The organism is Micromonospora sp. NPDC048935 (assembly GCF_043197875.1).
GTDB lineage: Bacteria > Actinomycetota > Actinomycetes > Mycobacteriales > Micromonosporaceae > Micromonospora.
The window spans coordinates 180,965-238,028 of record NZ_JBICTZ010000002.1 but is presented as its reverse complement, the minus strand read 5'-3'; the positions used below and the strand labels follow the sequence as shown (position 1 = coordinate 238,028).

The 57,064-nt window shown below is 71.5% G+C and carries 52 protein-coding genes and 1 tRNA gene (1 of these 53 only partly in view); 33 read left to right on the top strand and 20 right to left on the bottom strand.

Annotated features, from left to right (window positions below):
- The 3 genes from ACGFIW_RS07385 to ACGFIW_RS07375 form a co-directional block, all read left to right on the top strand.
- Positions 1-672, top strand: the end of a protein-coding gene (locus ACGFIW_RS07385; RefSeq protein WP_393311647.1) for an ABC-F family ATP-binding cassette domain-containing protein. Its footprint begins 1,134 nt before the window's first position; only the last 672 of its 1,806 coding nucleotides appear in the window; its start codon lies beyond the left edge, outside the window; it ends in the stop codon at positions 670-672.
- Between the two features lie 101 nt (positions 673-773).
- Entirely contained in the window at positions 774-1,229 is a 456-nt protein-coding gene (locus ACGFIW_RS07380) for a DUF4383 domain-containing protein (protein ID WP_393311645.1), read from the top strand.
- A gap of 211 nt (positions 1,230-1,440) precedes the next feature.
- On the top strand, positions 1,441-1,917 hold the full coding sequence (locus ACGFIW_RS07375) for a DUF4383 domain-containing protein (protein WP_393311643.1): 477 nt from the start codon (positions 1,441-1,443) through the stop codon (positions 1,915-1,917).
- A 7-nt stretch (positions 1,918-1,924) separates the two neighbouring features.
- On the opposite strand, the gene ACGFIW_RS07370 is transcribed toward ACGFIW_RS07375, so the two are convergent.
- On the bottom strand, positions 1,925-2,620 hold the full coding sequence (locus ACGFIW_RS07370; protein WP_393311641.1) for a TetR family transcriptional regulator: 696 nt from the start codon (positions 2,618-2,620) through the stop codon (positions 1,925-1,927).
- A 223-nt stretch (positions 2,621-2,843) separates the two neighbouring features.
- Positions 2,844-3,809 carry an acyl-CoA desaturase gene (locus ACGFIW_RS07365; protein ID WP_393311639.1) on the bottom strand — a complete coding sequence of 322 codons (966 nt, stop codon included), beginning with the start codon at positions 3,807-3,809 and terminating at the stop codon, positions 2,844-2,846.
- Positions 3,810-4,226: 417 nt separating this feature from the next.
- On the opposite strand from ACGFIW_RS07365, the gene ACGFIW_RS07360 reads away from it, so the two are divergent.
- The 8 genes from ACGFIW_RS07360 (at position 4,227) to ACGFIW_RS07325 (ending at position 11,939) form a co-directional block, all read left to right on the top strand.
- Positions 4,227-4,298: transfer RNA gene (locus ACGFIW_RS07360), tRNA-Gln, on the top strand.
- A gap of 110 nt (positions 4,299-4,408) precedes the next feature.
- Positions 4,409-5,944, top strand: coding sequence for a bifunctional UDP-N-acetylglucosamine diphosphorylase/glucosamine-1-phosphate N-acetyltransferase GlmU (gene glmU / locus ACGFIW_RS07355; protein WP_393311637.1), 1,536 nt, complete (start codon positions 4,409-4,411; stop codon positions 5,942-5,944).
- 58 nt (positions 5,945-6,002) lie between these two features.
- Positions 6,003-6,983 (top strand): ribose-phosphate diphosphokinase, encoded by a 981-nt coding sequence (locus tag ACGFIW_RS07350; protein WP_030329105.1) that lies wholly within the window; start codon positions 6,003-6,005, stop codon positions 6,981-6,983.
- Between the two features lie 337 nt (positions 6,984-7,320).
- Positions 7,321-8,010, top strand: coding sequence for a 50S ribosomal protein L25/general stress protein Ctc (locus tag ACGFIW_RS07345; protein WP_393311635.1), 690 nt, complete (start codon positions 7,321-7,323; stop codon positions 8,008-8,010).
- Between the two features lie 88 nt (positions 8,011-8,098).
- Positions 8,099-8,692 (top strand): aminoacyl-tRNA hydrolase, encoded by a 594-nt coding sequence (gene pth, locus ACGFIW_RS07340; RefSeq protein WP_393311633.1) that lies wholly within the window; start codon positions 8,099-8,101, stop codon positions 8,690-8,692.
- 134 nt (positions 8,693-8,826) lie between these two features.
- Complete coding sequence (locus ACGFIW_RS07335; protein WP_393311631.1) at positions 8,827-9,657, top strand: inositol monophosphatase family protein; 831 nt, start codon at positions 8,827-8,829, stop codon at positions 9,655-9,657.
- Between the two features lie 75 nt (positions 9,658-9,732).
- Positions 9,733-10,644 (top strand): sulfate adenylyltransferase subunit CysD, encoded by a 912-nt coding sequence (cysD, locus tag ACGFIW_RS07330; RefSeq protein WP_357075637.1) that lies wholly within the window; start codon positions 9,733-9,735, stop codon positions 10,642-10,644.
- Entirely contained in the window at positions 10,644-11,939 is a 1,296-nt protein-coding gene (locus tag ACGFIW_RS07325) for a sulfate adenylyltransferase subunit 1 (protein ID WP_393311629.1), read from the top strand. The genes cysD and ACGFIW_RS07325 overlap by 1 nt, the downstream gene beginning before the upstream one ends.
- A gap of 110 nt (positions 11,940-12,049) precedes the next feature.
- On the opposite strand, the gene galK is transcribed toward ACGFIW_RS07325, so the two are convergent.
- Positions 12,050-13,219, bottom strand: coding sequence for a galactokinase (galK, locus tag ACGFIW_RS07320; protein ID WP_393311627.1), 1,170 nt, complete (start codon positions 13,217-13,219; stop codon positions 12,050-12,052).
- Positions 13,216-14,202 (bottom strand): UDP-glucose 4-epimerase GalE, encoded by a 987-nt coding sequence (galE, locus tag ACGFIW_RS07315; RefSeq protein WP_393311625.1) that lies wholly within the window; start codon positions 14,200-14,202, stop codon positions 13,216-13,218. The genes galK and galE overlap by 4 nt, the downstream gene beginning before the upstream one ends.
- A 283-nt stretch (positions 14,203-14,485) precedes the next feature.
- Here galE and ACGFIW_RS07310 point away from each other — a divergent pair, with 283 nt between their 5' ends.
- From ACGFIW_RS07310 to ACGFIW_RS07260, 11 genes are all read left to right on the top strand, one after another.
- Positions 14,486-15,517 carry a hemolysin family protein gene (locus ACGFIW_RS07310; protein ID WP_393312742.1) on the top strand — a complete coding sequence of 344 codons (1,032 nt, stop codon included), beginning with the start codon at positions 14,486-14,488 and terminating at the stop codon, positions 15,515-15,517.
- 33 nt (positions 15,518-15,550) lie between these two features.
- Positions 15,551-16,576 carry a tryptophan--tRNA ligase gene (gene trpS / locus ACGFIW_RS07305; RefSeq protein ID WP_393311623.1) on the top strand — a complete coding sequence of 342 codons (1,026 nt, stop codon included), beginning with the start codon at positions 15,551-15,553 and terminating at the stop codon, positions 16,574-16,576.
- A 13-nt stretch (positions 16,577-16,589) separates the two neighbouring features.
- Positions 16,590-17,171 carry a 2'-5' RNA ligase family protein gene (locus tag ACGFIW_RS07300; RefSeq protein WP_393311621.1) on the top strand — a complete coding sequence of 194 codons (582 nt, stop codon included), beginning with the start codon at positions 16,590-16,592 and terminating at the stop codon, positions 17,169-17,171.
- Positions 17,172-17,250: 79 nt separating this feature from the next.
- Positions 17,251-18,177, top strand: a complete 927-nt coding sequence (locus ACGFIW_RS07295) for a YhjD/YihY/BrkB family envelope integrity protein (protein WP_393311619.1) — start codon at positions 17,251-17,253, stop codon at positions 18,175-18,177.
- 17 nt (positions 18,178-18,194) lie between these two features.
- Positions 18,195-18,563: a GntR family transcriptional regulator gene (locus ACGFIW_RS07290; RefSeq protein WP_393311617.1), complete on the top strand. Its 369-nt coding sequence runs from the start codon at positions 18,195-18,197 to the stop codon at positions 18,561-18,563.
- 80 nt (positions 18,564-18,643) lie between these two features.
- The gene (locus ACGFIW_RS07285) at positions 18,644-19,081 is read left to right on the top strand and encodes a hypothetical protein (protein WP_139582803.1); all 438 of its coding nucleotides are present in this window, start codon (positions 18,644-18,646) and stop codon (positions 19,079-19,081) included.
- 647 nt (positions 19,082-19,728) lie between these two features.
- Positions 19,729-20,070: a hypothetical protein gene (locus tag ACGFIW_RS07280; RefSeq protein WP_357412012.1), complete on the top strand. Its 342-nt coding sequence runs from the start codon at positions 19,729-19,731 to the stop codon at positions 20,068-20,070.
- A gap of 277 nt (positions 20,071-20,347) precedes the next feature.
- Entirely contained in the window at positions 20,348-21,415 is a 1,068-nt protein-coding gene (locus ACGFIW_RS07275; protein ID WP_393312740.1) for a BMP family protein, read from the top strand.
- A gap of 187 nt (positions 21,416-21,602) precedes the next feature.
- Entirely contained in the window at positions 21,603-23,210 is a 1,608-nt protein-coding gene (locus tag ACGFIW_RS07270) for an ABC transporter ATP-binding protein (RefSeq protein WP_393312738.1), read from the top strand.
- Complete coding sequence (locus tag ACGFIW_RS07265; protein ID WP_393311614.1) at positions 23,207-24,583, top strand: ABC transporter permease; 1,377 nt, start codon at positions 23,207-23,209, stop codon at positions 24,581-24,583. Before ACGFIW_RS07270 ends, ACGFIW_RS07265 begins: the two co-directional genes overlap by 4 nt.
- A 3-nt stretch (positions 24,584-24,586) precedes the next feature.
- Positions 24,587-25,867 carry an ABC transporter permease gene (locus ACGFIW_RS07260; protein WP_393311612.1) on the top strand — a complete coding sequence of 427 codons (1,281 nt, stop codon included), beginning with the start codon at positions 24,587-24,589 and terminating at the stop codon, positions 25,865-25,867.
- A gap of 66 nt (positions 25,868-25,933) precedes the next feature.
- Here the strand turns inward: ACGFIW_RS07260 and gap are convergent, their stop codons facing one another.
- Entirely contained in the window at positions 25,934-26,944 is a 1,011-nt protein-coding gene (gap, locus tag ACGFIW_RS07255) for a type I glyceraldehyde-3-phosphate dehydrogenase (protein WP_393311610.1), read from the bottom strand.
- Positions 26,945-26,948: 4 nt separating this feature from the next.
- Positions 26,949-27,542: a TetR/AcrR family transcriptional regulator gene (locus tag ACGFIW_RS07250; protein WP_393311608.1), complete on the bottom strand. Its 594-nt coding sequence runs from the start codon at positions 27,540-27,542 to the stop codon at positions 26,949-26,951.
- Between the two features lie 89 nt (positions 27,543-27,631).
- Here ACGFIW_RS07250 and ACGFIW_RS07245 point away from each other — a divergent pair, with 89 nt between their 5' ends.
- The 3 genes from ACGFIW_RS07245 to ACGFIW_RS07235 all read left to right on the top strand — a co-directional run bounded on the left by ACGFIW_RS07245 (position 27,632) and on the right by ACGFIW_RS07235 (position 30,545).
- On the top strand, positions 27,632-28,336 hold the full coding sequence (locus ACGFIW_RS07245) for a cytidine deaminase (protein ID WP_393311606.1): 705 nt from the start codon (positions 27,632-27,634) through the stop codon (positions 28,334-28,336).
- A 134-nt stretch (positions 28,337-28,470) separates the two neighbouring features.
- On the top strand, positions 28,471-29,751 hold the full coding sequence (locus tag ACGFIW_RS07240; protein ID WP_393311604.1) for a thymidine phosphorylase: 1,281 nt from the start codon (positions 28,471-28,473) through the stop codon (positions 29,749-29,751).
- Positions 29,752-29,864: 113 nt separating this feature from the next.
- Positions 29,865-30,545 (top strand): DUF4272 domain-containing protein, encoded by a 681-nt coding sequence (locus tag ACGFIW_RS07235; RefSeq protein ID WP_357076316.1) that lies wholly within the window; start codon positions 29,865-29,867, stop codon positions 30,543-30,545.
- A 2-nt stretch (positions 30,546-30,547) separates the two neighbouring features.
- Here ACGFIW_RS07235 and ACGFIW_RS07230 read toward each other — a convergent pair whose 3' ends face one another.
- Positions 30,548-31,552: a putative RNA methyltransferase gene (locus ACGFIW_RS07230; protein WP_393311602.1), complete on the bottom strand. Its 1,005-nt coding sequence runs from the start codon at positions 31,550-31,552 to the stop codon at positions 30,548-30,550.
- 149 nt (positions 31,553-31,701) lie between these two features.
- On the opposite strand from ACGFIW_RS07230, the gene ACGFIW_RS07225 reads away from it, so the two are divergent.
- The gene (locus ACGFIW_RS07225) at positions 31,702-32,775 is read left to right on the top strand and encodes an adenosine deaminase (protein WP_393311600.1); all 1,074 of its coding nucleotides are present in this window, start codon (positions 31,702-31,704) and stop codon (positions 32,773-32,775) included.
- Positions 32,776-32,780: 5 nt separating this feature from the next.
- Here ACGFIW_RS07225 and ACGFIW_RS07220 read toward each other — a convergent pair whose 3' ends face one another.
- Positions 32,781-33,074 carry a hypothetical protein gene (locus tag ACGFIW_RS07220; protein ID WP_357555618.1) on the bottom strand — a complete coding sequence of 98 codons (294 nt, stop codon included), beginning with the start codon at positions 33,072-33,074 and terminating at the stop codon, positions 32,781-32,783.
- A 503-nt stretch (positions 33,075-33,577) separates the two neighbouring features.
- On the opposite strand from ACGFIW_RS07220, the gene ACGFIW_RS07215 reads away from it, so the two are divergent.
- The 4 genes from ACGFIW_RS07215 (at position 33,578) to ACGFIW_RS07200 (ending at position 38,640) form a co-directional block, all read left to right on the top strand.
- Positions 33,578-37,168: a nitrate- and nitrite sensing domain-containing protein gene (locus ACGFIW_RS07215; RefSeq protein WP_393311597.1), complete on the top strand. Its 3,591-nt coding sequence runs from the start codon at positions 33,578-33,580 to the stop codon at positions 37,166-37,168.
- Entirely contained in the window at positions 37,165-37,569 is a 405-nt protein-coding gene (locus ACGFIW_RS07210; protein WP_030329023.1) for a roadblock/LC7 domain-containing protein, read from the top strand. Before ACGFIW_RS07215 ends, ACGFIW_RS07210 begins: the two co-directional genes overlap by 4 nt.
- Positions 37,570-37,667: 98 nt before the next feature.
- Complete coding sequence (locus ACGFIW_RS07205) at positions 37,668-38,045, top strand: DUF742 domain-containing protein (protein ID WP_030329021.1); 378 nt, start codon at positions 37,668-37,670, stop codon at positions 38,043-38,045.
- Position 38,046: 1 nt separating this feature from the next.
- A complete protein-coding gene (locus ACGFIW_RS07200; protein WP_007455465.1) occupies positions 38,047-38,640 on the top strand; it encodes an ATP/GTP-binding protein in 594 nt (197 codons plus the stop codon).
- Between the two features lie 235 nt (positions 38,641-38,875).
- Here ACGFIW_RS07200 and ACGFIW_RS07195 read toward each other — a convergent pair whose 3' ends face one another.
- Together ACGFIW_RS07195 and ACGFIW_RS07190 are read right to left on the bottom strand one after the other, a co-directional pair.
- Positions 38,876-41,371 (bottom strand): transposase, encoded by a 2,496-nt coding sequence (locus ACGFIW_RS07195; protein ID WP_393312736.1) that lies wholly within the window; start codon positions 41,369-41,371, stop codon positions 38,876-38,878.
- A gap of 39 nt (positions 41,372-41,410) precedes the next feature.
- Positions 41,411-42,361 (bottom strand): DNA primase, encoded by a 951-nt coding sequence (locus ACGFIW_RS07190; RefSeq protein WP_393311595.1) that lies wholly within the window; start codon positions 42,359-42,361, stop codon positions 41,411-41,413.
- Between the two features lie 160 nt (positions 42,362-42,521).
- Here ACGFIW_RS07190 and ACGFIW_RS07185 point away from each other — a divergent pair, with 160 nt between their 5' ends.
- Positions 42,522-42,863 (top strand): helix-turn-helix transcriptional regulator, encoded by a 342-nt coding sequence (locus ACGFIW_RS07185; RefSeq protein ID WP_357555621.1) that lies wholly within the window; start codon positions 42,522-42,524, stop codon positions 42,861-42,863.
- A gap of 15 nt (positions 42,864-42,878) precedes the next feature.
- On the opposite strand, the gene ACGFIW_RS07180 is transcribed toward ACGFIW_RS07185, so the two are convergent.
- The 10 genes from ACGFIW_RS07180 to deoC all read right to left on the bottom strand — a co-directional run bounded on the left by ACGFIW_RS07180 (position 42,879) and on the right by deoC (position 55,289).
- Positions 42,879-43,553, bottom strand: coding sequence for a permease prefix domain 1-containing protein (locus ACGFIW_RS07180; RefSeq protein ID WP_393311593.1), 675 nt, complete (start codon positions 43,551-43,553; stop codon positions 42,879-42,881).
- Positions 43,554-43,620: 67 nt separating this feature from the next.
- Positions 43,621-45,498, bottom strand: coding sequence for a thiol reductant ABC exporter subunit CydC (cydC, locus tag ACGFIW_RS07175; protein ID WP_393311592.1), 1,878 nt, complete (start codon positions 45,496-45,498; stop codon positions 43,621-43,623).
- The gene (cydD, locus tag ACGFIW_RS07170; protein ID WP_393311590.1) at positions 45,495-47,171 is read right to left on the bottom strand and encodes a thiol reductant ABC exporter subunit CydD; all 1,677 of its coding nucleotides are present in this window, start codon (positions 47,169-47,171) and stop codon (positions 45,495-45,497) included. The genes cydC and cydD overlap by 4 nt, the downstream gene beginning before the upstream one ends.
- Positions 47,168-48,175 carry a cytochrome d ubiquinol oxidase subunit II gene (locus ACGFIW_RS07165; protein WP_393311588.1) on the bottom strand — a complete coding sequence of 336 codons (1,008 nt, stop codon included), beginning with the start codon at positions 48,173-48,175 and terminating at the stop codon, positions 47,168-47,170. Before ACGFIW_RS07165 ends, cydD begins: the two co-directional genes overlap by 4 nt.
- Positions 48,176-48,193: 18 nt before the next feature.
- Positions 48,194-49,447, bottom strand: a complete 1,254-nt coding sequence (locus tag ACGFIW_RS07160) for a cytochrome ubiquinol oxidase subunit I (RefSeq protein ID WP_393311586.1) — start codon at positions 49,445-49,447, stop codon at positions 48,194-48,196.
- Between the two features lie 526 nt (positions 49,448-49,973).
- Positions 49,974-50,879 carry a M56 family metallopeptidase gene (locus ACGFIW_RS07155; protein ID WP_393311584.1) on the bottom strand — a complete coding sequence of 302 codons (906 nt, stop codon included), beginning with the start codon at positions 50,877-50,879 and terminating at the stop codon, positions 49,974-49,976.
- Between the two features lie 10 nt (positions 50,880-50,889).
- Positions 50,890-51,387, bottom strand: coding sequence for a BlaI/MecI/CopY family transcriptional regulator (locus tag ACGFIW_RS07150; RefSeq protein WP_393311582.1), 498 nt, complete (start codon positions 51,385-51,387; stop codon positions 50,890-50,892).
- Positions 51,388-52,012: 625 nt separating this feature from the next.
- On the bottom strand, positions 52,013-52,837 hold the full coding sequence (locus ACGFIW_RS07145) for an aldehyde dehydrogenase family protein (protein WP_393311580.1): 825 nt from the start codon (positions 52,835-52,837) through the stop codon (positions 52,013-52,015).
- Positions 52,830-54,254 (bottom strand): aldehyde dehydrogenase family protein, encoded by a 1,425-nt coding sequence (locus tag ACGFIW_RS07140; RefSeq protein WP_393311578.1) that lies wholly within the window; start codon positions 54,252-54,254, stop codon positions 52,830-52,832. The genes ACGFIW_RS07145 and ACGFIW_RS07140 overlap by 8 nt, the downstream gene beginning before the upstream one ends.
- A gap of 6 nt (positions 54,255-54,260) precedes the next feature.
- Positions 54,261-55,289, bottom strand: a complete 1,029-nt coding sequence (deoC, locus tag ACGFIW_RS07135; RefSeq protein ID WP_393311576.1) for a deoxyribose-phosphate aldolase — start codon at positions 55,287-55,289, stop codon at positions 54,261-54,263.
- 126 nt (positions 55,290-55,415) lie between these two features.
- Between deoC and upp the strand changes: the two genes are divergently transcribed.
- The gene (upp, locus tag ACGFIW_RS07130; protein ID WP_124862038.1) at positions 55,416-56,048 is read left to right on the top strand and encodes a uracil phosphoribosyltransferase; all 633 of its coding nucleotides are present in this window, start codon (positions 55,416-55,418) and stop codon (positions 56,046-56,048) included.
- A 74-nt stretch (positions 56,049-56,122) separates the two neighbouring features.
- On the top strand, positions 56,123-56,800 hold the full coding sequence (locus ACGFIW_RS07125; RefSeq protein WP_393311574.1) for a GPP34 family phosphoprotein: 678 nt from the start codon (positions 56,123-56,125) through the stop codon (positions 56,798-56,800).
- Positions 56,801-57,064 lie beyond the last annotated feature (264 nt).

The following is a 57,064-nucleotide window of genomic DNA, read 5'->3' as shown; positions in this document are numbered from 1 at the left end:
GTCGCCCGCCGGGTGCAGCTCGGCGACCGGGAGGTCTCCGCCGCGCAGCTCGCCGAGGTGTTCGGCTTCGACGACCGCCGGCTCTGGACCCCGGTCAGCGACCTCTCCGGTGGGGAACGCCGCCGGTTGCAGATGCTGCGGCTGCTCGCCGGGGAGCCCAACGTGCTGCTCTTCGACGAGCCCACGAACGACCTGGACACCGACACCCTCGCCGCGCTGGAGGACCTGCTCGACTCGTGGCCCGGCACGATCATCGTGGCGAGCCACGACCGTTACCTCATCGAGCGGGTCACCGACACGGCGTACGGAATGTTCGGCGACGGCCGGCTGGTGCACCTGCCCGGCGGTGTGGACGAATACCTCGCCCGGACCGCGGAGCGGGCCGGCCTTCCCCGGGCGGGCGGCACGTCGTCCTCCGCGCCCGCCGCCCCCTCGGGAGGTGGCATGTCCGCCGCCGAGGTCCGTCAGGCCCGCAAGGAGCTGACCCGGCTGGAACGGCAGCTCGGCAAGCTCGACCAGCGCGAGACCACGCTGCTCGACCAGCTCGCCGCGGACGCCACCGACTACGCCCGGGTAGCCGAGCTGGACACCCAGCTCAAGGATCTGCGCGCCGAGCGGGAGCGGATCGAGGAGACCTGGATGACGCTCGCCGAGGAGCTTCCGGAGAGCTGACCGGGCCGGACGCACCGGCCCGGGGGCCGTGTGCGGCGTCACACCGCCACATGCGGGACAATCGTCGGCGACACCTACCCCACGGCGTTGGAGACTCAGACATGGCCCACACCCCCGTCAACCACCCCGCGCGGCCGATCTACCGGGCGATCGGCGGGCTGACCGGTCTGTACCTGGTGGTCTTCGGAGTGCTCAGCATCATCGCGAGCACCGGCAACGAGATCCTCGCCCAGGACGACACCCGGGTCCTCGGTCAGGGCACGAACCTCGGCCTCGGGCTGCTCAGCGTGCTGCTCGGGCTCGTCGTGCTGGTCGGCACCGCGCTCGGCCGCAACATCGACGTGGCGATCAACCAGTGGCTGTCGTACGCCCTGATGGTGATCAGCCTGGCCAGCCTCGCGTTCATCCGGACCGACGCCAATGTCCTCAACTTCAGCATCGTCACCGTCATCGTCGTGATGACCGTCGCCCTGGTGCTGCTCATGGTCGGCATGTACGGCAAGGTCGGTTCGGAGGAGGAGGCGGAGGCATTCCAGAAGGCTCGGCTGGTTCTCTGATTTTTGCTTCTTTGGTTGCGGTCGTGGGTTTTCGCCGGAGCCCGAGCTGCTCCGGGCGGTCAGGCTTGATCCCTGCGCAGCTCGGGCTCCGGCGAAAACCTGACCTGGTCCAGCCATTCGGCGGACCGCGCGACCATCGGTGTTTTGCCTGACATGCCGGTGTCCTTGGGCGACAATTCCCCTGAAACAGTCACATCAGGGGGTCAGGGGTATGCCGCACTTTCCGGTCAACCATCCGGCACGGCCGCTCTACCGGGTCCTCTCCGGTCTGATCGGCGTCTACATCCTGGTGTTCGGCGTCTGGGGCGTCGCCGAGACGATCGGTGACCCGCTCTTCGCCCGCAACAGCACCTGGGCCCTCGGCCTGCGGACCAATCTGGCCTTCTCACTCGCCTCGGTGGTCTTCGGAGTCGTCCTGATCATCGGGGCATCCCGGCGCACCAACCTCGGCCACTACATGAACCTCACGGCCGGCGTGGTGTTCCTGGTGACGAGCATCCTGATGATGTCGGTGCTGCAGACCGGCGCGAACTTCCTCAACTTCTCGATGTCGACGGTGGTCGTGTCGATGCTGTTCGGCCTGATCCTGCTCGGCACCGGCCTCTACGACAAGGTCGGCCCGCCGGAGCACGCCGAGGCGGAGCTGGAGAACCGCAAGCACCCGGTCGCTGACGTGCACCGCCGCTGACGGATGGTCAGTGGCGTCGGGCCGTGATCAACGTTGGCTTCGCCTCCAGGTGCGACAACCCGTTCCAGGCCAGGTTGACGAGATGCGCGGCCACCGTCTCCTTGCGTGGCTTGCGCACCTCCAGCCACCAGCGGCCGGTCAACGCCACCATGCCCACCAGCGCCTGCGAGTACAGCTCGGCGAGCTTCGGATCGTACCCCCGGCTCTTGAACTCGGCGCCCAGGATGTGCTCGACCTGGTGCGCGACGTCGTTCATCACGCTGCTGAAGTTGGCCGTGCCGGACATGAGCGGCGACTCGCGGACCAGCACCCGGAAGCCGCTGGTCTCCTCCTCGATGTAGGTCAGCAGGGCCAGCGCCGCCTGTTCCAGCAGCTCCCGTGGATGCCCGGCGGTCAACGCCGTGGTGATCCGGTCGAGCAGGGCCCGGACCTCCCGGTCCACCACCACCGCGTAAAGCCCTTCCTTGCCACCGAAATGCTCATATACCACAGGCTTGGAGACCTTGGCGCGGGCCGCCACCTCCTCGATGGAGGTGGCGTCGAAGCCACGCTCGGCGAAGAGTTGCCGACCGGTCGCGATCAACTGCTCGCGGCGCTGGGCCGCCGACATGCGGACCCGGGAGGTGGGCTTGGGTTTGGGAGCCGGGGTCGACGGTGCCACCCGTCGGCCACCGACGCTGTCACCATCGGTGACCTCAGGCATGTCGCCGCCTAGCTGGCGCTCGGTGACGCCCTGCCGTGGAATGGTGCCTCCGCTGTGCCCGTTCACGTCGTCGCCTCACTGGCCGGCGGTCCGACCGCCCTGCCGCGCCGTCCGACCGGCCCCGGATCGGGACCGGCCCCCGTCTGCCGAGCCGCCCGGTCCCCCCGCGTCGCTCGGTCATCCGGCCATCCTGCCAGGCGTCATCCTGGCGCACCGCCCGGTTTTACCGAGGTGCGACCGGCTTCACCAGCTTCGCGGCGAGGCGCTCGGGTTTTGGCCAGCGCACCTGGGTCGCCGCACCGGTCTTCTCGAACAACCAGATCACCCGCGCGGAGATGTCCACCTGGCCACGCAGCACGCCGTGCCGCGCGCTGGTGGGGTCGGCATGGTGCAGGTTGTGCCAGCTCTCGCCGAACGACAGGATCGCCAGCGGCCAGAAGTTGGACGCGCGGTCGCCCTGGCGCATCGCGAAGGGACGCTCGCCGTAGACGTGGCAGACCGAATTGATCGCCCAGGTGACGTGGTGCAGCAGGCCGATCCGGACCAGCCCGGCCCAGAAGAACGCGGTGAGCGCGCCCTGCCAGGACCAGGTCACCAGACCGCCGATAAGCGCCGGGCCGAGCAGCGAGATCGCCACCAGCGCGGGAAAGAGCCTGTCGACCCGGCTGATGTCCCGGTCGGCGACGAGGTCCGGTGCGAAGCGCTCGCGGTTGGACAGCTCCCGGCGGAACAGCCAGCCCACGTGCGCGTGGAACAGGCCCCGGGTCAACGCCCAGAAGCTGGTGCCGAAGCGCCAGGGGGAGTGCGGGTCGCCCTCCAGGTCGGAGAACGCGTGGTGGCGTCGGTGGTCGGCGACCCACTGGATGATCTCGCCCTGCACCGCCAGCGACCCCGCCACCGCCAGCGTGACCCGCAGCCAGCGCTTGGCCTTGAACGAGCCGTGCGTGAAGTAGCGGTGGAAGCCGACGGTGATGCCGAGCCCGGAGACGACGTACCAGACCAGGCCGATGATCACGTCGCTCCAGCCCAGCCAGCCGCCCCAGGCGACCGGCACGGCGACCAGCAGGGCGACGAAGGGGATCACCACGAAGGCCCAGAGGGCGGCCAGGATGCCGTTGGCCTGACTGCCGTCGGTGAGTGGTTTGGGGCCGCTGGCGGGCGGTTGGGGATCGAGCAGTGTGGTGGACATGAGACCTCGCAGGGGGACGGGGGACGGTCACGAAGCTACGCCTACGTCACCGTAACTTACGGCTCCGTAGATCGCACGGGGAAGTTTCGAAAAGCTCTCGCGTAGCCGGCCAAAGTCCCAGGTGAGGTGCCTTGTAGACGGCGGTTCGGGTGGCCCGGGCGGCGGCGTCGGAACGGGCGACCCAGCCCCGCGCGTTAATCGAGAAGTCGTCCGCGCGTGTCGTAGGCGTCTGGGGCGACACCTCCGTGATCCCGCGGGTGGTGCGCGTGGTGAGCCGGCGCTCGGATTCTCCGACCGCGGCGAAGCGAGGCGATCAGTGCCCGCGCTGGCGGGGATGAGCGATGGCGGCCGGCGGCCGGGGCGCTAAGGTGTAGCGGCGGGATGTCCATCCCACACGCGACGTCCTCGCGTCGCTGATCGGCCGTGGTGTAATTGGCAACACCCGGGTCTTTGGTACCCGTATTTCAGGTTCGAACCCTGGCGGCCGAGCTGCCCACCTACGTCCGTTTTAGGCTCGGGTGGGGGTAAGAGGGGAAGGTGCCGGGCCTCGCGGTTAGCATGGCCGCGAGAGTGTCCGCCGTCCCGACGGGAGCCACGTCGTGCCCCAGCCCCACCTTCGTACCGTCGTCGTGCTCGCCGCCGGTGAGGGCAAGCGGATGAAGTCGGCACTGCCCAAGGTGCTGCACCCCCTGCTCGGTCGGACGCTGCTCGGTCACGTGCTGAGCGCCGCCGCGCCACTGGCCGCCGAGCGGACCGTGGTGGTGGTGGGGCACGGCGCCGACCAGGTCCGGGCGCATCTGTCCGAGGTCGCCCCGGACGCCATGCCGGTGCTCCAGGCGGCGCAACTCGGCACCGGGCACGCCGTGCGGATCGCGCTGGACGCCGTCCCCGAGGGCGCCGGCACGGTCGTGGTGATCAACGGGGACGTGCCGCTGCTGCGCCCCGAAACGGTCGGCGCGCTGGTGACCGCGCACGAGGAGGCGGCCGCGGCGGCCACCGTGCTGACCGCCGAGGTGCCCGACCCGACCGGGCTCGGGCGGATCGTCCGGGACGCCGACGGCCGGCTGGAGCAGATCGTCGAGGAACGCGACGCCGATGCGACGCAGCGCGCGATCCGGGAGATCAACGCCGGCATCTACGCGTTCGACGCGGTGCGGCTGCGTGCGGCGCTGGGCAAGCTCTCCACCGACAACGACCAGGGCGAGGAATACCTCACCGACGTCTTCGGTCTGCTCCGCTCGGCCGGCGAGCCGGTGGCGGTGCATGTCGCCGTCGACCACTCCGAGACGTTGGGCTGCAACGACCGGGTGGAGTTGGCGACACTGCGCCGGCTGTTGCGCGACCGGGTCAACGAGGCGTGGATGCGCACCGGGGTCAGCCTTCTGGACCCGGTGACCACCTGGATCGACGTGACGGTGGCAGTGGACCGCGACGCGGTGATCGACCAGAACACCCAGTTGCGCGGCGGCACGGTCGTCGGCGCGGGGGCGCTGGTCGGGCCGGACGTCACGCTCATCGACACGATCGTCGGCCCCGGTGCGTCGGTGATCCGTAGCCACGCCGTCGGCGCGGAGGTCGGTGCGAGTGCCAGCGTCGGGCCGTACGCGTACCTGCGGCCCGCCGCCCAGTTGGCCGAGAAGGTCAAGGTCGGCACGTTCGTCGAGGTGAAGAACTCCGAGATCGGCCCGGGTGCGAAGGTTCCGCACCTCAGCTACGTGGGTGACGCGACGATCGGCGCGAAGGCCAACATCGGCGCGGCGACGATCTTCGTCAACTACGACGGCGTGCACAAGCACCGCACGGTCGTCGGCGAGGGCGCGTTCGTCGGGTGCGACACGAGCCTGATCGCGCCGGTCGAGGTGGGTGCCGGGGCGTACGTGGCGGCGGGCAGCGCGATCGCCCAGGACGTGCCGCCGGGCGCCCTCGGGGTGACCCGCGCGCCGCAGCGCAACATCGAGGGCTGGGTGGCGCGCAAGCGGGCCGGAACGATCTCCGCGGCGGCTGCGGAGCGTGCGGTGCGCGGCGCCGAGGGTGCGTCGGGGATGGCCGGCACCGCAAGCGACAGTGAGGCAATCCACGGGGTGACCGAGACGGTGGGCGGCGCGTCCGGCACGGGAGATACTGCAACCGAATAGTCCCTGACCCACCACCACCGGGTCGGGTACCGCCGACAAAACGGGAGCAGACGGGCCCATGGGCAGCATCGTCGCCGAAAACCGCAAAAGCCTGATGCTCTTTTCCGGACGTGGCTTTCCGGAGTTGGCCAAGGAGATCGGCGAGGTGCTCGGCGTCGCGCCGACCCCGGCCGACGCGTACGAGTTCGCCAACGGTGAGATCTTCGTACGTTTCAAGGACTCGGTACGTGGTTCGGACGCCTTCGTGGTGCAGTCCGTCACGCACGGGGTGAACACCTGGGTCATGGAGACCCTGATCATGGTGGACGCGCTGAAGCGGGGGTCGGCCAAGCGGATCACCGTGGTGCTGCCGTTCTACCCGTACGCGCGGCAGGACAAGAAGCACCGTGGTCGGGAGCCGATCTCGGCCCGCCTGGTGGCGGACCTGCTGAAGACCGCCGGCGCCAACCGCATCCTCACCGTCGACCTGCACACCGCGCAGATCCAGGGCTTCTTCGACGGCCCGGTGGACCACCTCTTCGCGATGGACATCCTGGCCGAGTACGTGGAACACAAGTACGCCGGCCGGCCGATGACCGTGGTGGCACCGGACTCGGGCCGGGTGCGGGTGGCCGAGCGGTGGACCGACCGGCTCGGCGGCTGCCCGCTGGCCTTCATCCACAAGACCCGTGACCCCATGAAGCCGAACCAGGTCGTGGCGAACCGGGTCGTCGGCGAGGTCGAGGGCCGGGTCTGCCTCATCGTCGACGACATGATCGACACCGGTGGCACGATCGCCAAGGCCGCGGACATCCTCAAGGAGTCGGGGGCGGCGGAGATCGTGGTCGCGTCCACCCACGCGCTGCTGTCGGACCCGGCGACCGAGCGCCTGAAGAACAGCTCGATCAGCGAGATCGTGGTGACCAACACGTTGCCGCTTCCGCCGGAGAAGCAGCTGGACAAGCTGACCGTGTTGTCGATCGCGCCGCTGCTGGCGCGGGCGATCCGGGAGGTCTTCGACGACGGCTCGGTGACCACCCTCTTCGGCGGTCTGAGCTGAGCCCGAGCCCCGTTTCCGCCACTCGGCACGCTGGGGGAACGGGAACGGGGCTGGCAGACTGACGGAACCGAGGCCGGCGCGCTTGTGGGAAACCACCGACGCGCCGGTCTGGAGCCGTGAACGGGGACTGCCGGAAACCCTGGAAACAGCTCGGGTAGACTGGTGCGGTTGCCACGGCGAGGGTGCCCGGCGGGCCGCTGATAAAGCGCCGCACGGAGGCACCGTCATCGACGCGGTGCTCCGGGCAGTCGTTCATGACGCATGAGCCCCAGCGAGCCCCTCGCCCCAGCACCGCCAGACGACAAGCCGCCGCAGCGAAAGTATCAGGAGTTTCCCCGTGTCCGAGGTAAAGATCAGCGCCGAGCCCCGCACCGAGTTCGGCAAGGGTGGTGCCCGCCGTACCCGCCGGGCCGGCAAGGTTCCCGCCGTGCTTTACGGTCACGGCGAGAAGCCCAAGCACATCGCGCTGCCGTCGCGGGAGTTCGCCGCGGCGATCCGCAAGGGCGGTGCCAACCAGCTCTTCGCGATCGACATCACCGACGGCACCCAGGTGCTGGCGCTGCCGAAGGCGATCCAGCGCGACCCGATCCGGGACACCTTCGAGCACGTCGACCTGCTCCTGGTCCGCCGGGGCGAGAAGGTCACCGTCGAGGTCCCGGTGCAGCTGACCGGCGAGGCCGCCCGCGACACCCTGATCGTGCACGACCACGACACCCTCTCGGTGACCGCCGACGCCACCAAGGTTCCGGACCACCTCGAGGCGTCGATCGAGGGCCTGGAGGCGGGCAGCCAGGTGACCGCCGGCGACGTCGAGCTGCCGTCCGGCGTCGAGCTGGCCGCCGACTCGGACCTGACCGTCGCGTCCGTGACCGCCGCCCCCACCGCCGAGCAGCTCGAGGCGACGCTGCCCGAGGTCGAGGTGGCCACCGACGAGGCCGAGGCCGAGGTCGGCGAGACCACCGAGGGCTCCGAGGGCGCGGACACCGCCGAGGGCGAAGAAGCCACCGAGGCGCGCACCGAGGCCTGATCGGTTCCAGCTTTGCGACAGGCGCTCCCGGACGTTCGGGGGCGCCTGTCGGCGTATCCGGTGGGATGGACGGCGAGAGGGACGGGTCGTGACGGACGAGGTGGCGGGGCCGTGGCTGGTGGTCGGCCTGGGCAACCCGGGTCGGGAGTACGCCGGTAACCGGCACAACGTCGGGTTCATGGTGGCCGACCTTCTGGCCGGGCGGTTGGGTGCGCGGTTCGGCCGGCACAAGCGGGCGGTGGCCGAGGCGGGCGAGGCGCGGCTGGGGTTCGGCGGGCCGAAGCTGGTGCTGGCGAAGCCACTGACGTACATGAACCTGTCCGGCGGGCCGGTGGCGGCGCTGGCGCAGTTCTACAAGGTGCCGGCGATGCAGGTGATCGCGGTGCACGACGAGTTGGACATCGGGTTCGGCCAGGTGCGGGTCAAGTTCGGCGGCGGCGAGGGCGGGCACAACGGCCTGCGGTCGATGTCGAAGTCGTTGGGTACGAAGGACTATGCCCGGGTCCGGTTCGGCGTCGGGCGACCGCCGGGGCGGCAGGATCCCGCGGATTACGTGCTGTCGGATTTCGGCACGGCAGAGCGCAAGGAGCTGGATTTCCTGGTCGACCGGGCTGCCGACGTGGTGGAGTCGGTGATCACCAAGGGTGTGGAGCCGACGCAGAACCTCTACCACGGGGGCTGAGTCGGGCGGGGCGTACCGGATCGGAAACGGTTGGCCGGTAGTCTGCGCCTTTCGGCGTGCCGCGACCACGACGCGGGTCGCGGCGAATCGGTCCGTGCGGGCACGGGTCGCGGCGAGGCGACAGGAGCGGGCAGATGACCAGTCCTCCGATGATCGACGGCGCGTTCGCCAGATGGTTGGCGTCCCGGGCCGGGCAGGCGTTGCTCGACCTGCGCACCGAGATGGGTTTCGCGGACACCGGCGCGCTGAAGTCCGCCGGGGACAAGGTGTCGCACGACCTGATCCGCACGGAGTTGGCGAAGTGGCGGCCGGGCGACGCGGTGCTCTCCGAGGAGGACGAGGGGTCCCGGTTGGCCTGGGCGGCCGAGGTGAACACCGGGGCGGTGTCGCGGTTGACCTCGGACCGAGTGTGGATCATCGACCCGTTGGACGGCACCCGCGAGTTCTCCGAGGAGGGCCGCTCGGACTGGGCGGTGCACGTGGCGCTCTGGGCACGTAACGCGCCGAGCCCGCACGGGCTGGTCGCCGGAGCGGTGGGGCTGCCGGCGCAGCACCGGGTGCTGGGCACGGACTACCCGCCGGCGTACCCGCCGATGACCGTGGAGGCCGCGACCGCCGGTGAGCGGAAGATCCGTCTGGCGGCCAGCCGGAGCCGGCCGCCGGTCTTCCTGACCGACCTGGCCGAGGACGTCGGGGCGCACCTGGTGCCGATGGGCTCGGCCGGCGCGAAGATCGCCGCCGTGGTCACCGGCGAGGTGGACGCGTACATTCACGCCGGTGGTCAGTACGAGTGGGACTCGGCGGCACCGGTGGCTGTGGCGACGGCCACCGGACTACACGCTTCCCGGATCGATGGTTCTGCGCTGAAATACAACGAGGCAGATCCGCGCCTGCCGGACCTGCTGGTCTGTCGCAAGGATCTCGCCACCCGGTTGCTTGCAGCGCTGCAGAGACATTCCGGGTAGCCTGAGCGCACTTTCTTGACATGTCCGACCGGAAAGGTCTGGAAATCGGATGATCGAGCCAATCGAGCCGGTGTCATGACCACCCCCGCCGCCTACCGGGTCTCCCACCTGGACGCCCTGGAAGCGGAGAGCATCTTCGTGATGCGCGAGGTGGTCGCCGAAATGGAACGCCCGGTGCTGCTCTTCTCCGGCGGCAAGGATTCGATCGTCATGCTGCGGCTGGCGCAGAAGGCGTTCGCCCCGGCCAGCATCCCCTTCCCGGTCATGCACGTCGACACCGGGCACAACTTCCCCGAGGTGCTGGAATACCGCGACCAGCGGGTCGCCGAGCTGGGGTTGCAGCTCGTGGTGGCGAGCGTGCCGGAGGCCCTGGCCAGCGGCATGGTACGGGAGTCCGGTGACGGGATGCGCAACCGGATCCAGACGCCGGTGCTGCTGGACGCGGTGGAGAAACACCGCTTCGACGCGCTGTTCGGGGGTGCCCGCCGCGACGAGGAGAAGGCTCGCGCCAAGGAGCGGGTGTTCAGCTTCCGCGACGAGTTCGGCCAGTGGGACCCGAAGAACCAGCGGCCGGAGCTGTGGTCGTTGTATAACGGCCGGCACCACCCGGGTGAGTCGATCCGCGTCTTCCCGCTGTCCAACTGGACCGAGCTGGACGTCTGGCACTACATCGCCCGGGAACGCATCCCGCTGCCCTCGATCTACTACGCGCACGAGCGCGAGGTGATCGAGCGCGACGGCATGGTCTACGCGGTCAACGAGTTCTTCCGCCCCCGTGCGGGCGAGGAGCGGTTCAAGGCACAGGTGCGCTACCGCACCGTGGGCGACGCCTCCTGCACCGCCGCGGTCCGTTCCGACGCGGACACCGTGGAGAAGGTCATCGAGGAGGTGGCCGCCACCCGGATCACCGAGCGTGGCGCGACCCGTGGTGACGACCGGGTCAGCGAGGCCGCCATGGAGGACCGCAAGCGGGAGGGCTACTTCTGATGAGCACCGAGATGATGGCCCCGGCCGCCGAGGCGCGGGCGATGGACCTGCTGCGCTTCGCCACCGCCGGCAGCGTGGACGACGGCAAGTCGACACTGATCGGCCGACTGCTCTACGACACCAAGTCGCTCTTCACCGACCAGTTGGCCGCCGTCGAGGCGGTCAGCGCGGCCCGCGGTGACGAATACACCAACCTGGCGTTGCTCACCGACGGTCTGCGGGCCGAGCGGGAGCAGGGCATCACCATCGACGTGGCGTACCGGTACTTCGCCACCCCCCGGCGCAAGTTCATCATCGCCGACACCCCCGGGCACACCCAGTACACCCGCAACATGGTCACCGGTGCCTCCACCGCCGACCTGGCGCTGATCCTGGTGGACGCCCGCAAGGGCCTGGTCGAGCAGTCCCGCCGGCACGCCTTCCTGTGCTCCCTGCTGCGGGTGCCGCACCTGGTCCTCTGTGTCAACAAGATGGACCTGGTCGACTGGTCGCAGGAGGTCTTCGAACGGATCGCCGACGAGTTCACCGCGTTCGCCGCGAAGCTCGACGCACCGGACCTGACCGTGGTGCCGATCTCGGCGCTGCGCGGTGACAACATCGTCGCCCGCTCGGAGAACATGCCCTGGTACGAGGGCCCGTCACTGCTGCACCACCTGGAGCGGGTGCACATCGCGAGTGACCGCAACCTGGTCGACGTCCGGTTCCCGGTGCAGTACGTGATCCGTCCGCAGTCGACGACTGTCACCGACTACCGCGGCTACGCCGGTCAGGTCGCCTCCGGGGTGCTCAAGCCGGGTGACGAGGTGATGGTGCTGCCGTCCGGCTTCACCAGCCGGATCTCCGCCGTGGAGACCGCCGACGGGCCGGTGCCGGAGGCGTTCCCCCCGATGTCGGTGACGGTACGACTGGCCGACGAGATCGACATCTCCCGGGGTGACCTGATCTGCCGGCCGAACAACGCACCGGCCGTGGCCCAGGACATCGAGGCGATGGTCTGCTGGATGGACGAGACAGCTCCGCTGCGGGTCGGCGGCCGGTACGCGATCAAGCACACCACCCGCTCGGCGCGCGCGATCGTGCGCGGGCTGCACTACCGGTTGGACATCAACTCGCTGCACCGCGACGAGTCGGCCGACGAGCTGCGGCTCAACGAGATCGGCCGGGTGCGGCTGCGGACGACGGTGCCGCTGTTGGCCGACGAATACCGCCGCAACCGCACCACCGGCGGCTTCGTCATCATCGACGAGGCGACCAACCGCACGGTAGGCGCCGCCATGATCGTCGAAGCCAGCTAACCCCCACCCCCTCCCCATCCCGTGCGGTGATCAAGAGGTTTGCGTCAAAATCCGAGCCTGGACTGACGCGAACCTCTTGATCACCTGGCTGGGTCGGGGTGGGGTGGGTTCTAGGGGAGGCGGGTGGCGCCGGGGGAGGGGAGGACCGTCAGGGTGCCGGGGGCGGTGAAGCCTCGTTCGGCGTACGCGGCGGTCACGGCGGCGGCCACCTCGTCGGCGCGGTCGGCGTCGATCAGGGCCAGGACGCAGCCGCCGAAGCCGCCGCCGGTCATCCGGGCACCGAGCGCGCCGGCCGCCAACGCCGCCTCGACCGCCGTGTCGATCTCCGGCACGGTGATCTCGAAGTCGTCGCGCATGGAGACGTGCGACGCGGTGAGCAGGGGGCCGATGTCGCGGACCCGGGCCGCGCGCAGCAGCGCCACCGTGTCCAGCACGCGTTGGTCCTCGGTGACGACGTGCCGCACCCGCCGCCGGGTCTCCTCGTCGTCGAGCCGCGCCAGCGCGGTGTCGAGCTGGTCGACGCCCACGTCCCGCAGCGCGGCGACGCCGAGCGCGCGGGCCCCGGCCTCGCAGGAACGGCGGCGGGCAGCGTACTCACCGTCGGCGTGCCGGTGCGGCGCCCGGCTGTCGATGACGAGCACCGCCAGGCCGGCGGCGTCCAGGTCGAAGGGGATCTGCTCGACCGACTCGTCGCGGCAGTCCAGGAAGAGGGCGTGCCCGGCACGGCAGCGGATCGAGGCCGACTGGTCCATGATCCCGGTCGGCGCGCCGACGTAGACGTTCTCCGCCCGCTGCGCCAGCCGGGGCTGCGACTCCGCGGGCAGCTCCAGCCCACCGAGGTCGAGCAGGGCGGCCAGCACGGCCGACTCCAGCGCGGCCGAGGAGGAGAGCCCGGCGCCCAGCGGCACGTCGGAGGCGATGGCCAGCCGCGCGCCCGGAACCGGATGACCGGCCTCGCGCAGGGCCCAGACCACCCCGGCGACGTACGCGCCCCAGCCGGTCACCCGACCCGCCTCGGCGACGTCGTCCGCCCCGAAGGTGATCGTCTCGTCGGACAGCTCGGACCAGACCGTCCACTGCTCCGCGTCCTGCCGGTCGGCGGCGACGACGGTCTGCAACGGCAGCGCGAAGGGGAGCACGAACCCCTCGTTGTAGTCGGTGTGCTCGCCGATCAGATTGACCCGGCCGGGAGCCGCCCAGCGGCCGGCGGCCTGGCCGCCGTACTGGGTGGTGAAGCCGGCGGCGGCCCGGTCGGCCACGGCACGCGTGGGGTCGGTCACGGCTGCTGCTCCAGGATGTGTTCGCGGTAGAAGGCCCAGGCGTCGCGGACCATGTCGTGCAGGGTCGGCTTCTGTGGCACCCAGCCCAGCTCGTCGCGGGCCAGCGCGGAGGAGGCGACCAGCTCGGCCGGGTCGCCCTCGCGGCGCGGGGCCACCTCGACGGGCAGGTGGTGCCCGGTGACCTCGCGGACCACGTCGGCGACCTGGCGGTTGGTGAAACCGTTGCCGTTGCCCAGGTTGTAGATCCGGTGTTGGCCGCTGGTGGCCGCGTCCAGCGCCAGCAGGTGCGCGCGGGCCAGGTCGGCGACGTGGATGTAGTCCCGGACGCAGGTGCCGTCCACGGTGGGGTAGTCGTCGCCGAAGAGCTGGAGCTTCTCCCGTCGGCCGGCGGCGACCTCCAGTGCGATCGGGATCAGGTGCGTCTCCGGGTCGTGCCGTTCACCGAGCGCGATGTCGCCGTCGAGGTGGGCACCGGCGACGTTGAAGTAGCGCAGCGACACGGCGGCCAGCCGGTGCGCGATCGCCTCCGAGGTGAGCGCCATGTCGACGGCGAGCTTGGTGGCGCCGTACGTGTTGGTAGGTGCCTTGACGGCGGTTTCCGGGATCGGCAGCTCCGTGGGGTTGCCGTAGACGGCGGCGGTGGAGGAGAAGACCATCCGCGGCACGCCGGCGGCCCGGACCGCGTCGATCAGGGCGAGGCTGCCGATTGTGTTGTTCTGCCAGTACAGCTCGGGTTTGACCATCGACTCGCCGGCGGCGATCAGGGCGGCGAAGTGCAGCACCCCGTCGAACCCGGCGTCGCGGGTGAGGACGCGGGCGGCGTCGTGGATGGACGCCTCGACGTGGGTCGCGTCCGGCGCGAGCGCCTGGCGGTGCCCGGTGCGCAGGTCGTCCAGGACGACCACCTGGTGACCCGCGTCGAGCAGCATCCGGGTCACCACGCTGCCGATGAAGCCGGCGCCCCCGGTGACGAGCAGTTTCACGTCGTTGCCTCCTGCCTGGCCCGCCCGGGACGTGGCCTTCGCTGATCACCCTAGGGTGGCGGCCGGTGCCCTGACCGATGGCACCACCATCCTCATTCCACCATAATCCTTCATGCTTAAACAGAGCCGAACATGTACGGCTCCTCCGCGTGATCCCCGGTGCGGTGAGCCAACGGTGTCTACCATCTCTGTCATGCGGGAAGTGGCCCGTACCGGGCTCCGGCGACGCGTGCGGGTGCGACCCCGTCGCGACCCCGGGCCGCTCGCCCGGGCCGTCGCCCGGATGCTGGTCCGCACCGCCGACGGCGCCTCCCGACTCGTCACCGACCTGCTCGGGGCCGGGCCGGCGGCAGGCCGGGAGCGCATCAGCGAGGCCGAGCTGCGGGACCTGGTCGCGGCGAACACGGTGCTCGACCCGGACGAACGGCGGATCATCGACGAGGTCCTGGTGGCCGGTGCCAGCCTGATCCGCGAGGTGATGATGCCGCGAACCGAGGTCGTCTTCCTCCCGGCACGGCTCACCATCACCGAGGCTGCCCGGCTGGTGCGCGCCGAGACGCACACCCGCTACCCGGTCACCGACGGCACCCACGACGACGTGGTCGGCTTCGTGCACCTGCGGGACGTGCTGCTGCGCCCGGACGCCGATCCGTGCGTCACGGTCGGCGAACTGGCCCGGGAGGTGAAGCGACTGCCCGGGAGCAAACGGGTGCTACCCGCGCTCACCGAGATGCGCCGGGAGGGCCAGCACCTGGCGGTGGTGGTCGACGAGTACGGCGGCACCGCCGGCATCGTCACGCTGGAAGACCTCATCGAGGAGCTGATCGGCGAGATCCGCGACGAGTACGACGCGACTCCGGACCCGGTGCACGCCGGCCTGCCGGCCGTCGTGGACGGTCGCCTCAACCTCGCCGACTTCGCCGAGCGGACCGGGGTGGTACTGCCTGCCGGGCCGTACGAGACGGTCGGGGGATTCGTGATGGCCGCGCTGGGTCGGCTTCCGGTGGCCGGCGACGAGGTGTCGGTGCCCGGCGAAGCGGCCGACGGCGTCGGACCGGATCCGGCCGACCCGGCGGGCGGCTGGCTGCTGCGGGTCCTCGCCCTGGACGGCCGTCGGGTGGCCCGGCTCGCGGTCTCCGCCGTCCGGGTGCCGGAGCAGCGCCGCGAGCGGGAACACGAGCAGCGCCGCCAGCACCACGGCGCGTCGGCGCGGCAGACGGTGGCCGGGCCGACGCGCCGGGTCGGCCCGGGCGCACCACCCGAGGTCAGCACCCCGACGGCGGCGGGCCGCAGCCGACCCGCCGGCCCGTCATGACGGACCCGCTTGGTTGCTGACAGAATTATCGCCATGTCCGACGTTCCCGCCCGTCCCCGCGTCTTCTCCGGCATCCAGCCGACGGCCGACTCGTTCCATCTCGGCAACTATCTGGGCGCGGTGCGGCACTGGGTGGCGCTACAGGAGACCCACGACGCGTTCTACTGCGTGGTCGACCTGCACGCCATCACCGCGGGGCACGACCCGGCGCTGTTGCGGCAGCGGACGCGGGTGGCCGCCGCCCAGCTCTTCGCGGTCGGGCTCGACCCGGAGCGCAGCACCCTGTTCGTGCAGTCGCAGGTGCCCGAGCACCCGCAGCTGGCCTGGGTGCTCGGCTGCATCACCGGCTTCGGCGAGGCCAGCCGGATGACCCAGTTCAAGGACAAGTCGCAGAAGCAGGGCAACGAGCGGGCCAGCGTCGGGCTGTTCACCTACCCGGTTCTGCAGGCCGCCGACATCCTGCTCTACCAGGCCAACACGGTGCCCGTCGGTGAGGACCAGCGCCAGCACCTGGAGCTCTCCCGGGATCTGGCCCAGCGGTTCAACTCGCTGTTCGGCCCGACGTTCACGGTGCCGGCGCCGCACATCGTCAAGGACACGGCGAAGATCACTGACCTTCAGGACCCGACGGCGAAGATGTCCAAGTCGTCGTCCTCGCCGGCCGGCATCATCGACCTGCTGGAAGATCCGGCCCGATCCGCGAAGAAGATCCGGTCGGCGGTGACGGACACCGGCCGGGAGATCGTCTTCGATGCCGAGACGAAGCCCGGTGTGTCCAATCTGCTGACCATCCACTCGGCGCTCAGCGGTCGCGGCATCGACGAGTTGGTGGCCGCGTTCGCCGGCCGTGGCTACGGCGACCTGAAGAAGGAGTTGGCCGAGGTGGTGGCGGACTTCGTCCGTCCGGTCCAGGAGCGCACCCGCGCGTACCTCGACGACCCGGCGCAGTTGGACAAGCTGCTCGCGTCCGGCGCGGAGAAGGCCCGCGCGGTGGCCGCGGCGACCCTGCGCTCCACGTACGAGCGGGTCGGGTTCTTCCCGCCCGTGCGCGGCGAGTAGCGCCGCGGGACAGGTGGACGGGTCGGTGGCCGGAGGGGCGGCGCGAAGCGTGGATCGCAGTGGCGGGGTGCCGCCGACCGGCGACACCATCCAGATCGGCATCGCGGTGGACATTCCCGAGCCCTGGGGTGCCCAGCTCACCCGACGGCGGATCGAGGCCGGCGACCAGCTCGCCGTGCCCGCGCACGTGACGTTGCTCGGGCCCACCGAGATCCCGACGGCCAGTCTGCCCGACATCGAGCGGCACCTGGCCGCCGTCGCCGCCGCGCACCTGCCGTTCGCGCTGCACCTGCGGGGCACCGGCACGTTCCGGCCGGTCACCCAGGTGGTGTTCGTCGCGGTGGCCGCCGGCATCAGCGAGTGTGAGTTGCTGGCCGCCGCCATCACCGCGACGCCGGACCTCCACCGCAAGGCCCGCTTCCCGTACCATCCGCACGTCACCGTGGCGCAGGACGTGGCCCCGGAGGCCCTGGACAACGTGTACGAGGATCTGGCCGACTTCTCCGCGATGTTCGAGGTCGACGCGTTCACCCTCTTCTCGCACAGCGGAGAGGCACGCTGGCAGCCGCGTCGGGACTTCCGCCTCGGCGACTGACCCGTCGGCGACGCGCCGGTAGGTGAGCATCGGGAGCCGGTTGCCACTACGGCCGTGGGAGATCGGCGAGGATGATCGCGTGAACGTGATCGGCGGGATCGAGGCGGCCATCGACCGCTGGGTGAGCGCCGCGCGCCACCGGTCGGGGCTCTTCGATCACATCTGGCGCGCCGGCGCCCTGTACGCCGAGGTGCTGGCCGGCCGGCTGGCCGCCGCGATCGCCTACTACGGCTTCTTCGCGGTGTTCGCCCTCGCCCTTGTCGCGTTCTCCATCTTCGGTGCGATCCTGGAGGACAACGACGACGTCAGCGAGGCGGCGGCCGGCTTTCTCAAGGAGAATCTGCCCTTCCTGGACGCCGAGCAGATCGCCAACTCCAGCGGCACGGTCGGGGTGGTCGGCCTGGTCATCCTGGTCTTCACCGGGATCGGTTGGGTGGAGGCCATCCGGTCCTCGCAGCGGCTGATGTACGCGCTCAACCAGCAGCCCGGCAACCTGGTGATCCGGCGGTTGGTCGACCTGGGCGTGATGATCGGCATCTTCGTGCTGCTCGGCGTCTCGGTAGCGGCGGTGGACGCGTTGGAGTCGCTGCTGCGTTTCCTGCTGCGCAGCACCGGGTCGGTCGGTCTCACCACGATCAGCGCGGTGCTCAGCGTGCTCGTCAACGCGGTGCTCGCCACCGCGTTGCTCCTCGCGGTGCCCCGGCTGCGGATGAGCCGGTCCCGGCTGCGCCCGGTGGTGCTGCTGGTCGCGGTCGGCATCACCCTGTTGAACACGGTGGGGCGCTACTACGTGGTGCGCACCGAGCGCAACCCGGCGTACACGGTGGTGGCCGGCGCTGTCGGTCTGCTGCTCTACCTCTACCTGCTCAACCAACTGGTGCTGTTCGGCGCGGCCCTGCTCGCGACGAGCACCAACGGTCGCGTGGTGGACCTGGCGGAGACCCCCGCCGCACCGAAGGCGGTCGACGAGGACACCGATCCCGGTACGCCGGGCGGTGCGGGCTGAGGACGGAAGGTGTGCAGGTGCTGATCTCGGTCGACCCGGACTCGTCGGTGCCCCCGTACGAGCAGGTTCGTGGGCAACTCGCCGAGCTGATCGGCGACGGCCGGCTGCCGGTGGGCAGCCGACTGCCCACCGTCCGGCAGCTCGCCGCCGACCTGACGTTGGCCGCGAACACGGTGGCCCGGGCCTACCGGGAGTTGGAGGCTGCCGGGCTGTTGGAGACCCGGGGGCGCAACGGCACGTTCGTCGCCCCCGGGCGGGACGACGCCGTCGACCGGCTACAGCGGGCGGCGGCCAGCTACGCGGCCGAGGCGGCGCGACTCGGCGTACCGCCGGCCACCGCACTCGCCCTGGTCCGCGCCGCCCTTGATGCGTTCCGCCCCGGCTGAGGGTCGTCGGTCACCCGCCGGACGGGCGAAAACCGAGCCGAAAGTCATCGGCGCTCGCGTTCGCGGACCATGATGAGCCGGTGGGCGCACTCATGACACTGGACCTGCCGGCCGACTCGCCGCTGCTCGGTCTGCCGTGGATCATCACCTTCGGTCCGCTCGGCGATCTGGACGAGTGGGAGCCGGTGGTCTGCGGGCCGTACGAGCGGCCACACGCGTTGGCGCTCGCCGAGGCCGTGGTGGCCGAGGAGCAACTGATGGCGGTGGTGGAGCCGTTGCTGCCGGCGTTGTCGGCCGACGAGATCCGCAGTGAGATCGCCGCCGCGCAGGTCGCCGCCGAGGACGAGGCCCGCCAGGTCGAGGGCGCCGACCTGTACGGCGACTTCGAGGACGTCATCGACGAGGAGTTGGACGCCGCCGCCGACGAGGCGGGCCACGGTGAGCCCGCCGAGCCGCCGGACGAGGCCGAGGTACGCGAAGGCTTCACCCGGATCGCGGCGCTGCTCACCGCGAAGTGACGCCGGCAGCCGTCAGCGGGTCGGCGGACCGTCCAGCACGCAGAGTTCGTTGCCCCGCTCGACCTCGTGGCCGAGCGCCGCGGACCAGCACGCGACCCATCACGTCCAGGGCCTCGACGTCGAGCGTGCACTGCGCGATCCGTACCCCCAGCGGGTCACCTCCGTAGCGACGGTGCTCGATGCGGTACCCGCGACGGTCGCCGGTCACCCGACAGGCGTCCCACGGACACCGGCGCCGCGCGGAGCGGACTCCGCGCGGCGCCGGTGGCACCTCACCCCCCACCACAAGGGGCCGGTAGCCCAGTCGCCCGCCGGCGCGGGGCACGACGAACGACCAGGTCGAGAAGGTCTTACCCACTCAGCGCCGTGGTAACCAGATGCCGGCCCGGGGCGGGGTGGCGGTGCGATCATCGGAGCGATATGCGGGGTGAATCCGCTCTGCGCCGGGGTCGACTCGATGACCTGGGCGATGTTTGCCCGCCGTTCCGCCGCCTGCGAACTCTTGCGGGTAACCGGCTGCGCCCGACTCTCCGGTGCGCTGGTACCCGGCTGGCGGCCGGGCCTGACGGCCGCGCCGTGCGGCACCGACGCGCCGAGTGACCCGACCCCCTACTACAAAGCGTCGTTGATGGGGGAGGATGGGCGACGTGGAAGCACTGCGACTCATTCTCCTCTATGTCCATCTGATCGGCTTCGCCCTGCTGCTCGGCGGCTCGATCGCCCAATACCTCAGTGGCCGGCTGCGGATCAACCCGGCGATGCTGTGGGGGGCGGTGATCCAGTTGCTGACCGGGCTCGGGCTCTCCGCGCCGCTGCGCGACGGCGACGAGCCGGCACCCGCGAAACTTGTGACGAAGTTGGTCATCGCGCTCTTGATCTTCGTAATGGTCTTCTTCTCGCGGAAGCGGGACGTGGTGAACCGCGGTCATTTCCTCGCGATAGTCGGTCTGACCCTGGTCAACGCGGCGGTCGCGGTCTTTTGGCGGTAACGTCCGAGGGGGCCGCTGCCTCGGGGAAAACGGACGTTACGGACGCCTGCACGCGCCATTAGCAGCCTCAGGAGTGACGTGCCCCACCCAAGGGTTACACCCGGGTAACAGGCGCTCAACAGTCGTGCACGATTGTCGGCCGGTGGGTGGGCGCGGGCGTACGCTCCCGTCCGTAACGTGGGACAGCCGGCGGCACACCGCAGGTCGGCTGATGGGCTGCCACCGCACTAGGCGCGGTGTGCAATGGGAAGGAGACGTCTTGCGTTCGGTGCGTGGGATGCGGATCGCCTCGATCTTCGCGGTGGGTGGGCTCGCGCTCACCGCCGCCGCTTGTGGCGAGGCCCCCAAGGATGGCAACAACGCCGGCAGCGGCGCCAAGAAGTTCAGCGCCTGCATGGTGACCGACGTTGGCGGCATCGACGACAAGTCGTTCAACGCTTCGGCCTGGAAGGGCCTGCAGGACGCCAAGGCCGCCAACGACAACATCGACATCAAGTTCGTCGCGTCGAAGGCGCAGGCGGACTACGAGCCGAACCTGACGCAGTACGTCAACCAGAAGTGCGACTTCATCCTGGCTGTCGGTGGCCTGATGGCCGACGCCACCAAGAAGATCGCGACGGCGAACCCGAAGCAGGAGTTCGGCATCGTGGACTCCGGCTCCGCGCTGGAGAACGTCTACCCGATGCAGTTCGACACGGCCCAGGCCGCGTTCCAGGCCGGCTACCTGGCCGCCGGGATGACCAAGAGCGGCAAGGTGGCCACCTACGGCGCGCTGCCGATCCCGCCGGTGACCATCTTCATGGACGGCTTCGTCGACGGTGTGAAGTACTACAACACCACGAAGGGCAAGAACGTCCAGGCGCTGGGATGGAACAAGGAGACCCAGAAGGGCTCCTTCACCAACGACTTCGCCAAGCAGGACGAGGGCAAGAAGGTCTCCGACGCGCTGGTCGCCCAGGGCGCGGACATCATCATGCCGGTCGCCGGTGGCTCCGGCCTCGGCACCACCGCCGCGGCCAAGGCCTCGGGCGGCAAGTACAGCACCATCTGGGTGGACGTCGACGGCTGCGAGAGCACCCCGGACTGCTCCGCGATCATCACCACCGTTGTCAAGAACATCCCGGACGCCGTCAAGGAGGCAGTGGTGAAGGCCGCCGCCGGTGACAAGCTGCCGGCCAATCCGGGCTTCGTCGGCACCCTCGCCAACAACGGTGTCTCGCTCGCCCCGTACCACGACTTCGACAGCAAGGTTCCGGCCGAGCTGAAGGCCGAGGTCGACAAGATCAAGGCGGACATCGCCGCCGGCACCATCACCGTCACCTCGAAGGCCCAGCCGACCAAGTGACAACCGGCCGGTCCCTCCGGTGAGATCATCGGAGGGTCGGCGGGGACAGGTACGACCGACCGGCCGCTCCGGCCCCGCGGGTGACAGTGGGGTCGGAGCGGCCGGTCGCGCACCACGTCAGCCGGGCCGCTCCGGTCGGGTTGACGGCAGCTAGGCTGCACCATCGCTCGCACTCCAGGAGGTTGCGCTGAGACTCGAACTGCGCGGCATCACCAAGCGGTTCGGTGATCTGGTCGCCAACGACCACATCGACCTGACGGTGGAGCCTGGAGAGATTCACGCCCTGCTCGGCGAGAACGGCGCGGGCAAGTCGACACTGATGAACGTGCTCTACGGGCTCTACCAGCCCGACGAGGGCGAGATCCTGGTCGACGGCAAGCCGCTGAAGCTGAGGGGCCCGTCCGACGCGATCGGGGCCGGGATCGGCATGGTGCACCAGCACTTCATGCTGGTGCCGGTCTTCACCGTCGCCGAAAACATCATGCTCGGCGCCGAGCAGACCCGGGGCGGCATCGCTGGCTTCCTCGACCGACGCCGCGCCCGGCGGCAGGTCACCGAGGTGTCCGAGCGCTACAACCTGCGGGTCGACCCGGACGCGGTGATCGAGGACCTGCCGGTCGGCATCCAGCAGCGCGTCGAGATCGTCAAGGCGCTCACCCGCGACGTCGACCTGCTCATCCTGGACGAGCCGACCGCCGTGCTCACCCCGCAGGAGACCGAGGAGCTGCTGACGGTCATGCGGTCGCTCAAGGCGGCGGGCAAGTCGATCGTCTTCATCACCCACAAACTTGGCGAGGTCAAGGCCATCGCCGACCGGATCACCGTGATCCGACGCGGAAAGACCGTCGGCACCGCCTCACCCGAGGCCAGCCGGGACGAGTTGGCCGCCCTGATGGTCGGGCGTAACGTCCGGCTGACCGTGGAGAAGTCCCCGGCCACGCCGGGCGACCCGGTGCTGGAGGTGGCCGGGCTCGTCGTCGACGACGACCGGCAGGTCCGCGCGGTCGACGGGGTGGACCTGACCGTGCGCGCCGGCGAGGTGCTCGGCGTGGCGGGCGTACAGGGCAACGGCCAGACCGAGCTGATCGAGGCGATCATGGGCCTGCGCCCCGTGCTCGCCGGCACGGTCAGCCTGGCCGGTGACCGGATCGACGGCTGGACGCCGAAGAAGGTGCTCCGCGCGGGCGTCGGCTACGTGCCCGAGGACCGCAGCGTGGACGGCCTGGTCAAGGAGTTCAGCGTCGCGGAGAACCTGGTGCTGGACATCTACGACCGGCCACCGTTCGGTGCGGGGCTCGCGCTCAGGCCGGATGCCATCGCGGCCTCGGCGAAGGAACGGATCGAGCAGTTCGACGTCCGTACCTCGTCCGCGGAAGCGGCGGTGGGCACCCTCTCCGGTGGCAACCAGCAGAAGGTGATCGTGGCCCGGGAGCTGTCCCGGCCGCTGAAGCTCCTCATCGCCGCCCAGCCGACCCGTGGCGTCGACGTCGGGTCGATCGAGTTCATCCACAGCCAGATCATCCACGAGCGGGACATCGGCACCGCCGTCATGGTGGTCTCCAGCGAGCTCGACGAGGTGATCGGGCTGGCCGACCGGATCGCGGTGATGTACCGCGGTCGGATCATCGGCGTCGTCGGCCCGGACACCCCGCGTGAGGAGATCGGCCTGCTGATGGCCGGCATCAGCCCGGACGAGGCCCACGAGGCCGTCGCGGCACCCGCCGCCGACGAGCCCGGCGTGGCAGACGGGAGCCCGGCGCGCGACGCGGGTTCCGCGAGCGAGGACGAGGCATGACCAACCCCCCCAACCCGCAGTCGGGTTCCCCGGACAAGGGTCCGGCGAGCGAGGCGCAGGCCGCGCAGAACGCGCTGGGCAACACCGAACGGGCCGAGTCGGCGACCGAACCGGACGGCTCGGCGGCGACGCCAGCGCCGGACCAGCGGCCCGAGCCCAGCCTGGGCCGGTTGTTCGTGGACAACCTCTGGGCGGCCAACACCTTCACGGTGACCCTGCTGTCATTGGTGCTGGCGATCGTGGTCGGTGCGGTGCTGATGATCGTTTCTGATCCGGCGGTGCTGTCCACCTACTCGTACATCACCTCGCGGCCGTCCGACGCGATCAACTCCAGTTGGACGCTCGTCAGCGAGGCGTACGCGAACCTGTTCAAGGGTTCGGTCTTCGACCCCGAGGCGTTCTCCGGCTGGTTGAACGGCAGCAACGGGTGGGAGGCCGCGCTCGCGCCCATCTCCGAGACGCTCACCTACGCCGCGCCGCTGGTCTTCACCGGCCTGTCGGTGGCACTGGCCTTCCGGGGCGGCCTGTTCAACATCGGTGCCCAGGGCCAGGCGACCGTCGGCGTGATCCTGGCGGCGCTGGCCGGCTTCCTACTGCCCCTGCCACCGGGCCTGCACCTGCTGGTGGCGGTGCTGGCCGGCGCACTGGGCGGGGCGATCTGGGGATTCATCCCCGGCATCCTCAAGGCCCGTGCCGGGGCGCACGAGGTGATCACCACGATCATGCTCAACTACGTCGCCACGTACCTGCTCACCTGGTTGATCGTGCAGGACGGCGTGCAGGACCCGACCCGTACCGACGCGATCAGCAAGGCGGTGGACACCTCCGCCCAACTGCCCCGGCTGCTCGGCGACAACCTGCGGGTGCACGCCGGCATCCTGCTCGCCGTGCTGGCGACCTGGGCGGTCGCCTGGCTGCTGAACCGCTCGACGCTCGGCTTCGAGCTGCGGGCGGTCGGCGCCAACCCGGACGCCGCCCGCACCGCCGGCATCAGCGTCACGCGGACGTACATCCTGATCATGGTCTTCGCCGGCATCCTGGCGGGCCTCGGCGGCTCGAACATGGTCCTCGGCTCCACCGCCAGCGCGCTGACCCCGTTGGTGGTCGCGCAGATCGGCTTCGACGGCATCCTGGTCGCGCTGTTGGGGCGGGTGAAGCCCTGGGGGGTGCTGCTCGCCGCACTGCTGTTCGGGGCGTTGCAGGCCGGTGGCAACCGGATGCAGTCGTACTCCGGGATCTCGCTGGAGCTGGTGACCGTGCTCCAGGCGTTGATCGTCATCTTCATCGCCGCGCCGGCCCTGGTGAAGGCGATCTTCCAGCTCCGGGCCGCGCGCGCCGCCCGGTTGCAGACGAGCCTGGCGAAGGGCTGGTAGCTCATGTCCACCATGGCTGTCCCCGACATCGCGGTCGCCCCGGTCCACCAGGGTTTCTGGACCCGGAGCCGCAAGGTCGGCCTCACCCTGCTGGCGCTCGGCCTGCTGGCCGCTGTGCTCTTCGGCGCGCTCGCCACCGACCAGCAGGCCCGGTTCACGCTCAGCGACGACGCGGCAGGTGCCGCCTTGGAGATCAACGGCACGATCGGGGCGATCCTGTTCGGGATCATCGCGATCGCCGCCGGCGCGGCACTGCTGGCCGGGGTGCCCAAGCGGTGGTTCCTCCCCGTGCTCGGCGTCGGGCTCGCCGGCTTCGTGCTCTCGTTCCTCTGCTGGCAGGTCTCCGCCGCGCCGGCCGGACAGAACTTCCTGCCGCTCGTCAACATCATCCGGGGCACGTTCATCCTGGCCCTGCCGCTGATCTTCGGCGCGCTCGCCGGGGTCCTCTGCGAACGATCCGGCGTGGTCAACGTGGCCATCGAGGGCCAGTTGCTGATGGGCGCGTTCAGCGGCGCGTTGTTCGGCAGCATCTCCGGCAGCGTCTGGATGGGTCTGGTCGCCGCCGCCATCGGCGGTGCGTTCATCTCGCTGCTGCTGGCCGTCTTCGCCATCCGCTACCTGGTCGACCAGGTCGTCATGGGCATCGTGCTGAACCTGCTCGCGGTCGGCGTCACCGGCTTCCTCTACGAGCGGCTGATGCAGACCGACGCGGCGAAATACAACAGCGCGCCGCGCTTCAGCAACTGGGAGATCCCACTGTTGAAGGACATCCCGGTGCTCGGGCCGGCGTTGTTCCGCGGCAACATCTTCCTCTACCTCGGGCTGCTGCTGGTGCTGGTGATCCACATCGGGTTGTTCCGCACCCGGTGGGGTCTGCGCACCCGCTCGGTCGGCGAGCACCCGATCGCCGCCGACACGCTCGGCGTCAAGGTGCTGCGGGTCCGCTACCGCAACGTGCTGCTGGCCGGGGTGGTCGCCGGCATCGGCGGCGCGTCCTACACCCTCGCGCTCTACTCGTTCACCAAGAACATGATCGGTGGCAAGGGCTTCATCGCGCTGGCCGCACTGATCTTCGGCCGGTGGAACCCGACCGGCGCGCTGCTCGCCGCGCTCTTCTTCGGCTTCGCCGACCAGCTCGCCACCTACCTGGGCGCGATCAGCAGCTCGATCCCCAGCCAGTTCCTGGCCATGCTGCCCTACCTGGCGACCATCCTCGCGGTCGCCGGCCTGGTCGGCCGGGTGCGGGCACCGGCCGCCGACGGCAAGCCGTACATCAAGGGCTGACGCCCGTAGCCGTGCCCGGCGGGACGCCCCCGCCGGGCACGACGACAGCACCCGCGCACCACGGCGTCAGGCCGCCGCGGTCGCTCCGATCCGCTCGGAGAACTCCACGAGGCGGTTGGAGAACCCCCACTCGTTGTCGTACCAGCCGAACACCTTGACCTGGTTGCCGACGACCTCGGTCAGCGGCGCGTCGAAGACCGTCGAGTAGGGGTTGCCGACGATGTCCGCCGAGACCAGCGGCGCCTCGGAGTACTGCAGGTAGCGCCGCAGCCGCTGGGACGCGGCGGCCTCGCGGAACGCCGCGTTGACGTCCTCGACGTCGGCGCGCTGGCGGAGGACAACGGTGAGGTCGGTGAGTGAGCCCGTCGCCACCGGTACGCGCAGTGCGGCGCCGGTGAGACGCCCGTCGAGCTCCGGGATGACCTTGCCGATCGCCTTCGCCGCGCCCGACGACGTCGGGATGGTCGACACGGCTGCCGCGCGGGCCCGGCGCAGGTCGGAGTGTGGCGCGTCGTGGAGCCGCTGGTCGCCCGTGTAGGCGTGGATCGTCGTCATCAGTCCCGACTCGATGCCGAACGAGTCGTTGAGGACCTTCGCCAGCGGCGCGAGCGAGTTGGTGGTGCAGGAGCCGTTGGAGAAGACGTCGTGGCTGTCCGGGTCGAGGCTGTCGTCGTTCACGCCGAGGACGAACGTGGGGACGTCCCCCTTGGCCGGCGCCGAGATGACGACCTTCCTCGCGCCGCCCTTGAGGTGGGCCGCCGCCGTGCCGCCGTCGGTGAAGTGGCCGGTGGACTCGATCACGACGTCGGCGCCGACGTCACCCCAGGGGATGGTGGCCGGGTCGGACTGCGCGAAGACCCTCATGCGGGTGCCCTGAACGGCGATCGCGTCACCGTCGTGGGCGACGCCGTCCAGGTGACCGGAGACCGAGTCCCACTCGAGCAGGGTGGCCAGCGTGCGGGCGTCGGTGAGGTCGTTCACCGCGACCACCTCGACGTCGGCGTTGTTGGCCAGGGCCGCGCGCAGGTAGGTGCGCCCGATCCGTCCGAACCCGTTGATGCCGATGCGTACCGTCATGGCTTCAGTTCCTCCTGTTGTTCTGGTGGGCGAGCCCGGCTGGGGCCGCCGCCCGGAGCAGGTCGAGAGCGCCGGCGCGGGCATCGTCGAACGGGCCGGAGTCCTGCTGGGCGATCGCGAGCACATAGCCGCCCTGTAGGACGGCCATCAGGGTGTTGGCGAGTTGCTCGGGGTCGAGGTCGTCCCGCAGTTCGCCCGCGGCGACGGCCTCGCGTAGCACCGTGACCCAGCTGACGCGGACCTGGGCGAACGCGCGCGCTACCGGGGCGAGCAGCACCGGGTCCTCGCGGACCTGCGGGTCCTGGGTCATCCGGCCGACCTTGCAGCCCTTCAGGGCGTCGCGGGGACGCATCAGGTAGGCCTCGATCCGAGCCATCGGGTCACCCGGGGCGTCGAGTTCGGAAGCGGCCGGCAGCAGATCGGCGACGTTGCGCTCAAGGGCGGCGAGCGCGAGATCTCGTTTGGTCGGGAAGTGGTGGTACATGCTGCCCTGGCCCACGCCGGACCGTTCGCGAACGTCACGCGGGCTGGTGTCGGCGTAGCCGCGCTCCCACATGAGCTCGCTCATCGTGTCGACAAGGAGTTGTCGCGAGTCCATGGCGTCACTGTACATACCAGTAGGTACAGACTCGGCGTGGACCCCGCCCTGCCTGCTTCTGACCTGGGCCGCTTGGGCAGAATGGTGGCATGACCGACATTGACTGGGCGCGGCTGCGCGCCGCCGCCACCGACGCGATGCGGCACGCGTACGCGCCGTACTCGACGTTTCCGGTCGGCGCGGCCGCGCTTGTCGACGACGGCCGCGTGGTGGTCGGCTGCAACGTGGAGAACGCCGCGTACGGGGTGACGCTGTGCGCCGAGTGCGGTGTCATCTCCAGCCTGCACGCCACCGGGGGCGGTCGGATCGTCGCGATGTCCTGCGTCGACGCGACAGGTGAACCACTGATGCCGTGTGGTCGCTGCCGGCAACTGCTCTGGGAGCACGGCGGGCCGGAGTGCCTGATCGAGAGCAGGACCCGCCCGCTGCGGATGGCCGAGCTGCTGCCGCACGCCTTCGGCGTGGAGGACCTGGAGGCTGTCACCGGGGAGACACCGGTGCCGGTGGTCCCGGAGCGGCTGGCCGCCTGGCGTGGGCGCGGCACCGTCTTCGTGCACCCGGACATGTCCGCCGGGCAGCAGGTCTGGACCGCGTACTGGGAGCGGTCGGCCGGAGACGACGTCGGTGCCGAGACCGGCGTGCTGGAGGAGGCGCCGAGCTGGGAAGAACCGGCCGAGGCGATCACCTGGGGCCTGGCCCGGACACCGCGTGTGGTGGTGGTCGACGCGACCGGCACGATCTTCTGGGCCGGGGAGGGTGAGCCGCCTTTGGAGATCCCGGTTCGGTGGGGTTGAGCTTGGGGATTGGGCCGACCGTGCCCGGCTCCGGGCGGTCAGGCTTGATCCCTCCGCCGGGCACGGTCGGCCCAATCCCTCGGTGCTCGCTGTCCTTGGGTCGGGATCTGCACAAGACTAAGAAAGATCATTTGATGAGTGGTTTTGCTGCTGTTGACGTTATTCGGGTCAAGCGGGATGGCGGGGTGCTGTCGGACGCGCAGATCGACTGGGTGGTCGACGCGTACACCCGGGGGGTTGTCGCCGACGAGCAGATGTCGGCGCTGGCGATGGCGATCCTGCTCAACGGCATGACCGGGCCGGAGATCGCCAGGTGGACCGCCGCGATGATCGCCAGCGGTGAGCGGCTGGACCTCTCGGCGGTACGCCGGCCGACAGTCGACAAGCACTCCACCGGCGGCGTCGGTGACAAGATCACGCTGCCGCTCACTCCGCTGGTGGCGGCGTGCGGCGCGGCCGTGCCGCAGTTGAGCGGTCGAGGGCTCGGGCACACCGGCGGCACACTGGACAAGTTGGAGTCCATCCCCGGCTGGCGGGCCACGGTGAGCAACTCGGAGTTCATCGCCCAGCTCGACGAGGTCGGCGCGGTGATCTGCGCGGCCGGTGCCGGGCTCGCCCCGGCCGACCGCAAGCTGTACGCGCTGCGCGACGTCACCGGCACCGTGGAGGCGATCCCGCTGATCGCCAGCTCGATCATGAGCAAGAAGATCGCCGAGGGCACCGGCGCGTTGGTCCTCGACGTGAAGGTCGGCTCGGGTGCCTTCATGAAGTCCGTCGACCAGGCCCGCGAGCTGGCGCGCACGATGGTCGAGTTGGGTGGCGCGCACGGCGTTCGGACGGTCGCCCTGCTCACCGACATGTCCACCCCGCTCGGCCTGGCGATCGGCAACGCGGTGGAGGTGACCGAGTCGGTCGAGGTGCTGGCCGGAGGTGGACCCGCCGACGTGGTGGAGCTGACCCTCGCGTTGGCCCGGGAGATGCTCGACGCGGCCGGCCTGCCGGACGCCGACCCGGCGGCGGCACTGCGGGACGGCCGGGCGATGGACTCCTGGCGGGCGATGATCCGGGCGCAGGGTGGCGACCCGGACGCGCCGATGCCGGCCGCGAACGAGGTCGAGGTGGTCCGCGCCGAGCGGGACGGGCACGTCGCGGCCGTCGACGCGTACGCCATGGGGGTTGCGGCGTGGCGGCTCGGCGCGGGTCGGGCCCGCAAGGAGGACCCGGTCAGCGTGCCGGCCGGGGTGGTGTTGCACAGGCGGCCGGGTGACCCGGTCCGGGCCGGTGACCCCCTCTACGAGCTGCGTGCCGAGGACGCGACGCGGATTCCGGCGGCGCTGGCCGAGGCCGCCGACGCGGTGCGGATCGCGCCGACCGCCCCGGCGGCGACACCGCTGGTCATCGAACGCGTCGGCTGAGGCGAAAACAGGGGTCGGGGTGGCGTGGTGCCGGTCACCTTGGAGCGCTATTGTCGCAGGCCAAGGGGGGACAACCGGCGTTGAGCCGGCGCGAGCAGACAGGAAGACCCGCCGTGACCGTTGCTGCTCCCAACCCACGTGAGGTGCGCGAAGCGAGCCTGGACGAGCTGTCCCGGCTTGGTCTGCCGCTGCCGCCGGCCCAGTTTCCGCTGGTCTGGGAGCCGGGGGACGAGATCGACCTGCGCCCCACGGCGGAGATCGAGGCGCGGATCGCCGTGCTGCACCTGATCCTGGCCCGCTGCTTCGGGATGCCCCCGGAGGCGGCGATGAGCTGGCTGCTCGGCTCGCACCTGGTCGAGATGGTCACGCCGCCGGAGTGGCAGTTCGTGATGGGCGGCAAGGGCGACCACCGCTCGTTCGTGCTGCACCACGACGCGCTCTTCGCGCTGGCCTGGGTGCTCGGGTTGAGCAAGCAACTCGACCCGACCCTGGCCGTCGACGAGCGGCTGGTCGAGCGGCTGCCGCACATCGCCGAGGGGGAGACGTTCCCGCGCTGGCGTTCCCGGATCCTCACCGCGCCGCAGCACCCCGCCGACGCGGCCGCCCTGCTCGACCTGCACTACTGCCTGGACTGGGCGTACCTGGAGACCGAGCGCGACGGTCGGCGGGCGCCGGGCCTGGTCGACGCGAACGCGATCGGCCAGCGCCGCTGGGCGCTGGAGTGGGCGGTGATCCTGCGCGGGCCGTACCACGACGAGCCGCCCGGCTGGGAAGAGGTCGACCTCTCCACCTGAGCTCAGCGCGGTCGGTACGCGTCGACCCGGACCGCCACGGTCACCCGCACCGGCTCGGGCAGCGCGGCCAGCCGGGCGCGCAGTGCCTCCGGGTCGGTGTGCCAGGCGTTCGGGCCCATCCCCACCAGGGTGGCGACCTCCGGGCGGGCCAGGGTCAGCTCCGCCCGGTGCGCCGCCGAGCTGACCAGGGTGAAGTGCCCGCCCAGGCTGCCGGTCACCCGGTCGGCCTTGTCCGGGTCCACCCGCAGCAGGTCCAGCGCATCCACCAACTCGGTGAGGTGGTCGGTGTCGGGTGTGACCACCAGCAGGGTGCCCGCCGGGTCGAGCACCCGGTGGAACTCCGGGCCGTTACGCGGGGCGAAGACGTTCAGCAGCACGGCGGTCGAGGCGTCCGCGAGCGGCAGCCGCTGCCAGGTGTCGGCGAGCGCCGCGGCGGCCCGGGGATGCGCGCGGGCCGCGCGACGCAGCGCCGGCTTGGACACGTCCAGGGCCAGACCCACGGCGTCCGGCAGCGCCGCCAGCACCGCGCCGAGATATCGGCCCGTGCCGGCGCCGGCATCCACCACCAGGGGGTACGCCCCGATGTCGGTCGCCGCCGGTTCGACCCGTACCCCTGCGGTCGTGTCCTTTGCTCTGCACCCGCCGAGGCGACGGTCGCCGGACCGGAGTGTCGCCTCCGCGGGTGCAGAGCAAAGGACGGACGGGGCAGGTGCGGTGGTCGTCGCGTCCGGCGCGCGGAGCCGGGCGACGGCCTCCGTCGCGGCGGCGGCGAGGGCGACCGAGATGAGGTCGTAGTGCCCGGCCGCCTGGAAGTCCGCGCGGGCCGCGACCATCTCGGCGGTGTCGCCCACGTGCGGGGCCCGACCGGTGAGCAGGTTGACGTAGCCCTGGCGGGCGATGTCGAAGCTGTGCCGCCGTGGGCAGCGCAGTGCTCTCGCGTCGGTGGTCAGCCCCAGAGGTTCGCCGCAGACCGGGCAGCGCAGCCGGTCGAGGATGCGGAGGTCCACGTCAGGCCCCCGCCCAGCGGTGTGGCGGGCTGCCCCTCACCGTGGTGCTTCCATGCCGTTCAGCCTAGTTCGGGCCGATCCGGGCCGGAGCCGGGACCTCTGGCGACCTCCCACACCCGGTCATATCCGTCGCTGGCTAGGGTCTGAGCATGGTCGCAACTATCCGGTACGAGGACATTGTCAAGGCTCCGAAGGCGCTGCTGCACGACCACCTCGACGGCGGGCTGCGGCCGGCGACGATCGTCGACCTGGCCGCGGAGGCGGGGCACGAGCTGCCCACCACCGACCCCGAGGCGCTCGGACGCTGGTTCGTGGAAGCGGCCAACTCCGGCTCCCTGGAGCGTTACCTCGAGACGTTCGCGCACACCGTGGCGGTCATGCAGACCCCGACCGCGTTGCGTCGGGTGGCCCGCGAGTGCGCACTGGACCTGGCCGCCGACGGGGTGGTCTACGCCGAGGTGCGCTTCGCCCCGGAGCAGCACCTGGAGCAGGACCTGACCCTGGACGAGGTCGTCGAGGCGGTGCTGGCCGGGTTCGCCGAGGGCACCGCCCAGGCTGTCGAGGCGGGCCTGACCATCCGGGTGGGCACCCTGCTCACCGCCATGCGCCACGCCGCCCGCTCGCAGGAGATCGCGGAGCTGGCCGTGCGGCACCGGGACGCCGGGGTGGTCGGCTTCGACATCGCCGGCGCCGAGGCGGGCTTCCCACCCACCCGGCACCTGGACGCCTTCGAATACCTGCAGCGGGAGAACTTCCACTTCACCATCCACGCCGGTGAGGCGTTCGGTCTGCCGTCGATCTGGCAGGCGATCCAGTGGTGCGGGGCGGACCGGCTCGGTCACGGGGTGCGGATCGTCGACGACATCGGCCCCGACGGCGCGCTCGGCCGACTGGCCGCGTACGTGCGGGACAAGCGGATTCCGCTGGAGCTGTGCCCCTCGTCGAACGTGCAGACCGGCGCGGTGGCCTCGATCGCCGAGCACCCGATCGGCCTCCTGCGGGACCTGCGGTTCCGGGCCACCGTCAACACCGACAACCGGCTGATGAGCGGCACCTCGATGTCGCGGGAGATGTCGCTGCTGGTGGAGAACTTCGGCTACGGCTGGAAGGAGATGCAGTGGTTCACCATCAACGCGATGAAGAGCGCCTTCATCCCCTTCGACGAGCGGCTGCGGATCATCGACGAGGTGATCAAGCCGGCGTACGCCGACCTGCTGGCCTGATCGGCTCAGGCGTGCGGGTGGCCGGCGAGCAGGCCGGCCACCCGACGTAGCACCTCCCGGGCGCGGGCCGCCTCCGCGCCCAACCCGGTCTGCCGACGCAGCACCGCCGGCTCGGCCCGCAACAGCGCCACGCCCCGGCGGACCAGCACCCGGGGTGCTTTGCGCTGCTCGGACAGGTCGCGGGCCAGCCGGCGCAGGAAGGTCGCACCGCGCGGCCGGCGCAGCGCGTACGCCCCGGCCAGCAGCCCTCGGCGACGGCACTCCTCGACGATCTCGGCGGCGAAAATCCCTTCAGCCACGAAAAGTGGCGATCCGGCGAGATCAAATGGCCGGGTGGCCACACGTCGATCTGCGCCGATCGCATAAACCGGCACATCGGCTCGGCCCTCACGAGCGAGCTGGGCAATGATTTCCACCGCACTCGGCGCATCCCAGGAGTCTGGCGATTCCCAATCCACCTGGTCGTTTCGTCGTGGCAACGTAGGGTCATCGCCGTCTTTGTAGAAGTCGTCCAAGCAGAGCACCGGGAGGCCGGTTTGCTGGGCTATGTACGACTTCCCGGACCCGGAAGGGCCGGCGAGGAGGACAACGCGGTGCGGATGTTCCATTACCTTCAGTTACTCCGGCCAGACGGACTGCTATCAAATCGCATCAACATCTCATCACACCTTCGGTAGGTGACAACCTGGGCTTTCTTCTTGTCGACCGGCGTGATGGAATCTCGGGGGTCCGACCCGCCGGGTCGGTCGCTGGGCGTTGCCCGGAGGCAACGCGTTGAAGCTGTAATCGCGAGGGCGGTGACGTGAGCAAACGGCCAAAGACGGCGGGCTCCTTCCTGTCGCGGCTGCGCCGGCCGGCCAGCCGGCTCCGGGACATGCCGATCTGGTCCAAGCTCGGTCTCATCATGATCGTGCCGACCATCGCCACGGTCGTGGTGGGCACCAGTGGTCTTGTCGACCACGTGGAGACGCTCAACAATGCCAACCGAGCCGGCGACCTGGCCAACCTGTCGAGCTATTCGGGTGACCTGGTCGACGCCCTACAGGACGAGCGGACCGCCGCCGTGCTGCTGCTGGGCGCGGACGGGACGCAGCCGACGGCTCAGTACCAGGAGGCCTACAACCGGGTGAACTCCCGGGTGGACCAGGAAGCGGGCCCCTACCGCCAGCAGCGGACCGAGATCGAGGATCTGCCGAGCAGCCTCGAGACGCTGCTCGACGGCATCGACCAGAACCTGCAGGACCTGTCCGGCATCCGCAGCCAGGTGTTCAACGGCAAGCTCGCGCTCACCGAGACCGTCCAGGCGTACGAGGGCCTGATCAGCGACCTGCTCGCCATCCGTGACTCGGCCACACAGCTCGCCGGTGACAACGACCTGAGCGACCGGATGCGCGCCGCCGCGGCGGTCGCCCGGGAGAAGGAGTTCCTAGCCGCCCGGCGGGTCGTGGTCCACCGCGCGCTCGGCGTGAAGGGTGGCCAGCGGCTGACCCCCGCCCTGCGCACCGACTACATCGCCAGCGGCACCGGCCAGCAGCAGGCGCTGCAGAGCTTCAAGGCCGTCGCCACCCCGGACGACGCGAAGTTCCACGACCAGACGGTCGCGGGCGGCGATCGTCGGGAGGCGCAGAACTACACCGGCTGGATCGACGGCAACACCACCGGCGACATGCGCGGTGCGCCGTTCAAACCGGACCAGTGGGAAGCCGCGATGACGGCCAACGCCCGGCTGATCCGCACCGTCGAGCGCAAGCTCGACAGTGAAGTGGTCGCCGGGGCCGACAACCTCCGCTCCGACGTCCAGCGTCAGGTTTTCCTGGAGACCGGCCTGCTGCTCAGCATGCTGCTGCTGGCCATCCTCTTCGCGTACCTCGTCGCCCGCTCGATGGCCCGCTCGCTCCGTGAGCTGCGACAGGGTGCACTCTCCGTCGCCCAGTACGGCCTACCCCAGGCAGTGGCCCGCCTGCGCGACCCACAGGTCGTCGGGCAACTCTCCCCGGTGCAGCTGGCCAACCAGATCGCCGAGCCGCTGCCGGTGCGCAGCAAGGACGAGTTCGGTCAGGTGACCGAGGCGTTCAACGCCGTCCACCTGGAAGCCGTCCGGACCGCCGCGGAGCAGGCCGCACTGCGTGCCTCCGTCGCGACCATGTTCGTCAACCTGGCCCGCCGTTCACAGATCCTGGTCGACCGCCTGATCGGGCACCTCGACCGGCTGGAGCGCGGCGAGGAGGACCCGGACCGGCTGGCCGAGCTGTTCCAGCTCGACCACCTGGCCACCCGGATGCGCCGCAACGACGAGAACCTGCTGGTGCTCGCCGGCGCCGACTCCACCCGTGTGCAGCGTGAGCCGGCCGCTCTGATCGACGTGCTGCGTGCCGCGCAGTCCGAGGTCGAGCACTACACCCGCATCGAGTTCGGTGTCATCGACCGCGACATCGAGGTCGCCGCGCACGCGGTCAACGACCTGGTGCACCTCGTCGCCGAGCTGTTCGACAACGCCACCGCGTTCTCGCCGCCCGACTCGCAGGTGATGGTCGAGGCCCGCCGGGTCGGCGACCGCTCCTCGCTCTACGTCGAGGATCGCGGCATCGGCATCAGCGCCGAGCAGTTGCACGACCTCAACGAGCGGCTCGCGACGCCGCCGCAGGTGGACGTGGCGGTGTCCCGGATGATGGGCCTCGTCGTGGTCGCCCGGCTGGCGTCCCGGCACGGTGTCCGTGTCGAGCTTCGCCCCGGCTCCGACCGCGGCACGGTCGCCGACGTGACCCTGCCCACCTCGGTCTTGGTGCCCCGGGCGCTCTCCGGTCGGGTGCAGCAGCCCCCGGCCCTGCCCGCGGCCGGCGGCCCCCAGCAGGGTGGGCCCACGCCGGTCTTCGGCGCGCTGCCCGCACTGGGCAACCACCCGCGCTCCAGCGAGTCCGGCAACCAGGTCACCCTCGGCGGTCGCCCGTTCGAGCCGGCCTCGCGAAACGGTGCCGGCACCCCGGCCAACGCCGGTGCGTACGGTTCGATGCCGGCCTGGTCGGATCTGACCGGTGCGGCCGGGACGAACGGCGTCAACGGCGGCGACGGGTTCACCCCGCGGCCGGCCAACGGCCAGCCGATCGACCCGCTGCCGCAGCGCCGCTCCGGGGACGACGCTCCGACCACCGGTCAGCAGCCGTCCATTCCCCGGCAGTTGCCGAGCAGCCCCGAGACGCACCCGTACTCGGTGCCGCCGGTCTCCGCGCAGCCCTACTCCGGTGCGCCGGTCTCCGCCTCGCCGGCCTCAGGTCAGCCATACTCCGGGCAGCCCTACTCGGGTGCTCCGTACGGCGGCGCGCCGGTGTCCGCCGCCCCGGCCTCCGGGCAGCCGTACGCTGGTCCGCCGGTGTCCGCCGCGCCGGTGTCCGCGTCACCGACGTCCGGTCAGCCGTACCCGGGTCAGCCGTTCTCGGTGCCACCGGTGTCCAGCCAGTCGTTCAGCGGGTTCGCCACCCGGTCCGCCCCACCCGCGCAGGCGCCCAGCGCCCCCGCACCCCCGGCCTGGCCGCCGGTGCCGGGTGGCGACCGGGACGCGGCGACCCCGCCGGTGCCGGAGCGGCTCGCCGCCGCCCTGGACATGACGACGGAGCTGCCGCGCGTGCCGCGACCCGGTGAGCAGCCGCCCGCCGCGGCGCAGCCGCCGGCACCGGTGCCAGCTCCGGCTCCGCAGACTCGGCCGACGCCACAGCAACCGCAGGCACCGAACCGACAGCGGTACGCGGACGAGACGATGGAGCTGCCGATCTTCCGGGAGCTGGAGTCGGCCTGGTTCCGTACCCGCCGTCCGGGCTCGGAGGAGTCCGCCGCCGGCGCCCAGCCGAGCACGAACGGCGACACCGCGACCCAGCAGTTCGCCACGGTCGAGGCCACCGGTCGGACAGTCCACAAGACACCACCCGGGACGACAGGTAACACACCGATGGCAGACACTCCGGCGGCCGGAGGAGCGCCGCGGGACAACGGCTCCACAGCGAACGAGGGCACCCGCCCCAGCCTCGCCGAGAGCCTGCCGAACCGCCGGCCCCAACCGCAGAGCAACGGCTGGCAGACCGCGGCTGACGACGGCTGGCGTGCCGCTTCGGCGGCGGCCGGCGCGGCACCGGTGAGCGAGACCACCACTACCGGCCTGCCGAAGCGCAAGCCGATGGCGCAACTCGTGCCGGGTGCGGTGGAGAAGCCCGCCACCTCGGTCCAGCGCCGTTCCCCGGAGGCAGTCCGTGGCCTGCTCTCCGCCTACCACCGGGGTGTGCAGCGAGGGCGTAGCACCTCGGACAACCCGACCAGCCCGGAGGCGACTCCGGGAGGGCAGCAATCCTCGCAGTCTGGCTCAGGCCCGGTGGCCGGGAGCGGGCAGAAGGAGCAAGAAGGATGACAACTACGCAGGATCTTGGTTGGCTGCTGGCCAACTTCGCCGACCGGGTGCCCGGCGTCGCGCATGCGGTTGCCGTCTCGGCGGACGGCCTACTCCTGGCGTCGTCACGGGATCTGCCGCGCGACCGGGCCGATCAGCTTGCCGCGATCTCCTCGGGTCTGGTCAGCCTGACCCAGGGGGCAGCCCGCTGCTTCGAGGGAGGCGCGGTGTTGCAGACCGTCGTGGAGATGGACAATGGTTTCCTGTTCCTGATGTCCATCTCGGACGGTTCCTCCTTCGCCGTGCTGGCCGCCCGCAGCTCCGACGTGGGCCAGGTGGGCTACGAGATGGCGCTGCTTGTCGACCGGGTGGGCGACGCGCTGACCCCGCAGCCGCGTGCGGCCGCGGGCATGCTGGGCTGACGCCTCGCCGATCGTGAGGTCGGCACGACTGCAACGACGACAACGACGGGTTTCACCGGTGGGAGCCGGTAGCGGGCACGAAGGGGGTGAGCGGCGAGATGGCCGATCGTGACGAACCAACCGGAGCGTTGGTCCGTCCATACGCCGTGACCCGCGGTCGTACCCGTCCTCGGCTCGACATCGCGCTGGAGGCGCTCGTCGAGACGACGGTGCGCGGCCGGGCCGCTGCCAATGGCAACGGCGGCCAGGGTCGCGAACACCAGTACATCGCCGCGCTGTGTGACGGACGCGTGCAATCGCTCGCGGAGATCGCGGCGCGGATGCAGCTCCCGCTCGGTGTGGCCCGGGTGCTCATCGCCGACATGGCGACGGACGGCCTGGTCGCGGTTCACGAGCCGACCATTTTGGACGACTCCGACGACGCGGTGGGCACTGAACTGCTGGAGAGGGTGCTGAGTGGACTTCGCAGGCTCTGACATGTCGCACCGCCCACCGAACCCGAGTGGGCGCGTGACGTCGGCGAAGATCGTTATCGCCGGTGGATTCGGCGTCGGTAAGACGACGCTGGTCGGCTCGGTCTCGGAGATCACGCCGCTGACCACCGAGGCCATCATGACCTCTGCCGGCGTGGGCGTCGACGACACCCGGCAGGTGCCGGGTAAGACGACGACCACGGTGGCTATGGACTTCGGCCGGATCTCGATCGACCGTGACCTGATCCTGTACCTGTTCGGTACGCCGGGTCAGACCCGATTCTGGTTCATGTGGGACGAACTGGTTCGGGGCGCCATCGGTGCGGTCGTGCTTGTCGACACGCGCCGGCTGGCCGACTGCTTCGCGGCGATCGACTTCTTCGAGCACCGACGCCTCCCGTACCTGGTGGCGATCAACTGCTTCGACGGGATGCAGTACCACGACCCGCAGGACGTTCGGGACGCCTTGGCGATCTCGAGCGACGTGCCGGTGGTGGCCTGCGACGCCCGTAACCGGGAGTCGACGAAGCACGTGCTGATCTCGCTTGTCGAGTACGTGCTCACCATGCGTCGTACGCGCGCGGTCGCCCCGGCCTGATCGGGCATCGCACGCCCGGTGGTGGCTCCGGCCGCCACCGGGCGTCGCGCCCTGTCCGCCGTACCCTGCACGCCGCTTCTCGAGATCTGGAAGGTGTCGCCCCCTACCGGGGCGCGGCTCTTCCACGATCTTCGAGGAGCGGCGTTGTCGTGTCCGCGGGACGGCGCGCTGACGCGAGCGCGCCCCCAGCCGGTCGACTGGGGGCGCGCTCGTGGACGCCAGAGGGGTGTGTCGGTCAGGACTGGTAACCGGCGGAGCGGTACTCGTACTCCCGGTCGTCGTCGCGGTCCCCGTGGTCGCGGCTGAAGTCCCAGCCGCCGGCCGCCTCGCGACCGGGCCGACCACCCACCGCGAAGCCGCCGATCTCCTGTCCGCGACGCCAGCCACGGAAGTAGCCGGTGGTGTTCTCCGCGAGGCTCGCCGCATCACGCACTATCCGCAACGGGCGTTCCTCGCGCAGCGGAGAACCAGGGACCAGGTTGGCCTGTGGCACGCGCTTGGGCAGCCCGGCGTTGGTCTCGGCACCCACCGCGGGGCGGGCTGCCTGCTCGGCGGCCTGCCAGCCGGTGTCGGCAGTGGTCGACCAGTCCAGGTCGGACTCCTCGGCCTGACCGACGAACCAGGCCGACTTGGCCTGCGCGAAGATCAGCAGGTCGCCGTCGCCCTCGTCGGCGACCGGTGGCGGGCGGTGCTCGACCGGAGGGGATCGGCGCTCCAGCGGAGGCGGCCGGTGCTCCACCGGGGGTGCCGGCCGGTGCTCGGGGGCGCGGTCGGTGCGCGCGGCTGCTCGACCGCCGCGAGCGGCCTGCTCCCGGTCGACCAACCGCAACGGCGGCGTCTCCAGGTGCGCGTCGGCCGGCTGGTTGAGCCCCTCACGCAGCGCCCGGTCAGCGAGCGGCGGTGGCTCCACCAGCCGCAGCATGGGGGGCTCCTGGGGCAGGTCGTCCGCCAACCAGGGTGGGGTGACCCGACCGTCGGCGCGACCCGGGTCGGTCGGCGCGTCGATACCGCGGCCGCCACCGTACGAGTAGGGGGCCGGGTTGTTCGGCGAACTGTCGGCCGGGTCCTCCGGGTTGTTGACAAGCGGCCAGTTGGCCCGGGAGCCGGGCGGTGCCGACTCCTGACCAGGCCGGGGGGTCGGCACCGGAATGCTGAGATCGGTGGCGCTGAACCCGCCGGTCGGCGGCTCCTCGACCGGGCGTTGCAGGTGGCTCGGCCGGGGCTCGCCGTTGGTCTTGGGGCGAGGCGGGATGACCGTGCGCTGCCGCTCCGCCCGCGCGTGGTTGATCGCGGCAGTGGTCAGCGTCGGCCGGAACGGCTCACCGGCCTCCGCTGGCGGCACCATGCCCCGCTGGGCGGGTGCGATCGGGGTGATCCCGGGCGGCGGAGGAGGCGGAGACGACACCGGTCGGTTGGTCGGGCCGTCGATTCGGTTGGGGTTCGGATCGGTGCGCCCGGGAAGCGTGGACGACGGCGGACCGGCCGTCGCCGCCGGGGCCATCGGCGCGGGTGCCACCGGCGGCGGCGTGACCGGCGGAGGGGCGACCGGTGGCGGCCCGAGTGGGCGGGGCGACGTCAGCGGTGCGTTACCGGGGACCGGCTCAGGGCGGCTGCGCCGCCCGACGGCCGGTGCGGGGTCGACCGCGGGCGGGGTGGGTCGGACCGGACGCAGACCGGCACCGGTGCCGGCCAGGCCAGTCAATCCCACGTTGGTGCCGGCCAGGCCGGTCAGCCCCGCGTTGGTGCCGGCCAGGCCGGTCAGCTCGCCGACCGTCTCGCCGCGGCGGGCAGCGGCACGGCGGCCGGGCGCCTGGGCGGGCGTGCTGACCCGGGAACTGAGCGCGCTGACCAGCGCCTCACACCCCGCGTCGCAGGCCCGCACGGAGGCGACGGCCTGCCGGACCGTCTCGGCCACCGCGGACGTGAGCGCCCGGTTGACCGCGGCGCGGCGCGGCGTCTCGGAGATGGCGACCCGCAGTGCGGTGACCGCCTCGTTGATCTCCTCGGCGTCGGCGACCCCGTCGGCGGCGAGGTGCGCGGCGATGGCATCCGCCGCGACGGACACCTCGCGGCCCCGGGCGACGGTGCCGCCGAGCATGCCCGGCTCGGGCAGCGCGTCCAGCACCGCCAGCGAGACCGGCTCGGCCGGATCCGGGTACGCGCGCAGCGCCGCCGGGTAGAGCTCACGCAGCACCTCGCGCAACGCCACGGCGGCGGAGTGCCGACCGCTGGCCAGAGCGGCGTGCGCGGAGAGCACCTGCTTGTAGCCGGCGAGGTCCCGGGGTGCCGGCAGGGTGACCGCGGAGAGCGCGCCCGCCTGTAACGCGCGGGCCAGGCCGACGGCCCGTCGTTCGGCCGGAGGCGACTGCATCTCCTCCAACGAGTCGTCATCGGCGAACCGCTCGGCGAAGTCGTCCACCGAGTCGTCGTCCGCGATGGCCAACGGCCGTCCCGCCGCGCTCAGCAGCGAGGTGACCGTGTGGTCGTCGCTGTCGGCGGCGATGGCCGCACCGCTCGGCCCGCCCGACCGCTCCACGAGCAGCGCGACGAGCTGGGCGTAGCCAGCGGCGTCGTCGCTGATCTCGCAGACATGCAGCAGACGGCCTGCGTCGTCGACCACAGCGGACGTCAGCGTCGAACCGGCGGAGGCCGGTCGGTCAGCCGGATCCGCCGAGGCCAGACCGCAGTAAACGCGCACGAGCGCCACGGCGTCGTCCTCCTCCCGGGACAGGTCTTTCCTCTGCCAGCAACTGATGCTCCCCGGTACGGGTCAGTCGCGCCAGTCCACCACCGCAGAGATCTTGCCGACAATGGTGCGCCAACCCAAACTCGCGGTCTGTGCTCCGATCTTCTTCAGCCGCCGCCGACCCATGAAAGCGCCGATCCCGCCGTTGGTGGTGGCACGCAGCGCCTCGTCCAGGTCGTCCAGGCTGGAGCCGGCGGAGAGCATGTCGAGTACCGCAGGCAGCCGCAACGCGTACGAGATGTCCCGTGCGATCTCGCCAGCCTCGATCAGCAGGGTCGAATCCCAGGTGTCGTGCCCGCCGCGCAGGTTCTCCACGACCAGGTCGAGTTCGTAGGTGTCCTCGTCGAGCGGAGCGATGTCGGCCGGCTCCACCCGTTCGGACAATTCATTCCAGCTGTCCAGTTGGGACAGATCGTTGGGCGCACCGGACCGGATGAAACTGACCAACGACTCGGGGGTCTTGAACAGCAGCAGCTTGCCCTGGTTGCTGAGGAAGACCGGCACCTCCTCGTCGTCCGCCTCGTCCGTGACGTCCTCGTCGGCCTCGGTCTCGTCCTCGGCCTTGCCGGCGCCCCGGCGGTCCGTCGACTCGTCCTCGTCGCTGTCGGCGAACTCGTCGGCCAGCTCCTCGTCGAGGATGACGACCGTCTCGTCGTCCTCCTCTTCGACGACCTGGCGGCGGGCGAGGAACGGGTCGTCCTGGTCGCGTTCGGTGACGTCGGTCGGGGTCAGCGAGCTGGCCGGCCGGTACGCCCGCAGCGTGTAGCCGGTGCCGGCGGGCAGGGCGATCTCCACCGGATCGATGCGCAGCTCGTCCCAGAGTGAACGGTCGACCGAGGCCGACGCGCGGTCGGTCTCCTCGGCCTGATCTGGCTCGGCCGCGCCGGTGGTGTCGTCGAGCTCGGGCTCGTCGGCGTCGGGCCGTTGGGGCGACTGGCGGGCCACGCTGACCTCCGTGTGCTTCGGGTTGCCCACCCGCCGGGGTCTCTGACCGACGAGTGACTCTGGGCACATACCCTAGTCGGCGGCCCGGGGTGACCGATGCCCGCACCCCGGTGGCCGGTTGGCGCATGGGTTCGACCTGCTGGTGACTGCCGCTGGCGAAGCGACCGTTCGACAAGTAGCGTAGCTACGCATGAAGGCCCAGTCGTTGCACGGCCATCTCGACGCTCTGCTGCTCGCCGTGCTGGAGCAGGGCGAGCAGCACGGCTACGCCATCATCGAGGCGCTGCGTGAGCGCAGCGACGGCAGCCTGGACCTGCCCACCGGCACGATCTATCCGGCGCTACGTCGTCTCGAACGTGCGGGGCACGTGGCGAGCACCTGGAGCACGGTCAACGGTCGGGAGCGGCGGACGTACCAGCTCACCGACTCCGGCCGCCGGGCGCTGGCCGGGGAGCGTGCCGGTTGGCACGAGTTCCAACTGACCGTCGGCCGGTTCCTCGATCCCGGCAGCCCACCGGTCACCCCGGCCTGACCCCCCGGGCCCGGGTCAGCGGGCGACGGCCAGGAGCCAGCCGCGCGTCGCGCGGGTCAGCGAGAAGTACGCCCCGCCCACCAGCACCGCACCGATGATCATCGGTGGCCAGCGCAGCGCCTCGTCCCAGAGGTTGAGTGACCAGGTGAAGAGGGCACAGCCGGCAACCATGCCAAGGGCCAGCAGACCGGTCAGGCCGGCGCCCACCGCGCGTTGCGCCACGGCCAGGCCCGGCCGGGGCGACCTGGCGCTCGCCGTGACCACCAGCAGACCGGCCACCGCGACCAGCAGCGTGCCGATCCAGATCCAGTCGACCGACTGGGAGAGCAGCACGTAACCGGCCGGCGGGCGGGGGCCGTCGCTCCAACTCGCCCCGCGCCAGGTCAGGTCGCCGGCGGCCATCCCCACACCGGCGACGGCCAGCATCCGCAGGGAGAGACCGCGCAGCGCGCCCACCGCCAGCTCGGCCTGCCAGGAGGGGAGCAACTGCGCCGGTGAGCCGAACTCGACCACCGCCCGGCGCTGCGCCTCCGTGGGGGGCACACCCCTCTCCTGGTACGCCTCGACGGCGTCCAGCAGCCCGTGCCGGGCCTCGGTCAGCAGGTCGGTCTTGAGTCGCGCCGGCCCCTGCAGGCGGGCAGCCAACTCCTGCAGGTGTTCGTCGACCAACACATCCTCACCGCGCGGCATGGCACCACCCTGCCACGACTTCACCACACCGACCTCGGGGGGAACCCTGGTCCGCCCCGGAGGACGGTCAGGGGGCGAGCGCCAGGTAACCCCGTTCGGCCGCCGCCTGAAGCAGCCACTGGTCCCGGTACCAGCCGTCGGTGGCGACCAACTCGGTGTGCCGCCCCCGCTGGATCACCCGCCCGCCGTCGAGGACGACGATCTCGTCCAGCCCGGCCAGCCCGCTGAGCCGGTGGCTGATCAGCAGCACCGAGTGCCCGACGGGGGTGGCGGCGAGAGCGGACGCGAGCACCGCGTCCGCGGCGCTCGGGTCCAGCCCCTCGGTGGGCTCGTCGAGCACCAGCACCGGCGGCGCGGCGAGCAGGGCCCGGGCGAGGGCCAGCCGTTGCCGCTGCCCACCGGAGAGCTGCCCGCCCTCCTCGCCGACCAGCGTGTCCCAGCCGGCCGGCTGGGCGCGTACCCACTCCAGCAGGCCGGCGGCCGCGGTGGCTGCGCTCAGCTCCTCCTCGTCTGCCCCGGCGCGCCCGAGCAGCAGGTTCTCCCGCACGGTGGCGTGGAAGACGTACGCCTCGGCGAGCAACCCGCCGACCGCGCGGGGCAGCGCCTCCTCGGCGTACGCCGAGAGATCTTGACCATCCAGGGTGACCCGGCCGGCCGCCGGCCGGACGGTGCCGGTCAGCACGGCGGCCAGGGTGCTCTTGCCGGCGCCGCTCGGGCCGACCACCGCGATCCGGCGCCCCGCCGGCAGGTCCAGGCTGACACCGTCCAGGGCGGGTGCTGCCCCGGCCCGGTACCGCACCGTCACCTCGTCGAAGCGCAACTCGTGTGGGCCGGCCAGGTCGGTGCTGCCGTCCGTGGTCGGGCGACCCGGCGTGCCCGGGTCGAGCAGCGCGGCCACCCGGGCCAGGCCGGGCCGCAGTTGCGTCCACTGTCGGGCCGCCCCGACAAGCGCCAGTGTCACCTCGACGGCGGCCAGTGCGCCGACGGCCAGGACGCCCACCAGCACCCCCGGTACGTCGGCGGCCAGCGCGGCCAGCACCACCGCCGCGGCGGTCGACCCGGCGGTCAGCACCCCGGCCGCGTCCACCGCGAACCCGGTGGCGGCCAGCCGGCGTTCCAGCCGGGCCAGCCGTCGGGCGCGCTGCCCGGCGGCGCGCAGGGCACCGTCGGTCGCCCCGAACGCGGCCAGGTCGGCAGCGCCGTGGGTCAGGTCGATCGCGTCGGTGGCCAGTGCGCCGCGCAGCGGGGCCACCTCGGCCGCGCTGCGGCGGGTGACCACGGTGGCCAGCGCGGGTAGCGCCACGCCGGCAACCAGTAGCCCGACGGCCAGCGCCCCGGCGGCCGGCGGCGAGATCAACCCGGCCCCGGCGACCGCCAGCACCCCGACCAGGGCCGCCGCCGATCCCGGGACCAGCACCCGCAGCAGCAGATCCTGAACCGCCTCGACGTCGGAGACCAGCCGGCTCAGCACGTCTCCCGACCGGTGTACGGCGTTGCGGCGGGCCGCGAGGGTGGCGAACACCCGGGCCCGGACATCGGTGATCATGCGGAGCACCGCGTCGTGCCCGGCGAGCCGTTCGGTGTAGCGCAACACGCCCCGACCGATCGCCAGCGCCCGGACCGCGACGATCGCCACGGTGAGCCGGTCCAGTGGGGGCTGCCCGGCGGCGCTCATCAACAGCCAGGTGGCCGTGGCCATCAGGGCCAACCCGGCGAACTCGGTGGCGGCCGCGAGCAGCCCGGCGCCAACGAGGCGACCCAGGTACGGCCGGGCCAACCGCAACACGGCCCGCTCGGCGGCGACCCGCCCGCCCGCTGCGGCGGCGCTGCTCTTCCCGCCCGCGGCGGCGCTGGTCTGCCCGTCTGCTGCGGTGGCGCTGGTCTGCCCGTCCGCTGCGGCGGCCGGTTGCCCGTCTGTCGGGTCCGGTCCGTGTGCCGCGGTCATCGGGGTGCCCCTCCGGTCGGCTCGGGCGTCAGCTCGGTGACCCGACCGTCCTCGACACGCAGGATCCGGTCGGCGTCGACGAGCAGCGCCGGTCGGTGTGCGACAAGCAGCGCGGTGCGCCCGGCGACCAGCCGGCGGGTGGCGTCGAGCACCACCGCCTCGGCCGCGGTGTCCAGTCGGGCGGTGGGTTCGTCGAGCAACACCACAGGTGCGGCACGCAGGAACGCCCGGGCCAGCGCGACCCGCTGCCGCTGCCCGCTGGACAGCCCGTGGCCGCGTTCGCCGAGCAGGGTGCCCAGGCCGTCCGGCAGGCCGGCCACCACGTCGTCCAGGGCGGCGTCGTGCACCGCGGCGGCGAGTGCGTCAGCGGGTGTGTCCGGTGCGCCGAGCCGGATGTTGTCGGCGAGTGAGGCGGCGAAGAGGTGGGCCCGTTGCGGCACCCAGGCGAGTTGCCGACGCCAGGCGTCCAGGTCGGCGGTGGCGAGGTCGACCCCGTCCACGGTGACCCGGCCACTGGTCGGGGTCACGAAACCGAGCAGCAGGCCGAGCAGGGTGCTCTTGCCGGCGCCGCTGGGCCCGATGACGGCGATCCGTTCGCCGGGCCGGATGGTCAGGGTCACGTCGCGCAGCGCGGTGGTCCGCTCGTACGCCACGGTCACCCCCTCGAACCGGATCTCGCGTCGCGCGTCCGGTGCGGTGGCGCCCTCGGCGGCCCGGGGTGCGGCGGGCTCGGCCGAGATGGTCAGTGCCTCGTCCAGCGCGGCGAGCCCCTCCATGCTGGCGTGGAAGCGGCTGCCGGCCGACCGCAGCGGCAGGTACGCCTCCGGGGTGAGCAGCAGCACCAGCAGCGCGGTCCGCAGGGCCAGCCCGCCGTCGAGCAGCCGGATGCCGACCGGCACCGCCACCAGGGCCACCGAGAGGGTGGCGACCAGCTCCAGCACCAGCGCGGAGAGGAACGCGATCCGCAGCGTCTTCATGGTGGCCACGCGGTGCCCGTCGGCCATCCGGCGCACCACGTCGGTCTGCGCCCGGGCCCGCCCGAACGCGCGCAGCGTGGGCAGCCCGGCGACCATGTCCAGGAAGTGCCCGCCGAGCAGCGACAACCGTCGCCACTGCCGTTCGGTGGCGGCCTGCGCCTGCCAACCGAGCAGTGCGCCGAAGACCGGGATCAGCGGCAGGGTCAGCGCGATGATCACCGCCGAACTCCAGTCGGCGAAGACGACCCGGGCCAGCACCGCGAGGGGCACCGTCACGCTGAGCACCAGCTGCGGCAGGTAGCCGGTGAAGTAGGCGTCCAGCGCGTCCAACCCACGCCCGGCCAGGGTGGCGATCGCACCGGCCCGCTGCCCGGCCACCCAACCCGGGCCGTGCCGGCCCACCGCGCCGAGCAGGTCGGCCCGCAGCGCGGCCTTGACCGTGGCGGCGACCCGCGCCGAGACCGTGCCTTGTGCCCAGACCAGCGCCGAGCGGGCCCCGACCGCGACCACGAAGCCGGCCAACGCCTGCCGATCCAGCCGACCGTCGACGGCGGTGGCCAGCACCGACGCGAGCGCGGTTGCCTGCGCCACGATCAACCCGGCGGCGACCACACCCAGCAGCGCGAGCACGGCAAGATCGCGCCGGGCCGCGGGGACCCGGCGCAGCAGACGCGGGTCGAACGGACGGCGGTTCACCAGTACACCGGTGCCCTACCGTCGGTCCGTCCTCGGAAAACCCACCAGCACATCGCCTGGAAGCCTAGTAGGGCCGGAAGGAGCGGCAGCGCCACCCAGCCCAGCAGCCGCAGTGTCGGTGCGCTGGCGGCCGCGTCGGCCACCGTCAGCGAGGCGCCCGGATCGGTCGTGGACACCAGCACGTAGGGCCAGAGGGCCGCGCCGACCAGCACCACCGGCAGCGCCAGGGCGGTGCCGGTGGCGACCAGGGCCCACCCCGGCCGCCGCCGTGCCAGCGCCGCGCGGGCCGCCAGCAGCGCCACCACGAGGAGCACCGGCAGGAGTACGGCCACCGTCGGTCGCTGGACCGCGTCGCGTACCCGGGCAGACAGCAGGCCCACGACGGTGGCCAGCGCGACCGCGGTGAGCGCCACCCGCACCAGCCGGCGAGCGGTGCGGCCGAGCACGGCGGCCTCGGCGCTCGGCAGTCGCAGCGCGAGGAAGGTCGCCCCGTGCACCGCGACCAGAGCGACCATGGCCAGCCCGGCGGCGGCCGCGAACGGGGTGGCGAGGTGCGACACACCGGCGACGTGCCCGTCGGCCTGGCGGGGTACGCCCTGCAACAGTGCGGCGAGCACCACACCCCAGCCCAGTGCGGCGAGTGCGCTGCCGATCGTCACGATGCGGTCCCACCGGGCGCGGATCCGCTCGTCGGCGTGCCGGCTGCGCAGTTGCACCCCGGCGGTGACCAGGATGACGCCGACCAGGGCGCCGGCGACGGCCGGATAGCAGCCGGCGAGCAACTCGCCCTCCAGCACCGGAAACGCGCCGAACAGGATGCCCACGGCGGCCACCAGCCACACCTCGTTGCCGAGGAAGAACGGGCCGAGCGCGGTGAGCGCGGCCCGCCGCCCGGCGGGGCTTCCACCCCGCGCGAGCAGCAGCCCGACGCCGTAGTCGTAACCGGCGAGCACCAGGTAGCTGGCGAAGAAGAGGCCGAGCAGGGCGTACCAGGCGAGGTCCACGGTCTTCTCCTCAGATGCTCAGACGAGGGCGGGTTCGGGAAGGGCCGGCTCGTCGGGCATCGCCGGCGGGCGGCCGAGTGCCGGGTCGACCGCGCCGCGCTTGGCGTGCCGGGCCAGCAGCACCCAGTTCGTGACGGCGAGGGCACCCAGCAGCAGGCTGAACCCGATCAGCGAGGCCAGCATCAGCGGTGCGCCGACCGGGGAGACCGCCTGCTCGGTGGGGAGCAGCCCGTACGCCACCCAGGGTTGCCGGCCGACCTCCCGGGAGATCCAACCGAGGATCACCGCGACGAACGGCAGTGGCAGCGCCAACAGGATCAGCCAGAGCGGGAAGCGCAGCCTGATGATCCAGTCGCGGAAGAGCAGGGGGAGCAGCAACCAGACGCAGCCGAGGGTGAAGCCGATCAGGATCATGAAGCCCAGCCCGACGCTGGACAGCACCGGCGGGGTGTAGTCGCCGGGGCCGAACCGCGTGGTCCACTCGGCGATCAGTGCCTGGGCCTCCGGGCCGTCGCCGCCGAACTTGGTCGGCTGCACCGAGCCCACCGGGCCGAACTGGGCGAAACCGAAGCCCTGCACCATCGAGATGGCCAGCGCCGCGGTGACCAGACCGATCCGCAGCGAGGTGCGGAAGAACGCGAAGTCAGGGGTACGCCGCAGCAGGTGCCACGCGCTGACCGCCGCCATCAACATCCCGCCGACAAGCAACGCGGCCGAGACCACGTGCCCGAAGGCCATGCCGAGGGTGGGGTTGGTCAGGAGCGCGCGGAAGTCGGTGAGATGGGCGATCCCGTCGCGGACCTCGTATCCGACCGGGTTCTGCAACCAGGAGTTGGCCACCATGATCCAGAACGCCGACGCGTACGCGGTGATCGCCACACCCCACAGCAACGCGAGGTGGACGCCCTTGCGGAGCCGGTGCCAGCCGAAGATCCACATCCCGAGGAACGTGGACTCCAGGAAGAACGCCACGAGCGTCTCCAGGGCCAGCGGCGCACCGAAGACGTTGCCGACGTAGCGCGACAGACCACTCCAGTTCAGCCCGAACTGGAACTCCATCACGATGCCGGTGGCGATGCCGAGCACGTAATTGATCACGTAGAGCTGGCCCCAGTAGCGGGTGAGCCGCTCCCACTTCGGATTACCGGTGATCACCCAGGCGGTCTGCATCCCGACCAGCAGGGTGACCAGCCCGAGCGTGACGACCACGAACAGGAAGTGGATCGAGGTGGTAGTGGCGAACTGCAGGCGGGCGAGGAGCAGGGTGTCCATGGCCGGCTCTCCGTAGTGTTGGCTCCCTTGTCGTAGTCACCCTACACGTAGTTTCTCTACATGTCCGACTACTACGCCTTGTCGTAACCCAGTCTACGACAAGACGTAGTAGTCGTGCCGCCGGGGAGATCGTGCTCGATCGTGGATGCAGTGGCCTCGGCGGCCGTGGAATGCCACTCGATCCTGGTTCGAGCACGATCGTGGGCTTCGAGAGGCGGGCGCGAGGCGGAAGCGGGAACGTGGGTGCGGGTGCGGGTGCGGGTGCGGGTGCGCGGGTCGAGGGCCCCGGGGTGCGGGAGCGGGCGAGGGCCCCGAGGCGCGGGGTGCGGGGCGAAGGCCGCGAGGGTGCGGGAGTGCGGGGCGAAGGTGCGGGGTGCGGGTGCGCGGGGCGCGAGGGCGCGGGGTGCGGGAGCGGGGCAAGGGCCGCCAGTGTGCGGGGCGGAGGCGGAGGCATGGAAGCGCGGTGCGTGGGGCGCGCCGCGGTGCGCGGAGGCGCGGGGTCAGGGCCAGGAGGTTGGGGCTCGACTCAGCTCAGGAAGAGGGAGATCGGGAGGGCGACCAGCGTGGTGGCGACCGCGAGGGCGGTGGCGCCGAGCACCCGGGGCGGCCGGTCGCTGACCAGGAGACGCTGGACCCGTACGTCAAGATCCCGGTCGCCCACGCCCAGCGCGCCCGCCGGGGTGATTCGGTGACCGGCGGCGGCGAACCGGCGCAACGCTCCCGCAAGCGGTGCTTCGGCGTGCAGCTCACGGGCCTTGTCGTCGGCCCGCATCTCGACCAGCAGGGCGACCCGCTCATGGGCGTCGCGGACCCAGGCGAACCACGGCAACGCGCGGCACAGCGCGGTGAACGGCAACAGCACCAGGTCGTGCCGCTCGTGGGCGTGCGCGCGCTCGTGGCTGAGCACCGCGGCCAACTCGGCCCGGTCCAGCAGGCTCAGCGTGCCGGCGCTGACCACCACCTGCGGCTTCACGCCCGGCAGGCAGTACGCGGCGGCACTCGGATGATCCAACACCAGCGCGCCGGGCGCGGCCGGGTCGTCGCGGGCGACCAGGGAGAGTAGGTCCCGGTGCCGGCGCTGCGCGCGTACGGTGCCGTGGATGCTGCGTACGGTCGTGGTGACCAGCACCGCGCCGATGCCGAAGCCCACGCCGACGCCGGCAAGGTGGAAGGTGCTCAACCCGGCCGGCAGGGTGCCGTGGCCGAGGTCATTGGCGAGGGCGAGCAGCGCACTTCCGGTTGGCAGGTCGTACGCGCTCAACCCGAGCGCCATCGGCAGGCCCATCGCGGAGAGACCCAGTGCCAACCCGACGGCCTGCCAGCAGATGATCGCCACCCGGGGGCTGCGCCACGTCCAGGTGGAACGGGCCAGCACCTGAGCCGTCAGATAGCAGGCCAGCATGGTGGCGGCGAAGTGCACGGCGTAGGCCATGGCGCGCGCCCTACCGCTCCGCGGTCTCGCCGGCAGGTCGCCGGCCCACCGGCCCGTCCACCCGGTCGGTCAGGTCGGCACCCGACCCGGCCGGGCTCGGCGCGTTCGGTTCGGCGACACCCGTGCCGCCGCCGGTGGTGTCCAGCCCGGTCTCGTTCCCCAGTGCCGCCCGCAGCACCTCGGCCTCGGTGCCGGTGACCGAGCGGGCGAAGCGCACCAGCGCGGCGTCCCGGCTGCCGCCCAGGTCCAGGGCGTCGAGCATGAGCTGCGCGATGTGCGCCTCGCGGCTGGCCGCCGGCCGGTACCGCCAGGCCCGACCTTCGCGCTCCCGCTGCACCATGCCCTTGCCGGCGAGGCGGTCCAGCACGGTCATCACCGTGGTGTACGCCAGCTCGCGGCCATCGAGCGCGTCGGCCACCTCGCGCACGGTCACACCATCCGACGTGCCGGGAACCACGTCCCACAGCACGTCCATCACCGCACGCTCAAGATCGCCCAACCGAGTCACCACCCAATCCTACCCCCGGTAGTAGACCCCGACCCCCCACCCACCCATGCCACCCCTCGGCCCCCTCCGCCCACGCCGCCTCCACCCACCCTCCGCCGATGATCATGAGGTTGGCCGACCCTGGCGAGATCAACACCCCGCCAACTCCATGATCACCGTGTCCGGCCAGGGCGCCGGCGCAAGATCTGCGCAAGAACAGGGATATTGCTGCCTCGGGCGCGCCGGAGACAGCAATATCACCGAAATTGCGCGGATCTTGAACGGCGCGCGGGGCGGCGGGGGAGGGCGCTCGGGTGGAAGTGCGCACGGGGACGGCGCGAACGGACGGAGGGCGCGCAAAGATGGCGCGCAGAGCCGCGGTGCAGGCCCGGGGCGGAGGGCGCGCAGGGCGGGGGCGCAGGGCGCGGAGGGGCGCAGGGCGCGGGGCGGACGGTTGTGGAGGACCGGGGTCCCCCAAACGCCCGCTGGCTGGTGCCCCAACCCGGGGCACCAGCCAGCGAGATCAACGCCATGACGAGCCTGGCCCGCGTCAGGTTTTCCGGGAGTGCCCGCCCACGCAGGGATCAAGCCTGACCGCCCGGAGTGGGTGGGCTCCCCCGGAGAACCCAAAGGCCGAGAAAGACGATCACACCCCCTTGGGGTGCCACACCGTCTTCGTCTCCAACAGCGCGGTCATCGGCGCCACCCCCGGGTCGGCGGTCCAGTCGTGGTCGGCCGGGGCCGGGCGGAGCACCCGCTTGAGGTTCTCCGCGGCCTTGACCTCGAGGTCGGTGGCGAGTGCGGTGTCGGTCACCCCGGTCAGGTCGATCGCATTGACGTCCATGTGGGCCGCCAGCGCCGGCGCGGTCTCGGTGATCGCGCCGGTGAGGATGTTGACCACCCCGCCGGGCAGGTCGGAGGTGGCCAGCACTTCGGCCAGCGTCACCGCCGCCAAGGGCTCCGACGGCGACGCCGCCACCACCACCGTGTTGCCGGTGACGATCGCCGGGGCGATGACGCTGACCAGGCCGAGCAGCGCCGGGCGTTCCGGGGCGACCACCGCGACCACGCCGGTCGGCTCCGGGGCGGAGATGTTGAAGTAGGGGCCGGCGACGGGGTTGGCACCGCCGTAGACCTGGGCGAGCTTGTCGGCCCAGCCCGCGTACCAGACCCAGCGGTCGACCGCGGCGTCCACCTCGTCGCCCGGGATGCCGAGGGCGACGAACTGCCCGCGGCGGCCCTCCAGCATCTCGGCGGCACGGTAGAGGATCTGACCCCGGTTGTACGCGGTCGCGCCGGCCCAGCCCTTGACGGCGGCGCGGGCGGCGACCACCGCGTCCCGGGCGTCCTTGCGGGAGGCCAGTGACACATTCGAGGACTGCACGAGATACGACCGTCCCGACTCGCTGCGCGGGAACTTCCCGCCGATGAAGAGCTTGTACGTCTTGCGTACCGCGACCCGCTCAGACATTGAGGTACCCCTCCAGCCCGTGCCGGCCGCCCTCGCGACCGTAGCCCGACTCCTTGTAGCCACCGAACGGCGAGGTGGGGTCGAACTTGTTGAACGTGTTGGCCCAGACCACCCCGGCGCGCAGCCGGTCGGCCATCCACAGGATCCGGGAGCCCTTGTCGGTCCAGATGCCGGCCGACAGCCCGTACGGCGTGTTGTTGGCCTTTTCCACGGCCTCGGCCGGCGTGCGGAAGGTGAGCACCGACAGCACCGGGCCGAAGATCTCCTCCCGGGCGACGCGGTGGGCCTGGGTGACGCCGGTGAAGATGGTCGGCGCGAACCAGAAGCCGCGGTCGGGCAGGTCGCACGGCGGTGACCAGCGTTCGGCGCCCTCGGCCGAGCCGGCGTCGGAGAGTTCGCGGATCCGTTCCAGCTGGGCGGCGGAGTTGATCGCCCCGACGTCGGTGTTCTTGTCCAGTGGGTCGCCGACGCGGAGTTGGGCCATCCGCCGCTTCAGCGACTCCAGCACGCGGTCGGCGACGTTCTCCTGGACGAGCAGCCGGGAGCCGGCGCAGCAGACGTGCCCCTGGTTGAAGAAGATGCCGTTGACGATGCCCTCGACGGCCTGGTCGATGGGGGCGTCGTCGAAGACGATGTTGGCGGCCTTGCCGCCCAGTTCCAGGGTGAGCTTCTTGCGGGTGCCGGCGACGGAACGGGCGATGGCCCGGCCGACCTCGGTGGAGCCGGTGAAGGCGACCTTGTCCACGCCGGGGTGCTCGACCAGCGCACGGCCGGTGTCGCCGGCCCCGGTGAGGATGTTGACCACACCGGCCGGCAGGTCGGCCTGCTGGCAGATCTCGGCGAACAGCAGCGCGGTCAGCGGGGTGGTCTCGGCGGGCTTCAGCACCACCGTGTTGCCGGCGGCGAGCGCCGGGGCGATCTTCCAGGCCAGCATGAGCAGCGGGAAGTTCCAGGGGATGACCTGCGCGGCCACGCCGATCGGCCGCGGGTTCGGCCCGAAGCCGGCATGACCCAGCTTGTCGGCCCAGCCCGCGTAGTAGAAGAAGTGCGCGGCGACAAGCGGCAGGTCGACGTCGCGGCTCTCCCGGATCGGCTTGCCGTTGTCCAGCGATTCCAGGACGGCCAGCTCGCGGGAGCGTTCCTGGACGAGCCGGGCGATCCGGTACAGGTACTTGGCCCGGTCCCGGCCCGGCATCGGACCCCAGACCTTGTCGTACGCCTTGCGGGCGGCACGGACCGCGCGCTCGACGTCGGCGGCGCCGGCCCAGGTGACCTCGGCGAGCACCTCCTCCGAAGCAGGGTTGATCGTCTTGTGGAGATCCTCGCCGTCGACGAACTCGCCGTCGATGAACAAACCGTAGGACGGCTTGAGGTCGACGATCGCGCGCGACTCGGGCGCAGGGGCGTATTCGAACATCGGCTATCAGTCCAGGGTGAAGTAGTCGGGACCGGAGTAGACGCCGGTCGTCAGCTTGGTGCGCTGCATCAGCAGGTCGTTGAGCAGGCTGGACGCGCCGAAGCGGAACCAGTCCGGGTCGAGCCAGTCCGGGCCGACGGTCTCGTTGACCATCACCAGGTACTTGATGGCGTCCTTGGTGGTCTTGATGCCACCGGCGGGCTTCACGCCCACCTGCCGCCCGGTCGCCTCGCGGAAGTCGCGGACCGCCTCCAGCATCACCAGGGTCACCGGCATCGTCGCCGCAACCGGGACCTTGCCGGTGGAGGTCTTGATGAAGTCGCCGCCGGCCAGCATGGCCAGCCAGGAGGCCCGTCGCACGTTGTCGTAGGTGGCCAGCTCGCCGGTCTCCAGGATCACCTTGAGGTGGGCGTCGCCGCAGGCTTCCTTGGTGGCCACGATCTCGTCGTAGACCTCCTTGTACCGCCCGGCCAGGAACGCACCCCGGTTGATCACCATGTCGATCTCGTCGGCGCCGGCCGCCACGGCGGCCCGGGTGTCGGCGAGTTTGATCTCCAGCGGCGCCTGGCCGGACGGGAATGCCGTCGCCACGCTGGCCAGGTGAACGATGCCGGGTCCGGCCGGCGCGGCACCGGCTGCCTCGACCGGTCCGCCGGCTGGCCGCCCGACTCCGGCGGCGCTGCCCCGCAGCACCTCGGCGACGTACGGGACCATCGCCGGGTAGACGCAGACCGCGCCGACGTGCGGGCAGGACGGGTCGGCCGGGTCCGGACGCAGCGCCTTCGCGGCGAGCGCGCGCACCTTGCCCGGGGTGTCCGCGCCTTCCAGGGTGGTCAGGTCGACCATGCGGATCGCCAGGTCGATCGCCTGGGCCTTGGCGGTGGTCTTGATGGATCGGGTGCCGAGCTGTGCCGCCCGCTGCTCCGCGCCGACCTGGTCCACGCCGGGTAGGCCGTGCAGGAAGGTCCGCAGAGCGGTCTCGGATCGTCCCAGCTCGGAGAGCTCCGACCGGGCCGACGTCGTTGTCGCCGTCATGCCCCGAAGTCTACGCACCGGAAAGCCAAGTGATCTTGCTCACATCGGGTGGCCGGACGTGAGCGGCATCGCTGGTCCGAGCGCGGCCACACCGCCGAGCCGGGCGGACCGGTAGGTTGAGCGATCGTGGACGTACACGTCATTGACCACCCGCTGGCCCAGTCCAGGTTGACTGCCATGCGGGACGCGCGCACCGATTCCTCGACGTTCCGGGCGGCGCTGCACGAACTGACCACCATGCTGGTGTACGAGGCGGCGCGCACCTTCCCCGTCGAGCGGTACCCGGTGCAGACGCCGGTCACCGGCACCGAGGGCACCCGGCTGGCCAACCCGCCGCTGCTGGTCCCGGTGCTGCGGGCCGGCCTGGGCATGGCGGACGCCGCGCTGGGCCTGCTGCCGGAGTCCTCGATGGGCTTCGTCGGCCTGGCCCGCGACGAGGTGACCTACGAGCCGCGCGCGTACATGGAGTCGTTGCCCCGCGATCTGGCCGGACTGCCGGTGCTGGTGCTGGACCCGATGCTGGCCACCGGTGGCTCGCTGGAGCACTCCTGCCGGCTGCTGGCCGATCGTGGCTGCACCGACATCACCGTGCTCTGCGTGCTCGCCGCGCCGGTCGGCATCGAGCGGCTGGAACGCTCCGGCCTGCCGTTGCGCCTGGTCACGGCCTCGATCGACGAGGGGCTCAACGACCGCATGTTCATCGTCCCCGGGCTCGGCGACGCCGGTGACCGCCAGTTCGGTGGCATGCCCCGGTTCTGAGAACGGCACCCGGTCGATGCCGGGTCGGGCGGGTCCGTGCGCGGTGGTGCGCGGACCCGCTACCGTCTCCGGCCATGACTGGTGTTGCGCTCGCCGAGGAGTTGTTGCTCCTCGCCTACGACGACACGACCGGCAAGGCGACCATGCCGCGAATCAGCCTGGACCTGGGCATGGCCGCCGCGGTGCTGGTCGAGCTGGCCCTGGCCGGCCGGATCGCGTACGCCGACGGATCGTTGGCAGTGATCGACCCGACGCCGACCGGCGAGCCGGTCGCCGACGAGGTGCTGGGCCGGATTGCGGTCGACACCCCGCACAGTCCGGCCTCCTGGGTGCAGCGCCTGCGGCACGGCCTGCGGGACCGGATTCTCGGGGATCTGTGCAGCCAGGGTGTGGTCCGCGACGTCGACGAGACCGAGTTGGGCTTCATCCACGTGCACCGCTACCCGGTCGTGGACGCCTCCGTCGAGGCGGAGACCCGGCAGCGGCTGGCCGAGGCCCTGGCCGGCGCGGCCGCCCCGGACGAGCGGACCGCCGCACTGGCCACCCTGGTCGTGGTGCTGCGGATGGAGTCCGCGCTCGGGGTGAGCGGCGAGACCGCCGCCGACGCGCGCCGCCGGCTGGAGGAGATCGCCACCGGCGCCGGCTTCTCCGGTGAGGTGAGCACCGACGACTCGGTGGTCCGTCCTTCGGTGGGCCTGGTCGTCGCCGCACTGGGCCGGGCCGTCGACCAGGCCCTCGGCCCGCGCCGCTGACCGTCGGGCCGACCCCGCTCGGCGTGCCCTTTGCTCTGCACCCGCCGAGGCGCCACCGGGGCTCTGCACCTGCGGAGGCGCCACTGGGGCTCTGCACCTGCGGAGGCGCCACTGGGGCTCTGCACCTGCGGAGGCGCCGCTGGGGCTCTGCACCTGCGGAGGCGCCACTGGGGCTCTGCACCTGCGGAGGCGCCACTGGGGCTCTGCACCTGCGGAGGCGCCACTGGGGCTCTGCACCTGCGGAGGCGCCACCGGGGCTCTGGT

What these genes read in the sequence shown, in the direction of transcription:
- ACGFIW_RS07370 (WP_393311641.1), bottom strand. Translation starts at nt 2,620, where the DNA reads ATGCCTGAGGTCACCGATGGTGACAGCGTCGGTGGCCGACGGGTGGCA.
- ACGFIW_RS07140 (WP_393311578.1), bottom strand. Translation starts at nt 54,254, where the DNA reads ATGTTCGAATACGCCCCTGCGCCCGAGTCGCGCGCGATCGTCGACCTC.
- ACGFIW_RS07205 (WP_030329021.1), top strand. Translation starts at nt 37,668, where the DNA reads ATGGCCGATCGTGACGAACCAACCGGAGCGTTGGTCCGTCCATACGCC.
- ACGFIW_RS07155 (WP_393311584.1), bottom strand. Translation starts at nt 50,879, where the DNA reads ATGGCCTACGCCGTGCACTTCGCCGCCACCATGCTGGCCTGCTATCTG.
- cydC (WP_393311592.1), bottom strand. Translation starts at nt 45,498, where the DNA reads ATGACCGCGGCACACGGACCGGACCCGACAGACGGGCAACCGGCCGCC.
- ACGFIW_RS07245 (WP_393311606.1), top strand. Translation starts at nt 27,632, where the DNA reads ATGACCGACATTGACTGGGCGCGGCTGCGCGCCGCCGCCACCGACGCG.
- ACGFIW_RS07240 (WP_393311604.1), top strand. Translation starts at nt 28,471, where the DNA reads ATGAGTGGTTTTGCTGCTGTTGACGTTATTCGGGTCAAGCGGGATGGC.
- ACGFIW_RS07250 (WP_393311608.1), bottom strand. Translation starts at nt 27,542, where the DNA reads ATGGACTCGCGACAACTCCTTGTCGACACGATGAGCGAGCTCATGTGG.
- ACGFIW_RS07145 (WP_393311580.1), bottom strand. Translation starts at nt 52,837, where the DNA reads ATGTCTGAGCGGGTCGCGGTACGCAAGACGTACAAGCTCTTCATCGGC.
- ACGFIW_RS07335 (WP_393311631.1), top strand. Translation starts at nt 8,827, where the DNA reads ATGACCAGTCCTCCGATGATCGACGGCGCGTTCGCCAGATGGTTGGCG.
- cysD (WP_357075637.1), top strand. Translation starts at nt 9,733, where the DNA reads ATGACCACCCCCGCCGCCTACCGGGTCTCCCACCTGGACGCCCTGGAA.
- ACGFIW_RS07160 (WP_393311586.1), bottom strand. Translation starts at nt 49,447, where the DNA reads ATGGACACCCTGCTCCTCGCCCGCCTGCAGTTCGCCACTACCACCTCG.
- ACGFIW_RS07350 (WP_030329105.1), top strand. Translation starts at nt 6,003, where the DNA reads ATGGGCAGCATCGTCGCCGAAAACCGCAAAAGCCTGATGCTCTTTTCC.
- ACGFIW_RS07200 (WP_007455465.1), top strand. Translation starts at nt 38,047, where the DNA reads ATGTCGCACCGCCCACCGAACCCGAGTGGGCGCGTGACGTCGGCGAAG.
- ACGFIW_RS07380 (WP_393311645.1), top strand. Translation starts at nt 774, where the DNA reads ATGGCCCACACCCCCGTCAACCACCCCGCGCGGCCGATCTACCGGGCG.
- ACGFIW_RS07210 (WP_030329023.1), top strand. Translation starts at nt 37,165, where the DNA reads ATGACAACTACGCAGGATCTTGGTTGGCTGCTGGCCAACTTCGCCGAC.
- ACGFIW_RS07325 (WP_393311629.1), top strand. Translation starts at nt 10,644, where the DNA reads ATGAGCACCGAGATGATGGCCCCGGCCGCCGAGGCGCGGGCGATGGAC.
- ACGFIW_RS07260 (WP_393311612.1), top strand. Translation starts at nt 24,587, where the DNA reads ATGTCCACCATGGCTGTCCCCGACATCGCGGTCGCCCCGGTCCACCAG.
- ACGFIW_RS07275 (WP_393312740.1), top strand. Translation starts at nt 20,348, where the DNA reads ATGCGGATCGCCTCGATCTTCGCGGTGGGTGGGCTCGCGCTCACCGCC.
- ACGFIW_RS07180 (WP_393311593.1), bottom strand. Translation starts at nt 43,553, where the DNA reads ATGCCGCGCGGTGAGGATGTGTTGGTCGACGAACACCTGCAGGAGTTG.
- ACGFIW_RS07265 (WP_393311614.1), top strand. Translation starts at nt 23,207, where the DNA reads ATGACCAACCCCCCCAACCCGCAGTCGGGTTCCCCGGACAAGGGTCCG.
- trpS (WP_393311623.1), top strand. Translation starts at nt 15,551, where the DNA reads ATGTCCGACGTTCCCGCCCGTCCCCGCGTCTTCTCCGGCATCCAGCCG.
- ACGFIW_RS07185 (WP_357555621.1), top strand. Translation starts at nt 42,522, where the DNA reads ATGAAGGCCCAGTCGTTGCACGGCCATCTCGACGCTCTGCTGCTCGCC.
- ACGFIW_RS07225 (WP_393311600.1), top strand. Translation starts at nt 31,702, where the DNA reads ATGGTCGCAACTATCCGGTACGAGGACATTGTCAAGGCTCCGAAGGCG.
- ACGFIW_RS07125 (WP_393311574.1), top strand. Translation starts at nt 56,123, where the DNA reads ATGACTGGTGTTGCGCTCGCCGAGGAGTTGTTGCTCCTCGCCTACGAC.
- deoC (WP_393311576.1), bottom strand. Translation starts at nt 55,289, where the DNA reads ATGACGGCGACAACGACGTCGGCCCGGTCGGAGCTCTCCGAGCTGGGA.
- ACGFIW_RS07310 (WP_393312742.1), top strand. Translation starts at nt 14,486, where the DNA reads ATGCTGGTCCGCACCGCCGACGGCGCCTCCCGACTCGTCACCGACCTG.
- ACGFIW_RS07365 (WP_393311639.1), bottom strand. Translation starts at nt 3,809, where the DNA reads ATGTCCACCACACTGCTCGATCCCCAACCGCCCGCCAGCGGCCCCAAA.
- gap (WP_393311610.1), bottom strand. Translation starts at nt 26,944, where the DNA reads ATGACGGTACGCATCGGCATCAACGGGTTCGGACGGATCGGGCGCACC.
- ACGFIW_RS07375 (WP_393311643.1), top strand. Translation starts at nt 1,441, where the DNA reads ATGCCGCACTTTCCGGTCAACCATCCGGCACGGCCGCTCTACCGGGTC.